At 64.5% G+C, this 55,238-nt stretch carries 54 protein-coding genes and 1 tRNA gene (2 of these 55 running past the window's edge); 27 read left to right on the plus strand and 28 right to left on the minus strand.

Annotation, left to right across the window (positions count from 1 at the left end; genetic code table 11):
* Together AC1RCO_RS09230 and AC1RCO_RS09235 are read right to left on the minus strand one after the other, a co-directional pair.
* Positions 1-1,015: the 5' portion of an AI-2E family transporter gene (locus AC1RCO_RS09230; protein WP_011059793.1), read on the minus strand. The gene continues 56 nt to the left of window position 1, outside the view; only the first 1,015 of its 1,071 coding nucleotides appear in the window; it begins with the start codon at positions 1,013-1,015; the stop codon falls past the left edge of the window.
* Positions 1,016-1,055: 40 nt separating this feature from the next.
* Positions 1,056-1,295 (minus strand): sulfurtransferase TusA family protein, encoded by a 240-nt coding sequence (locus AC1RCO_RS09235; RefSeq protein ID WP_011059792.1) that lies wholly within the window; start codon positions 1,293-1,295, stop codon positions 1,056-1,058.
* A gap of 232 nt (positions 1,296-1,527) precedes the next feature.
* Between AC1RCO_RS09235 and AC1RCO_RS09240 the strand changes: the two genes are divergently transcribed.
* Positions 1,528-2,961 (plus strand): M48 family metalloprotease, encoded by a 1,434-nt coding sequence (locus AC1RCO_RS09240; protein ID WP_011059791.1) that lies wholly within the window; start codon positions 1,528-1,530, stop codon positions 2,959-2,961.
* A 75-nt stretch (positions 2,962-3,036) separates the two neighbouring features.
* On the opposite strand, the gene AC1RCO_RS09245 is transcribed toward AC1RCO_RS09240, so the two are convergent.
* The 4 genes from AC1RCO_RS09245 to rpoE form a co-directional block, all read right to left on the minus strand.
* Entirely contained in the window at positions 3,037-4,467 is a 1,431-nt protein-coding gene (locus AC1RCO_RS09245; RefSeq protein ID WP_011059790.1) for a DegQ family serine endoprotease, read from the minus strand.
* Between the two features lie 224 nt (positions 4,468-4,691).
* Positions 4,692-5,648, minus strand: coding sequence for a MucB/RseB C-terminal domain-containing protein (locus tag AC1RCO_RS09250; protein ID WP_220223845.1), 957 nt, complete (start codon positions 5,646-5,648; stop codon positions 4,692-4,694).
* A gap of 8 nt (positions 5,649-5,656) precedes the next feature.
* A complete protein-coding gene (locus tag AC1RCO_RS09255; protein ID WP_011059788.1) occupies positions 5,657-6,244 on the minus strand; it encodes a sigma-E factor negative regulatory protein in 588 nt (195 codons plus the stop codon).
* A gap of 31 nt (positions 6,245-6,275) precedes the next feature.
* Positions 6,276-6,857: an RNA polymerase sigma factor RpoE/AlgU gene (gene rpoE, locus AC1RCO_RS09260; RefSeq protein WP_007930230.1), complete on the minus strand. Its 582-nt coding sequence runs from the start codon at positions 6,855-6,857 to the stop codon at positions 6,276-6,278.
* A gap of 558 nt (positions 6,858-7,415) precedes the next feature.
* On the opposite strand from rpoE, the gene nadB reads away from it, so the two are divergent.
* Positions 7,416-9,032, plus strand: a complete 1,617-nt coding sequence (gene nadB, locus AC1RCO_RS09265; protein WP_492617650.1) for an L-aspartate oxidase — start codon at positions 7,416-7,418, stop codon at positions 9,030-9,032.
* On the opposite strand, the gene AC1RCO_RS09270 is transcribed toward nadB, so the two are convergent.
* On the minus strand, positions 9,001-9,453 hold the full coding sequence (locus AC1RCO_RS09270; RefSeq protein WP_410036304.1) for a protein YgfX: 453 nt from the start codon (positions 9,451-9,453) through the stop codon (positions 9,001-9,003). The genes nadB and AC1RCO_RS09270 overlap by 32 nt on opposite strands.
* Entirely contained in the window at positions 9,437-9,691 is a 255-nt protein-coding gene (locus tag AC1RCO_RS09275) for an FAD assembly factor SdhE (protein ID WP_011059785.1), read from the minus strand. Before AC1RCO_RS09275 ends, AC1RCO_RS09270 begins: the two co-directional genes overlap by 17 nt.
* Positions 9,692-9,840: 149 nt before the next feature.
* On the opposite strand from AC1RCO_RS09275, the gene ygfZ reads away from it, so the two are divergent.
* Both ygfZ and AC1RCO_RS09285 read left to right on the plus strand, forming a co-directional pair.
* Positions 9,841-10,782 carry a CAF17-like 4Fe-4S cluster assembly/insertion protein YgfZ gene (ygfZ, locus tag AC1RCO_RS09280; RefSeq protein WP_011059784.1) on the plus strand — a complete coding sequence of 314 codons (942 nt, stop codon included), beginning with the start codon at positions 9,841-9,843 and terminating at the stop codon, positions 10,780-10,782.
* Between the two features lie 37 nt (positions 10,783-10,819).
* Positions 10,820-11,641 carry an HDOD domain-containing protein gene (locus AC1RCO_RS09285; protein ID WP_011059783.1) on the plus strand — a complete coding sequence of 274 codons (822 nt, stop codon included), beginning with the start codon at positions 10,820-10,822 and terminating at the stop codon, positions 11,639-11,641.
* Between the two features lie 7 nt (positions 11,642-11,648).
* On the opposite strand, the gene AC1RCO_RS09290 is transcribed toward AC1RCO_RS09285, so the two are convergent.
* A complete protein-coding gene (locus tag AC1RCO_RS09290) occupies positions 11,649-13,034 on the minus strand; it encodes a sensor histidine kinase (protein ID WP_011059782.1) in 1,386 nt (461 codons plus the stop codon).
* On the minus strand, positions 13,027-13,698 hold the full coding sequence (locus AC1RCO_RS09295) for a response regulator (RefSeq protein WP_011059781.1): 672 nt from the start codon (positions 13,696-13,698) through the stop codon (positions 13,027-13,029). Before AC1RCO_RS09295 ends, AC1RCO_RS09290 begins: the two co-directional genes overlap by 8 nt.
* A 236-nt stretch (positions 13,699-13,934) precedes the next feature.
* On the opposite strand from AC1RCO_RS09295, the gene AC1RCO_RS09300 reads away from it, so the two are divergent.
* The 5 genes from AC1RCO_RS09300 to AC1RCO_RS09320 all read left to right on the plus strand — a co-directional run bounded on the left by AC1RCO_RS09300 (position 13,935) and on the right by AC1RCO_RS09320 (position 19,350).
* Entirely contained in the window at positions 13,935-15,227 is a 1,293-nt protein-coding gene (locus tag AC1RCO_RS09300) for an OprD family porin (RefSeq protein WP_169892607.1), read from the plus strand.
* Between the two features lie 79 nt (positions 15,228-15,306).
* Positions 15,307-16,293 (plus strand): Bug family tripartite tricarboxylate transporter substrate binding protein, encoded by a 987-nt coding sequence (locus AC1RCO_RS09305; RefSeq protein WP_011059779.1) that lies wholly within the window; start codon positions 15,307-15,309, stop codon positions 16,291-16,293.
* A 58-nt stretch (positions 16,294-16,351) separates the two neighbouring features.
* Positions 16,352-16,810, plus strand: coding sequence for a tripartite tricarboxylate transporter TctB family protein (locus AC1RCO_RS09310; protein ID WP_011059778.1), 459 nt, complete (start codon positions 16,352-16,354; stop codon positions 16,808-16,810).
* A gap of 1 nt (position 16,811) precedes the next feature.
* A complete protein-coding gene (locus AC1RCO_RS09315; protein WP_492617651.1) occupies positions 16,812-18,326 on the plus strand; it encodes a tripartite tricarboxylate transporter permease in 1,515 nt (504 codons plus the stop codon).
* Complete coding sequence (locus AC1RCO_RS09320) at positions 18,319-19,350, plus strand: AbrB family transcriptional regulator (protein ID WP_053149547.1); 1,032 nt, start codon at positions 18,319-18,321, stop codon at positions 19,348-19,350. Before AC1RCO_RS09315 ends, AC1RCO_RS09320 begins: the two co-directional genes overlap by 8 nt.
* 154 nt (positions 19,351-19,504) lie before the next feature.
* On the opposite strand, the gene ung is transcribed toward AC1RCO_RS09320, so the two are convergent.
* Entirely contained in the window at positions 19,505-20,197 is a 693-nt protein-coding gene (gene ung / locus AC1RCO_RS09325; RefSeq protein ID WP_041120579.1) for a uracil-DNA glycosylase, read from the minus strand.
* 132 nt (positions 20,198-20,329) lie between these two features.
* Between ung and dspII the strand changes: the two genes are divergently transcribed.
* Positions 20,330-21,442, plus strand: coding sequence for an enoyl-CoA hydratase/isomerase DspII (gene dspII, locus AC1RCO_RS09330; protein WP_401401191.1), 1,113 nt, complete (start codon positions 20,330-20,332; stop codon positions 21,440-21,442).
* A gap of 104 nt (positions 21,443-21,546) precedes the next feature.
* Here the strand turns inward: dspII and AC1RCO_RS09335 are convergent, their stop codons facing one another.
* Together AC1RCO_RS09335 and AC1RCO_RS09340 are read right to left on the minus strand one after the other, a co-directional pair.
* Complete coding sequence (locus AC1RCO_RS09335; protein ID WP_065364737.1) at positions 21,547-21,942, minus strand: hypothetical protein; 396 nt, start codon at positions 21,940-21,942, stop codon at positions 21,547-21,549.
* A 287-nt stretch (positions 21,943-22,229) separates the two neighbouring features.
* Complete coding sequence (locus AC1RCO_RS09340; RefSeq protein ID WP_227454106.1) at positions 22,230-22,439, minus strand: hypothetical protein; 210 nt, start codon at positions 22,437-22,439, stop codon at positions 22,230-22,232.
* 339 nt (positions 22,440-22,778) lie between these two features.
* On the opposite strand from AC1RCO_RS09340, the gene AC1RCO_RS09345 reads away from it, so the two are divergent.
* From AC1RCO_RS09345 to AC1RCO_RS09365, 5 genes are all read left to right on the plus strand, one after another.
* Positions 22,779-24,266: a sensor domain-containing diguanylate cyclase gene (locus tag AC1RCO_RS09345; RefSeq protein ID WP_210692991.1), complete on the plus strand. Its 1,488-nt coding sequence runs from the start codon at positions 22,779-22,781 to the stop codon at positions 24,264-24,266.
* Positions 24,259-24,477 carry a cysteine-rich CWC family protein gene (locus AC1RCO_RS09350; RefSeq protein WP_011059771.1) on the plus strand — a complete coding sequence of 73 codons (219 nt, stop codon included), beginning with the start codon at positions 24,259-24,261 and terminating at the stop codon, positions 24,475-24,477. Before AC1RCO_RS09345 ends, AC1RCO_RS09350 begins: the two co-directional genes overlap by 8 nt.
* 29 nt (positions 24,478-24,506) lie before the next feature.
* Complete coding sequence (locus tag AC1RCO_RS09355) at positions 24,507-25,199, plus strand: pseudouridine synthase (protein ID WP_015634506.1); 693 nt, start codon at positions 24,507-24,509, stop codon at positions 25,197-25,199.
* Positions 25,200-25,523: 324 nt separating this feature from the next.
* Complete coding sequence (locus AC1RCO_RS09360; RefSeq protein WP_015634505.1) at positions 25,524-26,408, plus strand: alpha/beta fold hydrolase; 885 nt, start codon at positions 25,524-25,526, stop codon at positions 26,406-26,408.
* 155 nt (positions 26,409-26,563) lie between these two features.
* Positions 26,564-26,637: transfer RNA gene (locus AC1RCO_RS09365), tRNA-Gly, on the plus strand.
* Positions 26,638-26,743: 106 nt separating this feature from the next.
* Here AC1RCO_RS09365 and AC1RCO_RS09370 read toward each other — a convergent pair.
* Positions 26,744-27,172, minus strand: coding sequence for an SMI1/KNR4 family protein (locus AC1RCO_RS09370; RefSeq protein WP_492617652.1), 429 nt, complete (start codon positions 27,170-27,172; stop codon positions 26,744-26,746).
* A gap of 272 nt (positions 27,173-27,444) precedes the next feature.
* On the opposite strand from AC1RCO_RS09370, the gene AC1RCO_RS09375 reads away from it, so the two are divergent.
* Positions 27,445-28,173 (plus strand): class I SAM-dependent methyltransferase, encoded by a 729-nt coding sequence (locus AC1RCO_RS09375; RefSeq protein ID WP_492617653.1) that lies wholly within the window; start codon positions 27,445-27,447, stop codon positions 28,171-28,173.
* A gap of 79 nt (positions 28,174-28,252) precedes the next feature.
* Here AC1RCO_RS09375 and AC1RCO_RS09380 read toward each other — a convergent pair whose 3' ends face one another.
* Complete coding sequence (locus tag AC1RCO_RS09380; RefSeq protein WP_053149541.1) at positions 28,253-30,028, minus strand: sensor domain-containing diguanylate cyclase; 1,776 nt, start codon at positions 30,026-30,028, stop codon at positions 28,253-28,255.
* 375 nt (positions 30,029-30,403) lie between these two features.
* On the opposite strand from AC1RCO_RS09380, the gene AC1RCO_RS09385 reads away from it, so the two are divergent.
* The 4 genes from AC1RCO_RS09385 (at position 30,404) to AC1RCO_RS09400 (ending at position 34,512) form a co-directional block, all read left to right on the plus strand.
* The gene (locus tag AC1RCO_RS09385; RefSeq protein WP_181000784.1) at positions 30,404-31,942 is read left to right on the plus strand and encodes a DUF1800 domain-containing protein; all 1,539 of its coding nucleotides are present in this window, start codon (positions 30,404-30,406) and stop codon (positions 31,940-31,942) included.
* Positions 31,943-31,969: 27 nt separating this feature from the next.
* Positions 31,970-33,157, plus strand: a complete 1,188-nt coding sequence (locus AC1RCO_RS09390; protein ID WP_492617654.1) for a DUF1501 domain-containing protein — start codon at positions 31,970-31,972, stop codon at positions 33,155-33,157.
* Between the two features lie 475 nt (positions 33,158-33,632).
* Entirely contained in the window at positions 33,633-33,920 is a 288-nt protein-coding gene (locus tag AC1RCO_RS09395) for a hypothetical protein (protein WP_015634499.1), read from the plus strand.
* A 217-nt stretch (positions 33,921-34,137) separates the two neighbouring features.
* A complete protein-coding gene (locus AC1RCO_RS09400; protein WP_015634498.1) occupies positions 34,138-34,512 on the plus strand; it encodes a hypothetical protein in 375 nt (124 codons plus the stop codon).
* 59 nt (positions 34,513-34,571) lie between these two features.
* On the opposite strand, the gene AC1RCO_RS09405 is transcribed toward AC1RCO_RS09400, so the two are convergent.
* Entirely contained in the window at positions 34,572-35,108 is a 537-nt protein-coding gene (locus AC1RCO_RS09405) for a GNAT family N-acetyltransferase (RefSeq protein WP_019094826.1), read from the minus strand.
* Positions 35,109-35,339: 231 nt separating this feature from the next.
* On the opposite strand from AC1RCO_RS09405, the gene AC1RCO_RS09410 reads away from it, so the two are divergent.
* A complete protein-coding gene (locus AC1RCO_RS09410) occupies positions 35,340-37,496 on the plus strand; it encodes a TonB-dependent receptor (RefSeq protein ID WP_077933482.1) in 2,157 nt (718 codons plus the stop codon).
* Positions 37,497-37,570: 74 nt separating this feature from the next.
* Here the strand turns inward: AC1RCO_RS09410 and AC1RCO_RS09415 are convergent, their stop codons facing one another.
* The 4 genes from AC1RCO_RS09415 to AC1RCO_RS09430 form a co-directional block, all read right to left on the minus strand.
* A complete protein-coding gene (locus tag AC1RCO_RS09415; protein WP_053149530.1) occupies positions 37,571-38,581 on the minus strand; it encodes an Ldh family oxidoreductase in 1,011 nt (336 codons plus the stop codon).
* A 115-nt stretch (positions 38,582-38,696) separates the two neighbouring features.
* Positions 38,697-40,271, minus strand: coding sequence for an aldehyde dehydrogenase (NADP(+)) (locus AC1RCO_RS09420; RefSeq protein WP_492617655.1), 1,575 nt, complete (start codon positions 40,269-40,271; stop codon positions 38,697-38,699).
* A 32-nt stretch (positions 40,272-40,303) separates the two neighbouring features.
* Positions 40,304-41,875 (minus strand): APC family permease, encoded by a 1,572-nt coding sequence (locus tag AC1RCO_RS09425; RefSeq protein ID WP_015634493.1) that lies wholly within the window; start codon positions 41,873-41,875, stop codon positions 40,304-40,306.
* A gap of 159 nt (positions 41,876-42,034) precedes the next feature.
* On the minus strand, positions 42,035-42,955 hold the full coding sequence (locus AC1RCO_RS09430) for a dihydrodipicolinate synthase family protein (protein WP_065364414.1): 921 nt from the start codon (positions 42,953-42,955) through the stop codon (positions 42,035-42,037).
* A gap of 276 nt (positions 42,956-43,231) precedes the next feature.
* Between AC1RCO_RS09430 and AC1RCO_RS09435 the strand changes: the two genes are divergently transcribed.
* From AC1RCO_RS09435 to AC1RCO_RS09455, 5 genes are read left to right on the plus strand one after another with little or no spacing between them, the layout of a single operon-like run.
* Positions 43,232-44,164, plus strand: a complete 933-nt coding sequence (locus AC1RCO_RS09435; protein ID WP_401155332.1) for a 4-hydroxyproline epimerase — start codon at positions 43,232-43,234, stop codon at positions 44,162-44,164.
* Entirely contained in the window at positions 44,161-45,282 is a 1,122-nt protein-coding gene (locus tag AC1RCO_RS09440; RefSeq protein WP_401333433.1) for an NAD(P)/FAD-dependent oxidoreductase, read from the plus strand. Before AC1RCO_RS09435 ends, AC1RCO_RS09440 begins: the two co-directional genes overlap by 4 nt.
* On the plus strand, positions 45,279-45,512 hold the full coding sequence (locus AC1RCO_RS09445; RefSeq protein ID WP_065364417.1) for a 2Fe-2S iron-sulfur cluster-binding protein: 234 nt from the start codon (positions 45,279-45,281) through the stop codon (positions 45,510-45,512). Before AC1RCO_RS09440 ends, AC1RCO_RS09445 begins: the two co-directional genes overlap by 4 nt.
* On the plus strand, positions 45,509-46,798 hold the full coding sequence (locus AC1RCO_RS09450; RefSeq protein ID WP_123397652.1) for an NAD(P)/FAD-dependent oxidoreductase: 1,290 nt from the start codon (positions 45,509-45,511) through the stop codon (positions 46,796-46,798). Before AC1RCO_RS09445 ends, AC1RCO_RS09450 begins: the two co-directional genes overlap by 4 nt.
* 59 nt (positions 46,799-46,857) lie before the next feature.
* On the plus strand, positions 46,858-47,634 hold the full coding sequence (locus AC1RCO_RS09455; RefSeq protein ID WP_011059750.1) for an AraC family transcriptional regulator: 777 nt from the start codon (positions 46,858-46,860) through the stop codon (positions 47,632-47,634).
* Positions 47,635-47,641: 7 nt separating this feature from the next.
* On the opposite strand, the gene AC1RCO_RS09460 is transcribed toward AC1RCO_RS09455, so the two are convergent.
* Positions 47,642-48,415: a GNAT family N-acetyltransferase gene (locus AC1RCO_RS09460; protein ID WP_232642696.1), complete on the minus strand. Its 774-nt coding sequence runs from the start codon at positions 48,413-48,415 to the stop codon at positions 47,642-47,644.
* 202 nt (positions 48,416-48,617) lie between these two features.
* On the opposite strand from AC1RCO_RS09460, the gene AC1RCO_RS09465 reads away from it, so the two are divergent.
* Positions 48,618-49,028 carry a low affinity iron permease family protein gene (locus AC1RCO_RS09465; protein WP_011059748.1) on the plus strand — a complete coding sequence of 137 codons (411 nt, stop codon included), beginning with the start codon at positions 48,618-48,620 and terminating at the stop codon, positions 49,026-49,028.
* 38 nt (positions 49,029-49,066) lie between these two features.
* Here AC1RCO_RS09465 and AC1RCO_RS09470 read toward each other — a convergent pair whose 3' ends face one another.
* The 7 genes from AC1RCO_RS09470 to yiaY form a co-directional block, all read right to left on the minus strand.
* Positions 49,067-49,975 (minus strand): SDR family oxidoreductase, encoded by a 909-nt coding sequence (locus AC1RCO_RS09470; protein WP_072443239.1) that lies wholly within the window; start codon positions 49,973-49,975, stop codon positions 49,067-49,069.
* A 43-nt stretch (positions 49,976-50,018) separates the two neighbouring features.
* Positions 50,019-50,549 carry a DUF4142 domain-containing protein gene (locus AC1RCO_RS09475; RefSeq protein ID WP_011059746.1) on the minus strand — a complete coding sequence of 177 codons (531 nt, stop codon included), beginning with the start codon at positions 50,547-50,549 and terminating at the stop codon, positions 50,019-50,021.
* A 159-nt stretch (positions 50,550-50,708) separates the two neighbouring features.
* The gene (locus AC1RCO_RS09480) at positions 50,709-52,058 is read right to left on the minus strand and encodes a sensor domain-containing protein (RefSeq protein ID WP_011059745.1); all 1,350 of its coding nucleotides are present in this window, start codon (positions 52,056-52,058) and stop codon (positions 50,709-50,711) included.
* 104 nt (positions 52,059-52,162) lie between these two features.
* A complete protein-coding gene (locus AC1RCO_RS09485) occupies positions 52,163-52,801 on the minus strand; it encodes a LysE family translocator (protein ID WP_011059744.1) in 639 nt (212 codons plus the stop codon).
* A 239-nt stretch (positions 52,802-53,040) separates the two neighbouring features.
* A complete protein-coding gene (locus AC1RCO_RS09490; protein ID WP_103290510.1) occupies positions 53,041-53,772 on the minus strand; it encodes a PA3715 family protein in 732 nt (243 codons plus the stop codon).
* Between the two features lie 25 nt (positions 53,773-53,797).
* Positions 53,798-54,535, minus strand: coding sequence for a PA3715 family protein (locus tag AC1RCO_RS09495; protein ID WP_342402836.1), 738 nt, complete (start codon positions 54,533-54,535; stop codon positions 53,798-53,800).
* 158 nt (positions 54,536-54,693) lie between these two features.
* A protein-coding gene (gene yiaY, locus AC1RCO_RS09500) for an L-threonine dehydrogenase (protein WP_011059741.1) crosses the window boundary here: on the minus strand, positions 54,694-55,238 show its 3' portion. Its footprint extends 604 nt past the window's final position; only the last 545 of its 1,149 coding nucleotides appear in the window; its start codon lies off the right edge, out of view; the stop codon is at positions 54,694-54,696.

Genomic DNA, 55,238 nt, shown 5'->3' on the forward strand with positions numbered 1-55,238 from the left:
TGAACAGGGTCGCCAGGGGAATCGCAAAGAATATCCCCCAGAACCCCCACAGCCCGCCAAACAGCAGCACCGCACAGATGATCGCCACCGGGTGCAGGTTCACCGCGCCGGAGAACAGCAGTGGCACCAGCACGTTGCCATCCAGGGTCTGGATGATCCCGTAGACCGCCATCAGGTAGATGAACTGATCGCTCCAGCCCCACTGGAACAGCGCAATCAGCGCCACCGGTACCGTTACCACCACGGCGCCGACATAGGGCACCACCACCGAGACCCCCACCAGCAGAGCCAACAGGGCCGCATAGTTCAGGCCCAGGGCGACGAAGGCGATGTAGGTCACCCCGCCACAGATGACGATCTCGATGACCTTGCCGCGAATGTAGTTGGCGATCTGCCGGTTCATTTCATGGGCCACGCGAGTAATCAGCGTACGTTCGCGGGGCAGATAGCTGATCACCCAGCGGCTGATCATCGCCCGATCCTTGAGGAAGAAGAACACCAGGATCGGCACCAGTACCAGGTAGATCATGATGTTCACCAGCAAGGGCAGGCTGGACAGGGAGAAGGTCAGCGCCCACTGGCCGAACTTGCCGATCTCGCCCCTGGCCACTTCGATGGCCTGCAGCACCTGCTCGTCGGACACAAGATGCGGGTAGCGCTCGGGCAACAGCAGCAACAGCGACTGCCACTTGGCGAGCATGCCCGGCAGCTCGTTGAACAGGGTGATCAACTGATGCCAGAGCAACGGCACCACCACCAGGATGAACACCAGCAGCAGCCCCATGAACAGCGCGAACACCAGCCCCACGGCCGCCCCGCCAGGCAGGCGCAGCCGCTCCAGGCTCACCACCAGCCCCTGCATCAGGTAGGCCAGGACCATCCCCGCCAGCACCGGCGCGAGCATGCCGCCCAGGGTCAGGACGGCAGTGAAGGCCAGAAACAGCAGAACGGCCAGCACCACCGCCTCTTCATCCGAGAAGTAGCGCTGAATCCAGTCACGTAGCACTTTGAACATCGATGTTCCTTAGATGAAGGCCCTCAAGGGCAGACTGCGCTCAGGCCTTTTTCAACCAGTAGCGATACACCCCGGCCTCATCCTCTTCACGCAGCAGGGTATGACCGGCCAGGCGGGCGAAAGTGCGGAAGTCACGCTGGGAGCCGGCATCGGTGGCAATGACCTTGAGTACCGCGCCACTGGCCAGGCGATTGAGTTCCATCTTGGCCTTGAGCAGCGGCAGCGGGCAGTTCAGGCCGCTGGCGTCCAGCTCGGCATCATGGGCGACAACATCGGTCATTGGGTTACTCCGATCATCAATTCAAGGCGTCTAGAATACCCTGCAAGCCAGGCCCGCCGGCAATAAAGAAGGCCGACACCAGAGCACTGCCGCGCGCTGCCGAAGCCACGATCAGGTAGACGCCGGAATTTACCCAAAAGCACTTTTTATCCTCAGAGTTTTCACTGGCTTTGTCTGGTCCCCGGCCAGGTGTCCAGCTACAGTAGAGCCTTTGTCGATTAAGGCTTTGTGCATGAATGTATTGCGCCCTACCCTGCTGACGCTCGCTTGCCTGCTCGCCTCACCGGGCTTCGCCGACGACCTGCCGTCACTTGGTGATGCCAGTTCAGCCATTGTCTCTCCGCAACAGGAATACCAACTGGGCCGTGCCTGGCTGGCGTTGCTGCGCAGCCAGGTTTCGCAGCTCAACGACCCGCAACTCAAGGACTATGTCGAAACCAGCGTCTACAAACTGGTGGAAACCAGCCAGGTCAACGACCGGCGCCTGGAGTTCATCCTGATCAACAGCCCGCAGCTCAACGCCTTCGCCGCTCCCGGGGGAATCATCGGGGTCAATGGCGGGCTGTTCCTCAATGCCCAGACCGAAGGCGAGTACGCCTCGGTGCTGGCACACGAACTGGCGCACCTTTCCCAGCGCCACTTCGCCCGTGGGGTCGAAGCCCAGCAGCGCATGCAGGTGCCGATGATGGCCGCCCTGCTGGCCGGGATCGTGATTGCCGCCGCTGGCGCCGGGGACGCGGGGATCGCCACCATCGCCGGCACCCAGGCCGCAGCCATCCAGGAACAGCGGCGCTTCTCCCGGCAGAACGAGCAGGAAGCCGACCGCATCGGCATCCTCAACCTGGAAAAGGCCGGCTACGACCCGCGCTCGATGCCCACCATGTTCGAACGCCTGATGCGCCAGTACCGCTTCGATGCCAAGCCGCCGGAATTTCTCCTGACTCACCCGGTGACCGAATCGCGGATCGCCGACACCCGCAACCGTGCGGAACAGGCCCGGCAAGGCGGCACCGAAGACAGCCTTCGCTACCAGTTGATCCGCGCCCGGGTGCAACTGACCTATGAGGAATCGCCAGGGCTGGCCGCCAAGCGCTTTCGCGCGCAGCTCGATGAGAACCCGAAGAACGACATCGCTCGCTACGGCCTGGCCATCGCCCAGATCAAGGGCAGCCAGTGGAACGAAGCACGGGAAAACCTCAAGCCGCTGCTGGCCAAGTCGCCCAACGACGTGACCTACAACCTGGCTCAGATCGAACTGGACATGGCCAACAGCCGCCTGCCGGACGCGCAGACTCGGGTCGAAAGGATGCTCAACCTGTACCCGGGCAATTACCCCTTGAACCAGATCCGCGTGGACCTGCTGCTCAAGCAGAACCGCCCGGCCGATGCCGAAAAGGCCCTGGAAGGCCTGCTGAAAAGCCGCCCGGACGACCCGGATGTCTGGTACCTGGTGGCGGAAACCCGCGGCCTGTCGGGCAATATCATCGGCCTGCACCAGGCCCGAGCCGAGTACTTCGCCCTGGTGGGCGACTATCGCCAGGCCATCCAGCAGCTGGACTTCGCCAAGCGCCGGGCCGGCAGCAACTTCCCCCTGTCGTCGAGGATCGACGCTCGCCAGCGCGAGATGATGGACCAGGAACAGATGGTCAAGGACATGATGCGCTGACATTGACGCAAGCCACAAAAAAGCCCGCCTCTTACGAGGCGGGCTTTTTATTGGGCAACCTCAGAGGCTGGCGAATTACTCGGCCAGCTTGAAGGTGATGAAGCTGGCTCGCCCCTGACGCAGTACCCGCATGGACACCGAGCGGTTCTTCGGCAATGCCTTGGCGATTTCAGTGAACTCCTTCGCCGAAGTGATCGCCTGATTGTTCAGGTGAGTGATCACGTCGCCCGGCTGCAAGCCGATCAGCGCCGCAGGACCGTCCTGGACTTCCTTGATGACTACCCCGCCCTTGAGGTCGAAGGCTTTCTTCTGCTCATCGTTGAGCTCGACCACCGCTACACCCAGACGGTTGCTGCTGCGCTCGACACCCGACTTGGGCAGCATGCTCAGGTCTTTGTCTTCTTCAGGAATAGCGCCGACGGTCAGCTCGACATTCTTGCGCTTGCCGTCGCGGATCACTTCCAGGTTGGCCTTGGCCCCGGCCTTCAGCGCGCCTACCAGGTGCGGCAGGTCGGCCGACATGACGATGGGCTGGCCATTGAGGCTGAGGATCACGTCACCCACTTGCAGGCCGCCCTTGGCCGCCGGGCCATCATCCTGGATCTGTGCCACCAGCGCGCCGGCCGGTTTCTCCAGGCCGAAGGATTCAGCCAGGTCCTTGTTGACCTCCTGGATTACCACGCCAAGCCAGCCACGGCTGACTTTGCCACCGGTTTTCAGCTGGTTGGAAACGTCCATCGCCACATCGATCGGGATGGCGAAAGACACGCCCATGAAACCACCGGAGCGGGTGTAGATCTGCGAGTTGATCCCCACCACTTCACCGGCCAGGTTGAACAGCGGGCCACCGGAGTTGCCCGGGTTGATAGGCACGTCGGTCTGGATGAACGGCACGTAGTTTTCGTTCGGCAGGCTGCGACCGATGGCACTGACGATACCCTGGGTCACGGTATGGTCGAAGCCGAACGGCGAGCCGATGGCCACCACCCACTGGCCGGCCTTGAGGTCCTGGGATTTACCCAGTTTCAGCACCGGCAGGTCTTTGCCATCGATTTTCAGCAGTGCTACGTCGGAGCGTGGGTCGGTACCGATCAGCTTGGCTTTCAGCTCACTGCGATCGGCCAGACGCACAAGAATTTCGTCCGCATCGGCGATCACGTGGTTGTTGGTGAGGATGTAACCGTCCGCGGAGATGATGAACCCGGAACCCAGCGACTGCGCTTCGCGCTGACGATCCCCGCGCGGAGAGCGTGGCTGGGGCATGCCCCGTTCGAAGAACTCGCGCAGCATTGGCGGCAGGCCTTCGAGGTCGGGCATCTGCGCCGAATTGGAAACCCGGCGGTCCGGCAGTTTCTGCGTGGTACTGATGTTCACCACCGCAGGCGAGGCCTGCTCGACCAGTTGGGTGAAATCAGGCAGCTCGGCCGCCTGGGCAGAAACGGCCTGCCCAAGCACCAGCACGGTGGCAAGAATGGTGAAGTAGGACTTCAAGCGTGGTATCGACATACGGCTCCCGTTACGACGAGCGTGGTTAAGCGATATGGAACAGCAAATACCGAAACTGCAGGGGCGGCATCTTTGTTCCAGGAACGACAAATAAGGTCAGAACCGAGGGGGTTCTGACCTATAGAAAAACTCTGGGAATTTTGCAAATGAAATTGCTGACCAAACATTTCATCTTCTCAATTGTGGAGCGGGCATCACTGACCTCTTACACAACCAACAAAGGCTCATTGCTTGGCAGTGGTATCGGAACGCATCGACAGCGCAATACGTTCAGCAGTACCAATGGGGATCTCCCCGACCACCGTGACCATCATCTCGCCATCGGGGGTAGTCAGGCGGCGTGATACAGCCACCGTAGGTCCGAGCTGAGTGCGGGTATCGGTGACCGACGCGCCGTTGAGTGGCTCGAGAAACACCGAAAAGCGCGCCAGACCATCGTCATACAGCAGGCTGTTGACCATGGATTTGGTTTCCGGATCCTTGCGGGCACTGCTGCTGGTCAATTCGAAGCCCGGAGGGAGCCAGTCGGAATGCCAGGTTTGCACAGTCTTGACCGCCGAGGCCTTGTCGCTGTCCAGAGACACCGGCTTGCAGCCAGCGCTGGGACGCAACTCGACGTCGTCAGGCACATCCGCAGTATCCAGGCGAGTGAACTGGAAGCGCTCCAGCAACTGCCCCTTGTCGTTGAGCAACAGGGACTTGAGCGGCAGCCCGGTCTCACGATCTAGGTGCAGCTCGAAACCATAGCGATGCTGGTCCTTGGGCGTGACCGAGACGATCACCGCCTGGCGACCGGCCACGCGCGACTTGCCGATGACAGCAAGGTTGTACCAATTCTTGAGTTTTTGCGGGTCCAGGGCTCGGGCAGCACCGTCCGGGGAATCCCCGAGCCCTGCCACCAACTCGCCACTGACGCACTGGGTACGACCATCGACACGCACCACCTCTTGAGCGGACCCATCGAGCTGGATCAACCGCTCACGGACCTTTCCATCCTGGACACGATGCCAGATGTTATGGGTAGAAAAACTACCGTTGCGCTCGTAAACGAAAGTGCCCTGAAAGCTTTGCCGCTGTTCCGCTTGCCCAAGACGCTGCAACCAGTCCTGGGCTTCGTCGGCATGGGCTGGAACCGCAAACCAGCCACTGAGCAGAAGCGTTAATAGAGGTATGGCGCGCATGATCCTCCTTAGCGGTTTTCCAGGCTTGCCGCACGGGCGTAAGGCAGAGCGCTTTCAGTGCCTTTGAGTGCAGCTTGCTGGGCGTGCTGGCGCAAGTAGCTTGGCAGACGCTGATCGTGCCAGCCTGGCTGCCCTTGCAGTACGCCATTGGCCATGGGACCAGTAGCTTCCGAGCTTTCATTGTAGCCGGCCAGTACTGCCGGCCCTTTGACTTGTGGAGTCGCCAGGGTGGGCTGGCCGGTTTGCTGTGCCAGTTCGACACCTGCGATCTCGTCCTGGTTGTACAGGCGAACACCGGCCAGCACGGCCACGGTCACCGAGGCAGCTACTGCCAGACGGCCCAGGCTGCGCCAAGGTCCGCGGGAGGCTTTGGCCGGCACGGCCTCATCAGCCAGAGCTGCAGAAACGGCAGCGGCGATGTCCAGACGCGGAAGCAGCAACTCCTTGTGCATGGCTGCCCGGGCGATTTGATAACGGGCCCAGGTCTCACGGGTTTCCACTTCGTCGACGGCATTCAATACCCGACGCAATTCCAGTTCGTCCGCTTCGTTATCCATCACCGCGGACAGCGATTCCTGCAGGGCTTCACGACTCATGGCGGTTCCTCTCTTGGCTGTCGCCGCTGTCTCAGGTTTCCTGCAACAACGGCTGCAGGGCTTTATCGATGGCTTCCCGAGCGCGGAAAATCCGGGAGCGCACGGTACCCACCGGACACTGCATGACGCTGGCAATGTCCTCGTAACTCAGACCATCGAATTCACGTAAAGTTAAGGCCGTACGCAAATCTTCAGGCAGTTGCTGGATGGTTCGATGGACGGTGCCCTCGATCTCATCCCGCAGCAACGCACGCTCCGGCGATTCGAGATCCTTCAGGCCATGATCGCCGTCATAGAACTCCGCATCCTCAGAACTTACATCGCTATCCGGCGGCCTGCGGCCGCGTGAAACCAGATAGTTTTTCGCCGTGTTGATGGCGATACGGTACAGCCACGTGTAAAACGCGCTGTCACCCCGAAAATTACCTAGCGCACGGTAAGCCTTGATAAAAGCTTCTTGTGCAACATCCTGGGCTTCATGGGTGTCGTGCACGAAACGCACGATCAACCCGAGAATTTTGTGCTGGTACTTCAGCACGAGCAGATCGAACGCTCGCTTGTCGCCACGCTGAACGCGCTCGACCAGCTGCTGATCCTCTTCCTGGGTTAGCATGAACACTCCTCGATAAGCTCGGAGGAGGCTTGCATCACTAAACGATCAGGCTTGCAAACATAGACTCGGGCTTTTCGCAAAAGTTCTCCCCCTCCAAGCAAGTTTCCTGCGGGCTCTGATCCGGCACGCACGAAAAACGCAGCACGGGCGAGGCCGGCTGCGCGAATAATCCTGTCGTCGAATTCTGTCACAAGGGACACACTGTAAACCTTGGATATAACCGACGCTGTCCCTTCTTTCAGGCAACCTTCTATTGAGTTTGGGGCCTTGGCAAAAGTTCCCAATCTTTATAGCTGCGCCAGACGAAGATTGTGTAACGGTGGCAAGAAAAACCGCCCTATGTCTTCGATCAGCCGCTCCAGAGGCTGGAATGCTCCGAATATCGGACTGACCGAGAGCAACGCTTTTGCTCGGTGAAGTCGCACAATGCCATGAAGGCGCGACTATTGTGCCGATCCCCCCCTCTATATACTAGTGGGCTGTGTGGCTGCTTTGACTTGCCGATTCAGGCGTCTTGCGCCAACCCCTTCCCGGGTCGCTTTGAGCGGAATCCTTCAAATGAGCCAACAGTTTCAACACGATGTTCTGGTGATTGGCAGCGGTGCCGCCGGCTTGAGCCTGGCCCTGACCCTGCCCAGCCACCTGCGTATTGCCGTCTTGAGCAAAGGCGACCTCGCCAACGGCTCGACATTCAGGGCCCAGGGCGGCATCGCGGCCGTGCTGGATGATACCGACACCGTAGAATCCCACGTCGATGACACCCTCAATGCCGGCGGCGGCCTGTGCCACGAGGATGCGGTGCGCTTTACCGTTGAACACAGCCGCGAGGCCATCCAGTGGCTGATCGACCAGGGTGTGCCCTTTACCCGCGACGAAGACTCCAGCAGCGACGACAACAGCTTCGAATTCCACCTGACCCGCGAGGGCGGCCACAGCCACCGGCGGATCATCCACGCGGCGGACGCCACCGGTGCGGCCATCTTCAAGACCCTGCTGGCCCAGGCTCGGCAACACCCCAATATCGAATTGCTGGAACAACGGGTCGCCGTCGACCTGATCACCGAAAAACGCCTGGGGCTGGAAGGCGACCGCTGCCTGGGAGCCTACGTGCTCAACCGCAGCACCGGCCAGGTCGACACCTTCGGCGCACGCTTCGTGATCCTCGCCTCCGGCGGCGCAGCCAAGGTCTACCTCTATACCAGCAACCCCGACAGTGCCTGCGGCGACGGTATCGCCATGGCCTGGCGCTCGGGCTGCCGGGTGGCCAACCTGGAATTCAACCAGTTCCACCCCACCTGCCTGTATCACCCATTGGCCAAGAGCTTCCTGATTACCGAAGCCCTGCGTGGCGAAGGCGCCCACCTCAAGCTGCCCAACGGCGAACGCTTCATGCCGCGCTTCGACCCTCGGGCCGAGCTGGCACCACGGGACATCGTGGCCCGGGCCATCGACCATGAAATGAAGCGCCTGGGCATCGACTGCGTGTACCTGGACATCAGCCACAAGCCGGAAGCCTTCATCAAGAGCCACTTCCCCACCGTTTACGAGCGTTGCCTGGAGTTTTCCATCGATATCACCCGGCAGCCGATCCCGGTGGTGCCGGCCGCGCACTACACCTGCGGCGGGGTGATGGTGGACCAACAGGGCCGCACCGACGTGCCGGGCCTGTACGCCATTGGCGAAACCAGCTTCACCGGCCTGCACGGCGCCAACCGGATGGCCAGCAACTCGTTGCTGGAGTGCTTCGTCTACGCCCGTTCGGCGGCGGCCGACATCCTTCGGCAACTGCCCCAGGTGTCGATCCCCATCGCCCTGCCCGCCTGGGATGCCAGCCAGGTCACCGATTCCGATGAGGACGTGATCATTGCGCACAACTGGGACGAGTTGCGGCGGTTCATGTGGGACTACGTAGGCATAGTGCGTACCAACAAGCGCCTGCAGCGGGCCCAGCACCGGGTGCGCCTGCTGCTGGACGAGATCGACGAGTTCTACAGCAACTACAAGGTCAGCCGTGACCTGATCGAGCTGCGCAACCTGGCCCAGGTGGCCGAGCTAATGATTCTCTCGGCCATGGAGCGCAAGGAGAGCCGCGGCCTGCACTACACCCTGGACTACCCGCAGATGCTGCCCGAGGCCCGGGACACTATTCTGGTGCCGCCCACCTACGCCGGCTGAACTTGAGCCGCAGCCGCAGGCGCCGATGTTGGTCGGCGGCCTGCGCGTCCCGCGGTACAGAGAGGGAGCGCACCCAGCGCTCCCCCCGCAGCCGAAAACGCAGCACCACGATCAATGGCAGCGCCAGGCTGTCGGGGCGCAACTGCACGGCCTGCCACCCCTCGGATCGACTCCACAGCTGCCAGCCTTCGGGCGAATGGCGCAACCCGGTGAAGGCCCGTGGATGGTTCAAGAGAATCTGCCGCGGCAACACCCAGCCGGCATGCAGCAGGCACAACCCTAGCCCCACGAGCCTGGCGACAGACGGAAGATCCAGCAGGAAAAACGCGCCCAGGGCGAACGCCTGGGCCAGCAGGTAGGCCGCCAGCAGTTGCCGTGAGGCACGCCAGCGGCATTCGAACAACCTACTTGGGTTGGACACGGTCCAGAATCATGCGGACCATACGCTGCAGCTCGGGGTCCTCGGACTCGCTGCGCTCCATGAACCAGCCAAACATGTCCTGATCCTCGCACTCCAGCAGCTTGCGATAGCACTCGCGGTCGGTCTCATTGAGATGCGGGTACACCTCCCTGACGAACGGCACCAGCAATACGTCCAGCTCAAGCATGCCGCGGCGGCTGTGCCAGTAGAGGCGATTCAGTTCAACATCTTCAACCATGGAGCGCTCCTCAAATAGAGCGCAAGTATACAGCCCGGGGGAGACGAGAACAGTCGGCTTTGGTCGGTGGCCACCCATCCTTTGTGAACTATCCATTTCAGGGGCGCCCCCTTATGATGTGCTCCAGACTTTTTACCCTGCGATGAACCATGGCTGACTCCGCTTTTTTCTGCCCCCTCTCCCACGAAGGCGTGCTCGCTGTCCGCGGGCCTGACGCCAGCAAATTCCTTCAGGGTCAGTTGACCTGCAACCTCAATTACCTCAGTGACAGCCAGTCCAGCCTCGGCGCCCGCTGCAATCAGAAAGGCCGCATGCAATCGAGCTTCCGCATCCTTCTGGAAGGCGACGGCTGCCTCCTGGCCATGGCCCGCGAGCTGATCGAGCCGCAACTGGCGGACCTGAAGAAGTACGCGGTGTTCTCAAAGGCCAAGCTTGCCGACGAAAGCGCCAGTTGGGCGCGTTTCGGCCTGGCCGATGCCCAGGTCGCCCTGAGCGGTCTGGGCCTTGAGCTGCCCGAGGAAGACGGCTCCGTGGCCCGCGCCGATGGCCTGATCGCCTTGCGCGTATCCAGCCAGCGCGCCGAACTCTGGGTGCCGGCCGAGCGCGCCGCCAGCCTGCGCCAGCAACTGGCCGCGCAACTGCCCGAGGGCGAGCTGAACCAGTGGCTGCTGGGGCAAGTCCGCGCCGGCCTCGGCCAAGTCATGCCCGAGACCCGTGAACTGTTCATTCCACAGATGCTCAACCTGCAGGCCGTTGGCGGCGTCAGCTTCAAGAAAGGCTGCTACACCGGCCAGGAAATCGTCGCCCGCATGCAGTACCTGGGTAAGCTCAAGCGTCGCCTGTACCGCCTTGCCCTGCCTGGCGACGCCCTCCCCGTTCCAGGCACTGCGCTGTTCGCTCCCAGCCACAACAGCGCCATTGGCGAAGTGGTCCTGGCCGCCCGGGCGCAGCAGGGCGTGGAACTGCTGGCCGTGTTGCAGGCCGAAGCGGTGGAAGGGGGCGAACTGCACCTGGAAACACTCGAAGGGCCAACCCTGCAACTGCTGGACCTGCCGTACCAGCTGGATCGCGACCGCGAGATCCAGCGCTGATTGCCTGCCTTTTCTTGCAACACCCTAGAGAACTTACATGACTGAGCTGGCGCAAAAGGTCCAACAGGATTTGCTGGAGGCCATCGGCAACGATGACCTGGTTCTGCCAACCCTGCCGGAGGTGGCCCTGCAGATTCGCCAGGCCGCCGAAGACCCGGAAATCAGCGTCAGTACCCTGAGCAAGGTGATAGGCCGCGATACCGCGCTGTCGGCGCGGCTGATCAAGGTGGTCAACAGCCCCTTGCTAAGGGCGGCCCAGGAAGTCACCGACCTGCACACGGCAATCACCCGCCTGGGGGTCAACTACAGCAGCAACCTGGCCATCGGCCTGGTGATGGAGCAGATCTTCAACGCCCGCTCCGAAGTGGTGGAACAGAAAATGCGCGATGTCTGGCGCCGCAGCCTGGAGGTGGCCGGGGTCAGTTATGCGCTGTGCCGCAGCTACAGCCAGCTCAAGCCGGACCAGGCGGCCCTGGGCGGCCTGGTGCACCAGATTGGCGTGCTGCCGATTCTTACCTACGCCGAAGACCACTACGAACTGCTCTCCGACCCGGTCAGCCTCAATCACGTGATCGAGCGCATCCACCCGTTGCTGGGAGACAAGCTGCTGCGGGTCTGGGAGTTCCCCGAGCAACTGGTGGAGATCCCCGGGCAATACCTGGACTTCAGCCGCCAGTCGAGCCGGATCGACTACGTCGACCTGGTCCAGGTGGCGACCCTGTACTGCCACAAGGACACCGAGCACCCGCTGTCGCGGATCGACGCCTTCAGCGTGCCGGCCTTCAAGAAGCTGGGGATAGACCCGGACAACAAGGCCATGTGCCTGGACCTGGAAGAATCCCGCTCCATGCTCTATTGAGCATCCCCTAGCCGGCTGTAAAGCTCACCCGCACCTTCAACCCCGACGGCTCGCCATCGTGCAGGCTGATCTGTGCCAGGTGCGCGCGACAGATCTCACCGACGATCGCCAGCCCCAGGCCCGAACCCGCACCCTGCTGATTGCGCCGGTAGAAGCGCTCGAAGACCCGGTCACGGTCTTCCAGGGGAATGCCCGGCCCATCGTCCTCCACCTCCAGCACCCCGGGCGGTGACACCCGCAGCACCACATTGCCACCCGGCGGAGTATGGGCCAGGGCGTTGTCCACCAGGTTGCTGAGCAGTTCATTGAGCAGGGTCGGTTCGCCCCTGAGCCACACCGGTTCGTCGGCCTCCAGGGCCAGGGCCACGCCCCGGGCATGGGCCAGAGGCGCCATGGCCATGCCCAGTTCCCGGGCCAGCTGGCTGAGGTCGAGCAACTGCGCCCCGCCCTCGGCGATCGCCCGGGCGCCGTTTTCCACCCGGGCCAGGGACAGCAACTGATTGGCCAGGTGGGTCAGGCGGTCGGTGCCCTGGGCCGCACTTTCCAGAGTGGCGCGCCAGGTATCCGGCTCACTTGCGCGCAAGCCCAGTTCCAGGCGGGCCTTGAGCGCGGCCAACGGGGTGCGCAACTCATGGGCAGCCTCGGCGATGAACTGCGCCTGGCGCTCGAACTGCCCGCGCAGGCGCTCGGTGAAATGGTTCAAGGCGCGTACCAGCGGCCACAGTTCGCGCTGCACCGAGACCAGGGGCAGCGGCCGCAGGTCGTCCGGCTGGCGCTCTTCCACCGCCCCGCGCAGGCGTTCCAGGGGGCGCAAGGCCGCACTCACCGCAAACCACACCAGCACCAGGGCGCCGATGGCCAGCATGCCCAGGCGCAGCAGGGTATCGGCCATCAGGCTGCGGGCCATGGCCACCCGCGCTTCGTCGGTCTCCGCCACGCGGATTTCCGCCATGCCGTTCATGTTCGGCTCGCTGACCGCCTTGAGCAGGCTCACCACCCGCACGTTCTGGCCCTGGTAGCGGGCGTCGTAGAAGCGCGCCAGGGCCGGGTAATCATCGGTTCGCGGCGTGCCGGGCGGCGGCCCGGGCAGGTTCTCATAACCGGAAATCAGTGTCTGATGGATGTCGTTGACCTGGTAGTAGATGCGCCCGGCGCTGTCGTAGGCAAAGGTGTCCAGGGCCACATAGGGCACGTTGGCACTCAGGCTGCCATCGCGCTGGGACAAGCCGGCGGCGATGGTTCGCGCCGAAGCCAGCAAGGTCCGGTCATAGGCGGTATCGGCGGCCTCACGGCCGTTCCAGTAGGCGCTCAGGCCGCTGGCCAGCATCAGCACCACCAGCAGCAGTGCGAGGTTCCACAGCAAGCGCCAGCGCAGGCTGCTGGGCTTATGCATCGCGGCTTTCCAGCAGGTAGCCCAGGCCGCGGAAGGTGACGATGGCGACCGCATGGCCGTCGAGCTTCTTGCGCAGGCGGTGCACGTAGATCTCGATGGCGTCGGGGCTGGCCTCTTCGTCCAGGCCGAACACCTGGGAGGCCAGTTGCTCCTTGCTCATGACCCGGCCGGGGCGGGCGATCAAGGCTTCGAGCACCGCCTGTTCGCGGGAAGTCAGGGTCAGCAACTCCTCGCCCAGGGTGAAACGCCGGGTGTCCAGGTCATAGGCCAGCACTCCGCAACGCTGCTGGCGCTCGCCCCCCAGCACGCTGCGGCGCAACAGGGCCTTGACCCGGGCCTCCAGCTCGGTCAGCTCGAAGGGCTTGGCCAGGTAATCGTCGGCCCCCAGGTTCAGGCCGTGGACCCGGTCCTTGACGTCACTGCGGGCGGTCAGCATCAGCACCGGCAGGTTCTTGCCGCGGGCCCGCAGGCGCGCCAGCACTTCGAAACCATCCATGCGCGGCAGGCCGACATCAAGGATCGCCACGGCGTATTCCTCGCTGCCCAGGGCCAGGTCGGCCGCCACCCCATCGTGCAGCACATCCACGGTCAGGCCGGTGCTCTTGAGCGCCTGGGCGATACTTTCGGCCAGTTGCAGGTGGTCTTCCACGAGCAGGACTCGCATGGCTGTTTACCTCGTTTCAGGGGGGATCGACGCCGCTCTTTGGCGCGGAGTGTACCGCCGCAACCGCCGCTGTGAAGCCCGAAAGCCACGAAAGTGCACTGAAAGGTTAGCGAAAGGTTGGCCCTTTAGAGTCCCGCCACGGACAGTCTCGACTGCCCTGGCCGTGAAGGCCGCTGACCCGCAAAACGCCTCGAAGCGTTTTCGTCAAAATAAGAACAATAACGGAGTACTCCAGGATGCCATCCACGCACCCTCAGGCTGTCCAGCCCACGCGCTTTTCCCGTCTGACCCCGACTGCTCTTGCCAGCGCCGCCACCCTTGCCGGTTTCGCGCCCTTGAGCCAGGCCGCCTTTATCGAAGACAGCAGCGCCACCTTCGAAACCCGCAACATGTACTTCAACCGCGACTTTCGCGACGGCACCAGCGCCCAGCAGTCCAAGCGCGACGAATGGGCCCAGGGGTTCATGCTCAACCTGCAGTCGGGCTACACCGAAGGTACCGTGGGCTTCGGCCTGGACGCCCTGGGCATGCTCGGGGTCAAGCTCGACTCCAGCCCCGACCGCACCGGTACCGGCCTGCTGCCGACCCACGATGACGGGCGCGCGGCCAACGAGTACTCCAAGCTCGGCCTGACCGGCAAGGTGAAGATTTCCGCCACCGAACTGAAAATCGGCAGCCTGATTCCGGAACTGCCGATCCTCAAGCCCAACGACGGGCGCATCCTGCCGCAGACCTTCGAGGGCGGCTTGCTGACCTCCAGGGAGATCAAGAACCTGACCTTCACCGGTGGTCGCCTGGACAAGGCCAAGGACCGCGATGACAGCAACTACGAGGATATCCGCCTCAACAACAAGAACAGCCGCTTCGCCGGCACCGTGGCCGGCAAGCACTTCAATTTCGGCGGCCTGGACTACAAGTTCACCGACAAGATCACCGGCAGCTACCACTTCGCCCAACTGGACGATGTCTACAACCAGCACTTTCTCGGCCTGGTAGCCTCCCAGCCCATGGGCCCGGGCACCTTCGGCACCGACCTGCGCCTGGCCATCAGCGACGACCAGGGCCAGGCCCGGGGCGGCAAGATCGACAACAAATCCCTCAACGGCCTGGTGAGCTACGCCCTCAACGGGCATAAACTCAGCGCCGGCTACCAGCACATGTCCGGCGACAGCGCTTTCCCCTACGTCGATGGCAGCGACCCATACCTGGTGAACTTCGTGCAGATCAACGACTTCGCCGGGGCCGAGGAGCGCTCCTGGCAAGCCCGTTACGACTTCGACTTCGCCAAGCTGGGAGTGCCCGGCCTGAGCTTCATGACCCGCTATCTCAGCGGCGACAACATTGCCCTGAAGAACGGCGACACCGGCAAAGAGTGGGAACGTAACACCGAGGTCAAATACGTAGTGCAAAGCGGCACCTTCAAGGACGTCGCCGTGCGCCTGCGCAACGCCACCTACCGTTCCAACTATTCGGCACGCGATGCGGATGAAGTACGCCTGCTGGTGAGCTACAGCGTAGCGCTGTGGTAAGCCCCCCCTATCACGCTCCTACGAAAAACGGGTCGGGGATGACCCGGACATACCTACAACAACTCCTGTGGAGACGCTCATGGACCTTTCACTGCGCAAACTCGCCCTCGCCGCCGGCTGCATGTTGTTCGCCGGCCAGTTGCTGGCAGCCTCCGCCGAGCCCAAGCGCCCGGAATGCATCGCCCCGGCCTCCCCTGGCGGCGGCTTCGACCTGACCTGCAAGCTGGCACAAAGCGCCCTGGTCAACGAGAAACTCCTCTCCAAGCCGATGCGCGTGACCTACATGCCCGGCGGTGTCGGGGCCGTAGCCTACAACGCGGTGGTGGCCCAGCGTCCGGCCGATGCCGGGACCCTGGTGGCCTGGTCCAGTGGTTCGCTGCTGAACCTGGCCCAGGGCAAGTTCGGCCGCTTCGATGAAAGCGCGGTGCGCTGGCTGGCGGCGGTGGGCACCAGCTACGGCGCCATCGCGGTGAAAAGCGATTCGCCCTACAAGAACCTCGACGATCTGGTCCAGGCCCTGAAGAAAGACCCGAGCAAAGTGGTAATCGGCTCCGGTGGCACCGTCGGCAGCCAGGACTGGATGCAGACCGCGCTGATCGCCAAGGCCGCCGGGATCAACCCGCGGGACCTGCGCTATGTCGCCCTGGAAGGCGGCGGCGAGATCGCCACTGCCCTGCTGGGCGGGCATATCCAGGTCGGCAGTACCGACATCTCCGACTCCATGCCGCATATCCTGGCCGGCGACATGCGCCTGCTGGCGGTGTTCTCCGAGCAGCGCCTGGACGAGCCGGAAATGAAAGACATCCCCACCGCCAAGGAGCAGGGCTACGACATCGTCTGGCCGGTGGTACGCGGCTTCTACCTCGGGCCTAAGGTCAGCGATGCGGAGTACGCCTGGTGGAAAGAGGCCTTCGACAAGCTGCTGGCCTCCGAAGAGTTCGCCAAGCTGCGCGACCAGCGCGAGCTGTTCCCCTTCGCCATGACCGGCCCGGAACTGGATACCTACGTGAAGAAGCAGGTAGCCGACTACAAGACCCTGGCCAAAGAGTTCGGCCTGATCCAGTGACCGTCCCTTTCTGACGGCCCGGCCCTCGCGCATCGGGGGCCGGGCCCGGGAGTTAGCCATGCTCGTTCAACGTCTCTTCGCCGCGGTGTTGCTGCTGGCCTGTGCCGGCCTGGCACTGATGGCCTGGCCCTACCAGGCGGCCTTTTCCTACGAACCGGTGGGCCCGCGGGCCTTCCCCCTGCTGATGCTCGGGCTGATGGGCCTGGCCCTGCTGTACATGCTGTTTCGCCCGGCACCGATCAAGCACAGCGAAGAAGAACCGCCCCTGGACCGGCAGACCCTGACCAAGATCGCCCTCTGCGTGGCCTTGCTGCTGGTCTTCGCCGGGGCCTTCGAGCCCTTGGGCTTCATCGTCGCCAGCATTCTCATCGGCGTGCCCATGGCCCGCCTGTACGGCGGCCGCTGGCTGCCCAGCCTGGTGATCATCTGCCTGCTCAGTGTCGGCCTCTACTGGCTGTTCGACCGGGTCATGGACGTCCCCCTGCCCCTCGGCCTGCTCGACGTTCTGGAGAATTGATATGGATACCCTCAGCTATCTGGGCCAGGGCTTCGGCGTTGCACTGACCCCCTACAACATGGTCACCGCTTTGTCCGGCACCCTGATCGGCACCGTGGTCGGGCTGCTGCCGGGCCTGGGCCCGATCAACGGCGTGGCGCTGCTGATCCCCATCGCCTTCGCCCTGGGCCTGCCGCCGGAATCGGCGCTGATCCTCTTGGCAGCGGTGTACCTGGGCTGCGAATACGGCGGCCGGATCAGCTCGATCCTGCTGAACATTCCCGGCGAAGCCTCCACCGTGATGACCACCCTCGACGGTTACCCCATGGCACGCAAGGGCCTGGCCGGCGTAGCCCTGTCGTTGTCGGCCTGGAGCTCGTTCATCGGTGCCTTCATCGCCACCTGCGGCATGGTGCTGTTCGCCCCGCTGCTGGCCAAGTGGGCGATCGCCTTCGGCCCGGCGGAGTACTTCGTATTGATGGTGTTCGCCATCGTCTGCCTGGGCGGCATGGCCGGCGACCGACCGTTGAAGACCTTCATCGCCGCGCTGATCGGGCTGTTCCTGTCGGCCGTGGGCATCGACGCCAACAGCGGCGTGTACCGCTTCACCGGGGACAACATCCACCTCACCGACGGCATCCAGTTCGTGGTGCTGGTGCTGGGCCTGTTCTCCATCAGCGAGATTCTCCTGCTGCTGGAAAAGACCCATCGCGGCCAGGAAGCGGTGAAGGCCACCGGGCGCATGATGTTCAACTTCAAGGAAGCGGCCTCGGTGTTCGTGGTGAACATCCGCTGCGGCCTGCTGGGCTTCATCATGGGCGTGCTGCCCGGAGCCGGCGCGACCCTGGCCAGCGCCGTGGCCTACATGACCGAGAAACGCATCGCCGGTGCCAGCGGCACCTTTGGCCAGGGCGACAAGCGCGGCCTGGCAGCCCCGGAAACCGCCATCGGCGCCTCGGCCTGTGGCGCCCTGGTACCAATGCTGACCCTCGGCGTGCCCGGTTCCGGCACCACCGCGGTGATGATCGGCGCCCTGTCGCTGTACAACATCACCCCCGGCCCGCTGCTGTTCCAGCAACAGCCGGATATCGTCTGGGGCCTGATCGCCTCGCTGTTCATCGCCAACATCATGCTGGTGATCCTCAACATTCCGATGATCCGTATCTTCACCCGCATCCTTGCGGTGCCGAACTGGGCCCTGGTGCCGGTGATCGCCATCATTACCGGGATCGGCGTCTATGCGGTACACGCCACCACCTTCGACCTGTTCCTGATGGTGGGCATCGGCATCTTCGGCTACATCCTGCGCAAGCTGGACTTCCCGCTGTCGCCAGTGCTGCTGGGCTTCATCCTCGGTGGCCTGATGGAGCAGAACCTGCGCCGGGCGCTGTCGATTTCCAACGGCGCCATGGAGATCCTCTGGTCGAGCCCGATCACCGTTGGGGTCTGGGTGCTGACCGTGATCATGCTGCTGATGCCGCTGCTGCGTATCTGGCGCAAGCGCGCGGCCCAGCAACGTGCCGTGGCCGATGTCTGAATCCACTTGGAAACAGTGGTGGGGCACGCCCCTGGTGGGCCTGGCTGGCGGCTACCTCGCCAGCCAGATCGGCTGGCCGCTGCCGTGGATGGTCGGCTCGTTGCTGGCGATCATCCTGGTGCGCTGCCTGACGCCCTGGCAACTGGCGGAAATCCCCGGCGGGCGCAAATGCGGGCAATGGGTGGTGGGCATCGGCATCGGCCTGCACTTCACCCCGCAGGTGATGGAGCAGGTGCTGAGCCATTTCGGCCTGATCTTCTTCGGTGCCCTGGTCACCAGCCTGTCCAGCGTGGTCGGGGTATGGCTCTTGCGGCGCACCGGCGAGGACCGGGCCACCGCGTTCTTCTCCAGCATGCCCGGCGGCTCAGGGGAGATGGTCAACCTCGGCGCGCGCAACGGCGCGGTGCTCAGCCGGGTAGCGGCCGGGCAGAGCCTGCGGGTACTGACGGTGGTGCTCTGTGTGCCGGCGGCGTTCAAGTACCTGCTGGGGGAAGGCACGCCCGCCCTGCATGCCGCTACGGTGGACTGGCGCTGGCTGGCCCTGCTGTTTCCGGCCGGTGCCATGCTGGCCTGGCTCTGGCAGCGCCTGCGCCAGCCCAACCCCTGGCTGTTCGGCCCCCTGCTGCTCAGCGCGACACTGAGCATCGCCTGGGACCTGCACATCGGCCTGCCCGACGGCGCCAGCCAGATGGGCCAGTGGCTGATTGGCAGCGGCCTGGGCTGCCACTTCAACCGCCAGTTCTTTCGCCGGGCCCCTTCGTTCATGGGCCGCACCCTGATCGGCACCGCCCTGACCATGCTGATCGCCGGCCTCGCAGCCCTGGGCCTGAGCGCCCTGACCCGCCTGGACCTGCGCTCGCTGACCCTGGGCATGATGCCCGGCGGTATTGCGGAAATGAGCCTGACGGCCGAGGTCCTGCAACTGTCGGTGCCATTGGTAACGGCGATGCAGGTCATGAGGTTGCTGTTCGTGCTGTTTCTCGCCGAGCCCCTGTTCCGCCACTGGAACAAAGGCCCCCTGTAGCCCCAGGCTGCGACAAGGTCCGCAGGACCTTCAGTGGCCGAACCACCGCCGCGTCCCCACGGGCCGTTCGCAGCCTGCGGCAGCGGCTACAGATATGCCTTGGTTCAAGTCGCGAGCGGGGTGGCCGCCAAGCAGCCCCCCCATCGAGCACTGGTTACAACGGCGGCAGGCGCCACTCGATCGGCGTCTCGCCGTTCTGCTCGAGGTATTTGTTGGTGCGGCTGAAATGCCCGCAACCAAGAAAGCCGCGATAGGCCGACAAGGGCGAAGGGTGCACCGAGGTCAGCACCAGGTGCTTGGTGGCGTCGATCAGCTTCTGCTTGCTCTGGGCATGGGCGCCCCACAGCAGGAACACCAGGTGCGGCTGATGCTCGCTGACCACTTCGATGATCCGGTCGGTGAAGAACTGCCAGCCCTTGCCCGCATGGGAAGCGGCGTTCGCCCGCTCCACGGTCATGGTGGTGTTGAGCATCAGCACGCCCTGGTCGGCCCAGCTCTGCAGGTAGCCATGGTTGGGGATGTCGATGTTCAGGTCGCGCTTGAGCTCTTTATAGATATTCACCAGCGACGGTGGCGCGGGCACCCCGGGCTGCACCGAGAAGCACAACCCATGGGCCTGACCCGGCCCGTGGTAGGGGTCCTGGCCGAGGATCACCACCTTGACCTTGTCCAGCGGCGTGGAGTTCAAGGCGTTGAAGATCATCGGTCCCGGCGGGTAGATTTCCTTGCCGGCGGCATGTTCCTGGCGCAGGAACTCCCGCAGTTCGCTCATGTAGGGCTGGTCGAATTCGGCACGCAGGGCCTCCTTCCAGCTCGGTTCGAGTTTGATACGATCGTCAGCAGTCATGGCCATGCCCGTGAAAAAACAATGGCCGCACCCTAGGAAAGCCCACTTCGCTTGTCAATTGATCTGACACAGAACCGGCACTTTCCCTTACAGCGATCATACTGACCGCTTAAATTTCCCATCGAGGTCACGATGAACCTGCACGTCGAAGAACTCACCGGCACCGATGGTGCACGCATCGCCATTGCCACCCTGGACGCGGAAAAATCCCTGAACGCCCTGTCCCTGCCCATGATCCAGCAGTTGAGCGAACACCTCGACACCTGGGCCAAGGACCCGCAGGTAGTGTGCGTGCTGTTGCGGGGCAACGGCGCCAAGGCTTTCTGCGCCGGCGGCGAAGTGCGCAGCCTGGCCCAGGCCTGCCTGGCCCATCCCGGCGAAGTGCCGCCGCTGGCGGGGCACTTCTTCGCCGCGGAATACCGCCTCGACTATCGCTTGCACACCTACCCCAAACCACTGATCTGCTGGGGCCACGGTTATGTCCTGGGTGGCGGCATGGGGCTGCTACAAGGTGCTGGCATTCGTATCGTCACCCCCAGCAGCCGCCTGGCGATGCCGGAAATCAGCATTGGCCTGTACCCGGATGTGGGCGCCAGTTGGTTCCTGTCGCGCATGCCCGGCAAGCTCGGGCTGTTCCTGGGCCTTACCGGCGCCCATATGAACGGCCGCGACGCTCTGGACCTGAACCTTGCCGACCGTTTCCTGCTCGATGAGCAACAGGAAGCGCTGATCGAGGGCCTGCTGCAACTGAACTGGCAGGAACAGACCCCAAGGCAGCTCAACAGCCTGCTCAAGGCCCTGCAACAGGAAGCCCTGGAGCAGATGCCCGACGCTCAATGGCTGCCGCGCCGGCAACAGATCGACAGCTGGCTGGATGTCAGTGACGTGGCCTGTGCCTGGCGGGCTATCAGCCAATTGCACAACCACAGCGATGCCCTCTACAGCCGTGCAGCCAAGACCCTTGTCGAAGGCTGCCCGCTGACTGCACACCTGGTGTGGGAACAGATCCGCCGCGCCCGCTACCTGTCCCTGGCCGAGGTGTTCCAGATGGAGTACACCCTGAGCCTGAACTGCTGCCGGCATCCGGAATTTGCCGAAGGCGTGCGCGCGCGGCTGATCGACAAGGATCATCAGCCGCACTGGCACTGGGCGGATATCACCAGCGTGCCCGAGGCCGTGGTGGAGGCGCATTTCCACAAGGCCTGGGAAGGTCGCCATCCCCTGGCGGACCTGACGGATTACTAGATCGTCACAGGCTGCGCACTGCCCGAAGGGACCCGGCGACAGTGGACTCGCCGAAGGTCCTGCGGACCTTGTCGCAGCCTGCGGCAGCGGCTACAGGGTTCGGCTCAATGACCGCGGCCACCGTGGCCATGGTCGCCGCGCCCGTGATCGCCGCGCCCGCCATTGTCACGCCCGCCGTGGCCGCCCCAGTCCTGGTTGCTCCAGTTGTTCGGCCGGCCATGCCCACCCCAACCCTGGTTCGGATAAGGCCGGTATACCGCGCGCGGCGGCTGGTAGTAACGCGGGGCCGGTTGGTAATAGCGCGGCGCCGGCTGGTAGTAGCGCGGTGGGTAGTAACTGCGCCCCGTGGAATAGTAGGAAGACCCGCCACCGTAGTAATAGGCCGGCGCGGGAGCGCTGTAGACCTCCGAGCTGTAGTAGCCGGAGCCTCCACCGTAATAAGGGGCACACGCAGCAAGGCTCGAACCCAGTAAGGCAATCAGTAGAAGTCGACGATACATGGCGGCCTCCTGGACCGCGAAGAAGCCTCGCCAGCGACGCTGGCAGGCGGCAATCAGCAACAGGCTGACTGACGCAATATCTGACCGCGAAAAGCGCTTGTGGTGCGATTTGCGCAACACTTTGAAACAAGTGCTGCTGACGTCCTTTCCCGCGGTTTTCCACGCCCACGAAAAAGCGCTGCCTCAGGCAAAGGCAGCGCTGTGGGCAACGACTCTCGGCCCTTGGCCTCTTGTCATCCGAGGCGGTGGCCTGTTGTACGGGCCTTGGTGCCGGCTAGTGGTGCCGGCTAGTGGTGCCAGCGTCGGTAGCCGCCGTAGTAGTGCGGCCCGTAGCCCCCGTGATAGTAGGGCCGGTAATAGTAGTGAGGCCTGTAGCCGCCTCCATAGTAGGGGTAGCCACCGTAGTAATAGGGGCCTGGAACCGCATACACGTCAGTGCGGTAGTACCCCGGCTCGACGTAATAGGGCACACAGGCGGACAGACTCAAACCAAGCACAACACCGAGCAAGATTCGACGGAACATGGCGGCCTCCCGGACCGCGTGCAAGCCGTACCAGCGACGCTGGACGACGCCAATCGAAACAGCATGACTGGCATTGCATAGGACCGCAAAAAGCCTTTGTGGTGCGCCGCGCAGCAGTGCCCCGATGGCTTCACCGACCAGTGGCGGGGCCTGCTCGGCGGCCTTGCAGGCTCCAGTTGCAACGAGCCCCCCGCTGGCCTTCCAGCGCCTGGCAAACGTATCGAAGTCGAGACAATTCAGGCGCGTGATGAACGAGTTATTTGCGCGCCGTGCCACTAGAATGCGTCATCGGGCCACTATCACGGAATCACCATGCCGCGCCGCTCTCCCCTGTATTCCCAGCGCTCGCTGGTTCTGGTCCTGATCGCCCTGCTGGGCAGCGGTTTTCTCGCCACCTCGCTGCTCAGCTACTACGCCTCGCGGGATTCGATCCGCGACAGCATCGTCAATACCGAACTGCCCCTGACCTCCGATACCGTGTACTCGGAAATCCAGAAGGACCTGGTGCGGCCGGTGCTGATCTCCTCGATGATGGCCCGCGATACCTTCATGCGCGACTGGGTGGTGGCCGGCGAGCGCGACCCGAGCCAGATGACCCGCTACCTCAACGAGGTCATGACCCACTACGACGCCTACACCGCGTTCTTCGTCTCCAACACCAGCCTCACCTACTACCAGGCCAAGGGCGTGCTGAAGAAGGTCAAGGCCGATGAGCCCCGGGACGCCTGGTACTTTCGCGTACGCGACATGAGCACGCCCTACGAGATCAACGTCGACCCGGACCTGGCCAACCAGGACAAGCTGACCTTCTTCATCAACTACAAGGTCTACGACTACCAGGACCGCTTCATCGGCGCCGCCGGGGTCGGCCTGACCGTGGATGCGGTGATCAAGCTGATCGACAAGTACCAGCAGCGTTACCAGCGCAGCGTGTACTTCGTCGACGCCTTTGGCCGCATCGTCCTCACCGGTGCCGACGGTGGCCCCCAGGGCGCCCGCAGCGGCCAGTCGCTGCATGAGCTGGACAGCCTCAAGGAGCTGCTGAGCCAATTGCCCAAGCCCCACAGCGGCAGCTATGAATACAATTCCCAGGGCCAGGGGCACTTTCTCAATGTGCGCTTCATTCCCGAGCTGAACTGGTACCTGTTCGTCGACAAACGCGAAGACGGCGCCCTCAACAGTATCCGCCAGTCGCTGTACCTGAACCTGCTGATCTGCCTGGTGATCACCGCCATCGTGCTGGTCCTGCTCAGCGCCGTGGTGCGCCGCTATCAGCGCAAGATCGAAGCCCAGGCCACCCTCGACAGCCTTACCCGTCTGCCCAACCGCCGCGGGTTCGACCTGCTGGCGGCCCAGGCCCTGCAAGAGGCCTGGCGCGACCTGACGCCGCTGTGCGCCATGCTGCTGGACCTGGACCACTTCAAGCGCCTCAACGACACCTACGGCCACCTGGCCGGGGACCAGGTGCTCAGTGGCTTCGCCCGCGACCTGCAGGGCTGCCTGCGCCAGTCCGACATCGTCTGCCGCTGGGGCGGCGAAGAATTCATCGTCCTGCTCAAGGACACCGACAGCAGCGTGGCCCTGGGCATCGCCGAGAAGATCCGCCTGCTCACCGAACAGCAGCGCTATCACTATGAAGGGCAGCCGCTGCAACTGACCGTCAGCATCGGCTTGACCAGCCTGCAAGCCCAGGACACCCTGCACAGCCTGCTGTCCCGTGCCGACCACGCGATGTACCGTGCCAAGCACACCGGACGCAATCGAACCTGCGTGGAAATGCCTCACTCCAGCCATGAATGAACCTGAACTCTGCCCCGCCTGCGGTGCCCGCAACGACTGCACCCTGGCCGACCCGCGCCGCGCCGGCCAGGCCTGCTGGTGCTACAGCGTGGACATCGACCCGGCGATCATCGAAGCCCTGGCGCCGGAGCTGCGCAACCAGGCCTGCCTGTGCCCGCGCTGTGCCGGGGTCGACGCGCAGCTGCGCGCCGCTACCCTGCCCCGTCCCTGAGCCCCTCCAGCCGATAGCCACCGATTACCATGCGCATTGACCGTTTTCTCAGCAACCTGCCCCGTTTCAACCGCCAGCAAGTTCGCGTGCTGCTGGTGCAACGACGCATTCGCATCGATGGGCAGCCGGTCAGCGACCCCAAGGCCGAGGTCCGCGAGTTCAGCCGGGTAGAGCTGGACGACGAAGTGCTGCAGGCCGGCAAGCCGGCGCGCTACTTCATGCTGCACAAGCCCATGGGCTGCGTCAGCGCCACCCGCGACCCCGAGCACAAGACCGTGCTCGAACTGATCCATGAGCCGGACCCGCAGGATCTGCATATCGCCGGGCGCCTGGACTACAACACCACCGGGCTGATGCTGATCACCAACGATGGCAACTGGTCGCGGCGCCTGACCCAGCCCCAGACCAAACTGCCCAAGCTCTATTACGTGGAAACCGAGCAGGAGATCGGCCCCGAATACGTCGAGACTTTCGCCCGTGGCCTGTATTTCGCCTTCGAGGACCTGACCACCCTGCCCGCTCAACTGCAGATCCTCGGCCCCCGCAGCGCCCGGCTGAGCATCGTCGAAGGGCGCTATCACCAGGTCAAGCGCATGTTCGGCCACTTCAACAACAAGGTGCTGCGCCTGCACCGCGAACGCATGGGCCCGCTGCTGCTGGACGAACGCCTGGCCCCCGGTGAATACCGTGCTCTGAGCGACGCCGAAATACGCCTGATCTGAGCGTTGCGCCGCGCCACACGACCGCTGGGCAGAAGCTGTCGAACAATTTGCCCAATGACCTTGCAGGTTCCCGGTTGCCCTGCTTGAATCTGTCCGTCGGCCGAATTGTGACCGACGAGTCACAACCACACATCTAAGAAACCCTTTGCCGGCCTGAGCCCTGCCTGCTCTGCCTTCCCCCGGCAAATCGCCCGCCTATAACAACACCCGTCGACCTGCCTTACCGGATCGACATGGGCTCCGATTCCAGGCGTATGCCTACCTGTCACATTGCCCGTGCACACTCACGTTGCGCGCATACCCGCTTGCCAGGAGTCTTATGACATGAGGCCAGAAATCGCTGTGCTGGATATACAGGGTCAGTATCGGGTTTACACGGAGTTCTATCGCGCAGATGCCGCAGACAAGACCATCATTCTGGTCAACGGCTCACTGGCCACCACTGCGTCCTTTGCCCAGACCGTGAAGAACCTCCACCCGCAGTTCAATGTGGTGCTCTACGACCAGCCCTACGCGGGTCGCTCCAAGGCCCACAACAGGCACGAACGGATGCTCACCAAGGAAGTCGAGGGGCAGATCCTGCTGGAGTTGATCGAGCACTTCGCCGCCGAACATGTGCTGTCGTTTTCCTGGGGCGGCGCCGCCGCCCTGCAAGCGCTCTCCCAGCGCCCGCGACGCATCGAGAAGGCGGTGATCAGCTCGTTCTCGCCGGTGATCAACGAGCCGATGCGCGACTACCTGGAACGCGGTGTCGACTACCTCGGCAGCCGCGATGGCCATCGCGTCGGCGACCTGGTCAACAACACCATCGGCAAGCACCTGCCGTCGCTGTTCAAGCGTTTCAATTATCGCCACGTCAGCAGCCTGGCGGAACATGAGTACGGGCAGATGCACTTCCACATCAGCCATGTGCTCCATGGTGATCGCCAGTGCTACCTCAGGGCCGCACGCAACATCCAGGTCCCGGTGCTGTTCATCAACGGCGAATGGGACGAGTACACCTCGGCCAACGATGCCCGGCTGTTCGCCAACCATGTGCAGCAGTCGAGCTTCAGCACCATCCAGGCCACCGGGCACTTTCTCGACATGGAGCACAAGGCCGCCTGCCGCGACACCCGCCAGGCCCTGATGGGGTTCCTCAAACCGGGCCAGTACGACAACCGTTCGCGTGCCCCGCATGTCCAGGAGCAGCATGTACGAGCCCTCTGAAAAGCCCTCCTCGCAGGCCGCCTGCACACCGTGACAACCCCGGTTTTCACGGTATGGGGCGGGCTGGCGATGAAGGTCAGCGGCGCGCAAGCGCAAGTCAGCTAAAGAAAAACTTCAAATCCACGGCCACATCTGGTACAAAGTCAGCCGTTCGAGCGGGTGTCGTATAATGGCATTACTCCAGCTTCCCAAGCTGATAACGAGGGTTCGATTCCCTTCACCCGCTCCACTTCCCCAATCTGCGTGCCCACGCAGAAGCTCCAAGCAGTTTCCCAGTCGTTGAACTGCAGCGATCTCTCCCTCCAGACCTGACCATTCAAGCCCAAGCCTTGTGCCTACCCGGGCCGATCGGCGCTGGCCAGAAAAGCTGCATAGCCATCGGCAACCACGGACGTGGCGCCAGTCTCATGGGACCAGAGCACCACCACCGGCTCACCGGCCTCCCCCAGCACGGCGTAATCGAAGCAGTAGTAGTCGCCCGTGCCGAACTGGGCGAACGGCAGCAGGCTGGAGAAACCCGCCGGGTCAGCGCAGACGTTGTCCTGCCAGGCCCGCCAGCCGCCTTCGAAATGGCGGACTATCGACTCCCAGGTCTTGCGCGGATCCCGGGCATCGAAGACCGGAAACACCTCCAGCGCCCCCAGGGCCTTGCCGTTGTGCTCCAGCAACCAGCGGGCGAACGAGCTGGGCAAGGTACGCCCCAATGCCATCTCTGCCGCGCGGATCGCCTCGATCGTCGTGCCTGTCACTCTCGCTTTGCCCATGATGCCTCTCTTGGGGTACGAATTCGGGGCCGGGGACACTCGGTGTTCCCGGCCAGCGATTGTGCCGATGAAGATCCTGGCGTGCAAAGCATCCGGCGATGGCCCGGCCCGCAAAACTGGCTAAGATATCCGACCTGTTTTGCTGCACCACCTGCCCGGCCATCGACGATACCTGCGTCGCGCCCTGCGAGGGAGAAGCCCCTCAGCTGTTTCAACTGCATGACATTCCCTGCCCACCAGGGCTGCACACGAACCTGATAGAGCCTCCCGACATGACTCAGAACATCTACGACGACCCGATTTTTTTCCAGGCCTATAGCCAGATGGGCCGCTCCCTCGGCGGCCTCGACGCCGCGCCGGAATGGCCGGCCCTGCAAGCCCTGCTGCCACCGATGAACGGCCTGCGGGTGCTGGACCTGGGCTGCGGCTATGGCTGGTTCAGCCGCTGGGCCAGCGAGCACGGTGCCCGCCAGGTAGTGGGCCTGGACGTTTCGCAGAAGATGCTGGCCACCGCCCGCGCCACCACCTCGGCACCCAACGTACAGTATCAGCAAGAGGACCTGGAGCAACTGCGCCTGCCCGCCTGCAGCTTCGACCTGGCCTATAGCTCACTGGCCCTGCACTACATCAAGGATTTGCCCGGCCTGTTCGCCCAGGTCTATGCGGCCCTGGTACCGGGGGGGCGCCTGGTGTTCTCCATCGAGCACCCGATCTTCATGGCACCGCGCAACCCGGGCTGGCAGGTGGACGCGCAGGGCCGCCAGTCCTGGCCGGTGGACAGCTACCAGCAGGAAGGCGAGCGGGTGACCCACTGGCTGGCCGAAGGGGTGATCAAGCAGCACCGTACCCTGGGCACGCTGCTCAACACGCTGATCGATACCGGCTTCAACCTGCGCCATGTGCAGGAGTGGGGCCCCACGGCGCAGCAGATCGAGGACCTTCCGGCGCTGGCAGAGGAGCGAGAGCGGCCGATGCTGTTGCTGGTGGCAGCGCAGCGGTGAGGAGGTGCGGCGCCCTCAAGGTTTTTTAACGCCCCTTCGGGCCGCTCGCAGCCTGCGACAGCGGCTACAGAAGCCGCAGTCAGTAGCCTTGCTGTAGTGGAAAGCGCTGGGCCGCGCTGCGGGCCAGGAATTTTTCCTGGACCATGGGCCGGGCCAGGAAATAACCCTGGGCCTCATCGCAGCCGAAGGTGCGCAGCATCTGCAGGCACTTGAAGCTTTCAATGCCCTCGGCCACGGTGCGGTAGCCCAGTTCCCGGGCCAGGGCGATGACCGAGCGGGTGATCTTCTGGTGCTGGGCACTGCTCTCAAGGTCGGTGACCATGGATTTGTCGAGCTTCACCACGTTGGCCGGAATCTGATGCAGATAGGCGAAGTTACTGTAGCCGGTACCGAAATCGTCGATGGCCACATCCATGCCCAGGGCGCGGATCTTGCTCAACTGGTCCAGCACCCGCGGGTTGGAACGCAACCAGGCACCCTCGGTGATTTCCACTTCCAGGCGATGGGGTTCGATGCCGTGGCGGCGACAGGCCGCCTTGAGCACATCAGCGATGTCCTGGTCCTCGAAATCCTGGGGCGAGAGGTTGATCGACAGGCGCTGCACTTCACCGTCGCTCCAGGCCTGCAGCTTGCCGAGCACCGCATTGATCACCCAGTGGGTTACGCGGTGAATCAACGCATTGCGCTCCATCACCGGAATGAACTCCGCCGGTGAAATCGGCCCCAGCCAGGGGTGATCCCAGCGGATCAGCGCCTCGGCGCTGACCTGGGCGCCGTCGGGCAGGGCGAAACGCGGCTGGAACATCAGGTAGATCTGCCCACTGTCCAGGGCTTCGCTGATATCCGAGGCCAGGTTGAAGGCTCGCCGGTAGGCCTGGTCCCGCACCACGTCGTAAGGCGCCCAGGTGCTGCGGTTGAGGGTCGCCAGTTCCAGGGCGAACATGGCCTTGCGCAACACGTCGGGCACGGCGTCGCGGTCCGTGGAGAACTCCACCGTGCCCGCGCACACCCCGGGAATCATCGGCAGTTCCAGCCCTGGCGGCTGACGCCGCAGGCGCCGCACCAGGCCTTCCAGGAAGCGCTCGATCCCGGGAGCCGCCGGCAGCAGGAAGCCGAAGCGCTTGACCGATACGTGATACACCCGCACATGGCGCCCCAGGTAGGCGAGCAGTTGCTGGGCCAGGAAACGCACGATGGTCTCGAACGGTGCCAGGCCCATGGCCAGGGTCAGCTCGTGGGCCACGGTCATGTCCACCGCGTCCACCAGCACCAGCACGCGCCGTTCTCCCGGGTTCTCATCCGCCAGGTCGTACAGGTCGCTCTGAAATTGCTCACGGTTGGGCAGCCTGCTCACCGGGTCGCGCCGGGTCAGGCGCTGACGCTGCTCCACCTGCTCCATCACCAGGGATGCCAGGTCGCGCAGTTGCTGACGCTCGGCAGCGTTCAGGCGCTGGGGCTGGCGATCGATGACGCACAGGCTGCCGATCGCATGCCCGGTGGAGGTAATCAGCGGCGCGCCGGCATAAAAACCGATGCCCGGGTCTTGGGTCACCAGTGGGTTGGCGTGGAAACGCACATCCTGGCGGGCGTTTTCCACCTCGAATACATCACCGGACTTGATGGTATAGGCGCAGAACGATTGCTCGATGGGGGTCTGCTCGGGCGCAAAGCCCACCCGCGACTTGAACCACTGCCGATCACGGTCCACCAGGGTGATCAGGGCCGTGGGCACCTTGAAGTACTCTGCGGCCAGCCGGCAGATGCGGTCAAAACGCTCGCACCGGGCCGTATCCAGCAGTTCCAGGGCATACAGGGCAGCCAGGCGCTGCTCCTCGGCCAGCGCCTTATCGGGCATATTGCGCCTCGGGCAGGATCAACACACTCATCACCAATCTATCTCACCAACGCAGGGATGGAACGACACCCGGAAACCGGGTCGGGCCTTGAAGTAGTGGCACTACGACATCCATCGACAGCATGACGCAGTGACTAGTGCTTGCCAATTCCATCCGTCGGACGAACGGTCGACGGCAAGCCCCCCAACCCTGCGTTGAAACACTTGTCCTAGAGCATTGCCGACTGAAAGCCGGAACAACCCTCTGGTAGCCTGCGACGCTATACCGCTGTGCTGCCCAGGGAGCCGGGACAGGCTTCACGCCCTGCCCTGAACCTGGCGACGGACGGCGAAAATCCCCATCGGCCGCGACCTCTCACTTCGGACCAACCGCCCATGCCAAGGCTTTCCCCGTTGCCCCGCTGCCTGTACCTGTCGACTGCCCTGGCTGTGCTGCTGCCAATCCTGGCCCACGCCGCACTACCTCAAGCGCCCAGTGCCGCCGACATCGCCTGGCTGCGGCGTGACGGCTTCGACCTGGACGCGGCGCAACTCCAGCGCCTGCGCACCCTGGGGCGCAATGAGCTGCTGAGGGCGCAACTGGACGATCGCCTGCACGATCCGTTGCCACCGGCCATCGACACCCTGCTGCGCAGTTATCCGGCCCTGAACGATTCGCCCCGCTCCCTGCTGGAGGAGTTCCGGCAGCGCCAGGAACAGATCAAGGCAATGCCCGAGGGCGAAGCGCGCAACCAGGCGCAAAAAGACCTGCGCCAGTACGCCACCCAACTGGCTGAACAGACCCAGTCCAGTGTGCTGTTGCAAGCTGTCTACGGCCCCAACCAGCTCAAGGAACAACTGGTGCTGTTCTGGCTCAACCATTTCAGCGTGTTCCAGGGCAAGGGCAGGGTGCGGCTGCTGACCGCCGACTACCTTGAAAACACCCTCCGCCCCCACGCCCTGGGCAAGTTCAAGGACCTGCTGCTGGCCACCCTGCAAAGCCCGGCCATGCTCGAATACCTGGACAACAGCAGTAACGCCAGGGGCAAGGTCAACGAGAACTACGCCCGTGAACTGATGGAACTGCACAGCCTGGGCGTCGACGCCGGCTACAGCCAGGAAGACGTGCAACAGCTGGCGCTGATCCTCACCGGAGCCGGGCTGGCGCCCCTGGACGGTCGCGAGCAGCGCTTTCCCCGCAACCTGCAGCCCCTGGTGGTGCAACAGGGCCTGTTCCAGTTCAACCCCAAACGTCACGACTTCAGCGACAAGCACCTGCTGGGCCATACCATCAAGGGCAGCGGGTATGACGAGATCACCCAGGCCGTGGACCTCATCACCCGGCAACCGGCCTGCGCGCGGTTCATCTCGCGCAAGCTGGCCCAGTACTTCGTCGCGGACGAGCCGCCGCCGGCGCTGGTGGCGCGCATGGCCAAGAGCTTCAGTGACAGCGATGGCGACATCGCCCAGGTCATGGCCACCCTGATGCAATCGCCGGAGCTGCTGCACGCGGCCGGCAGGAAATTCAAGGACCCGCAACAGTTCGTGGTCTCGGCGCTGCGCCTGACCTATGACGGCAAGCCCCTGGCCAACCCGCGACCACTGCTCAACTGGCTGAATCAGATGGGCCAGCCGCTGTTCGGGCGCATCACTCCCGACGGCTGGCCGCTGGTAGCCAGTGGCTGGTCGAGTTCCGGGCAGATGGCCAAGCGCTTTGAAATCGCCCGGGCCATGGGCTCGGGCAACAACCGGCTGTTCACCGCCGAGGGCAGCCAGGTCCCGGGGCCGGGGTTTCCCATGATCACCACGCCGATGTATTACCAGGCGATCGCCCCCTACCTCTCCAGCACCACCCGCAACGCCCTGGAGCAGGCCGTTTCCCCCCAGGAATGGAACACCTTCCTGCTGTCCTCGCCGGATTTCAACAATCGCTGAGAGCGCCCCACCTGACCAGGAGCCGTCATGAATCGTCGCCAATTGTTGATCGCAGCCGCCGCCCTGCCCAGCCTGACGTTTTATGCCCGGCTGTTCGCCGCACCGGCCTCGGCGCCGCGCACCCTGCTGGTGTTCCTGCGCGGCGGCTATGACTGCAATAACCTGCTGGTGCCCTACAGCAGCGACTTCTACTACGAGTCGCGCCCGACCCTGGCGATAGCCCGGCCCGATGGGCACAACCCGCAGAGCGCCATCGCGCTGGACAGCCACTGGGGCCTGAACCCGCTGCTGCGCGATTCGCTGTACCCGCTGTGGCAGCGCCAGGAACTCGCCTTCGTGCCCTTTGCCGGCACCGACGACCTGTCCCGCAGCCACTTCCAGACCCAGGACACAATCGAGGCCGGCCAGCCGAGCCAGCAGCACCGGCGCTACGACTCGGGGTTCCTCGCACGCTTGGCGCGGCAGGTGCCCGACAGCGCGCCTATCGCCTTTACCGACGCCCTGCCCCTGAGCTTCCAGGGCGGCCAGCAGATTCCCAACCTGTCCTTGCGCAGCGCCGGCAAGACGCCCTTCGATGAGCGCCAGGCAGCGATTCTGGCCGCCATGTACCAGCACACGCCCTATGCCGCCGCGGCCAGCGATGGACTGGCCCTGCGCCAGAAGGTCTCCCGGGAGCTGCAGCAAGAGATGCTCGCAGCCAATCGCGGGGCGGCCAATGCACAGAGCTTCGCCGCCCAGACCCGGCGCATGGCCGGCCTGATGCGCGAGCAGTATCGCCTGGGCTTCGTCGATGTCGGCGGCTGGGATACCCACGTCAACCAGGGCAGCACCCAGGGCCAGCTGGCCAGCAACCTGGCCAACCTCGGGCAAGGGCTGGCGGCCTATGCCGAGGCCATGGGCGAGCACTGGAAGGACAGCCTGGTGGTCGTGGTCTCCGAATTCGGCCGGACCTTTCGCGAGAACGGCGCCCGGGGCACCGACCACGGCCATGGCACGGTGTACTGGGTGTTGGGCGGCAGCATTCGCGGCGGGCGCCTGGCCGGCGAGCAAGTGACGGTGAACGCGCAAAGCCTGCTGCAGAACCGCGACTACCCGGTGCTCAACAACTACCGGGATCTGCTCGGCGGCCTACTGGGCGCTACCTGGGGGCTTTCCAGCGCTCAGGTACAGGCGGTGTTCCCCGGTTCCCGGCCCGCGACCCTGGGCCTGGTCTGATGCCGTTGCTGAAACGCCCGGGTGCAGGCAAAAAAAGAGCGATCCCAGGGTCTGTACGAAAACTCGCCGAGCAAAGATCAGGCAAGGCAAAAACAGGCGAGGAAGCGGAGTTTAGGAACCTAAATGAGCATTCCGAGCCTGTTTTTAACGCAGTCTGATCGAAGCGCAGGTAGTTTTCGTACAGAGCCCACGATCGCTCTGCGGTTCGCAAACGGATGCACCGGGCCATTCGCCCCGGCAGACTCTTGGCAACCTGCCGTGAACCCGCTTGAAACCATTTGCCCCCTGTCACCGCCCGGCTCCTGCCAAGCGTGCCGATATTTTTACCAGTGCGCAACTGTCTGCTTGCTGAACCTGAAGCCAATCCCGCCATCGATGCTGTCCCCCTCCTGCCCGGGCGCTTGCCAAGCCGGGGAAAAACCTGAAGCATTCGCAGCCCGCGCCCCTGGCGCCCCCCCACGGAAGGAGCCGTGCCTTGAAAACACTGCTGTTGCTGCTCTCCCTCATCCTGCTGATGGTGCTCAACCTCGGTTACTACACCGAGCTTGAAGAGGCTGAAACCCATACCCGCTGGTTTATCAAGACATCCCCGACCCTGCGCCTGGAATTCTTCAACATCCACGCCAATGACGGCGACTACCGGCGCGTGGAAAAGCTCACCGATGAACAGCGCCAGATGATCATCGACTATTGCAAATACCGCCTGGGCATCGACACCCAGGTCACCACCCAGGCCGATGTGGAACGTTGCGCCAAGCTCTAGGGCCGCCCTGCCCCCCTCTCTCCCAGCCTCCGACCAGGGCTACGACCGCGCTAAACAGCCCTGATGCGGCGCTCATTGGCCCCTGGGGGCCGGAGCACCTGCGCCCGACACGGCTCCCAAAGTGCTATGGTGGCCGGCTGCCCTGCGTGCCAGGGCTCACTGGAGGAGCAATACGCTGAGCGCGTGGTCGCCACCTTGAGGAGGTCACTGAAGAGATATGTGTAACGCAAAAGATATCTATACCGCGGGTTGGGTCCTGGTGGTCATGGCCGGGCTGGTGTCCCTGGCGATCCAGGTCTACCTGGGCTATTTCAGGCTTGATGACATGGTCAAGCACCTGTCGCGCTGCCGGGTCATTGCCATCCGCATGCCACTCCTGGGCAAGGACCCCCTTAGCCGTTTCTTCATGCTGCTGTGCATCGGCGCACTGTTCGCCATGCCCCACCTGTTCCTGCGCAACGGCGGCCTGAACGTGAAGGACTACAGGAAATTCCCCCTGGGCCTGAAGTGGCTGATCAATCTGTTCCAGTTCGCGGCCCTGGTGGCCGTCATTGCCTTCCTGGTGCTGTGGTGGGTCAGCCGCCACCTCTGACGGCAGGCATGGACCATACGGGGCGCCGCCAACGGCGCCCCACGCTTGCCCCCCCCGCCTCAGCCAGCCGACCGTTGCTGGCAAAAATCCTCACGGGTCATTGCAAAGAAGCGGCAGGGCAAGCCTTCGAAATCGGCATTGTGGGTGAAGCGAAAACCGACCTTGCGCGCCACCGCCAACGACGCCTCGTTGTCGACATGGGCATCGGCGACTATGCGCTGCACCGCCGGGTCGGCAAACGCATGCTCGACGATCCGCCGCGCGGCCTCGCTGGCAAAACCCCGCCCCCAGGCCCGCCGCACCAGGCGCCAGCCCATTTCCAGCTCGGGCCCCACAGCATCGAAGGGAATGAAGGAAACCCAGCCCAGCAACTCATCCGGCGCGTCCTTGGCGAAGATCGCCCAATACCCGCAGCGCGGGCCGAAATCCTGGGTCATGCGCCCCTGTAAAAAGTCCCTGTGCCACTGCCCGCCATCCCAGGTCCCGGTGATGAAGCGCGTGACTTCGGGATCCTGATCCATACCCAGGCACGCCTGGAAGTGCTCAAGGGTACGGGGGCGCAGCAACAGGCGGGCGGTTTCGAAATGCAGGTTCATCCGTGAGCTTCCTGAAAGGGGGCGCTCATGAAACCGCAACGCCGGAAAAAAAAGAACCCTCCGGTTCAGCAACAGGCCACGGCCCCTTGGTAGCGGTCCTGAGGAGGGCCCGGCTATCGCGCATACAACGACGCATACACTTTTCGACATGATTGTTCAGATAGTTCTGATTGAATGATATTAATTCGCAGATGAGAATCCATTCCAAATAAAACGGAGGCTCTATCTGAAATGTCCAGTCCTGCCCGCCCACACCCATGGAAGTTGTGGTCCACATCCCTCGGTTTGATGGCCCTTAGCGAAGCCAGCCTCGGCGCCACCGAGCAATCCACCGAACGCCCATCCGACCCGGCATCCGTCACCCTCGGCACCACCCACGTCAAGGGCGAACACAAGCCGGGATACAAGCGCGAAACATCGGATTCGGTGAAGTTCACCGCACCGCTGCGCGAAACCCCGAAGTCGGTGACCATCATCACCGAATCCCTGATGCAGGAGCGTGCGGTGTCGACCCTGGCCGATGCCCTGCGCACCACGCCGGGAATCACCTTCGGCGCGGGCGAAGGCGGCACGCCGCTGGGCGACCGGCCCTTCATCCGTGGTTTCGAAGCCAGCACCGACATCATGATCGACGGCATTCGCGATGTCGGGCGCATGACCCACGAAGCCTTCAACGTCGAGCAGATCGAGATCGTCAAGGGCCCGGGCTCGGCCTACGCGGGGCGCGGTTCCACCGGCGGCACCATCAACCTGGTCAGCAAAGTGCCGCAGCAGGAAACCTTCGCCGCCGGCAGCCTGACCCTGGGCACCGATCAACTGCGCCGCACCACCGTCGACCTCAACCAGTACCTGCCCGAACAGAACATGGCGCTGCGCCTGAACGCCATGAAGCATGAAGCCGATACCCCCGGGCGCGACGATGTGGAAGTCACCCGCTGGGGCCTGGCGCCGAGCTTTTCCTTCGGCCTGAACACCGATACCCGCGGCACCCTCAGCTACTACCACATGCAGAGCGACGACATTCCCGACCAGGGTGTTCCGGTATCGGCCATCAGCGGCAAGCCGGTCAAGGTCGACCGGGACAATTTCTACGGCTTCAGCAAACGCGACTTCCGCAAGACCTCGGCCGACCTTTTCACCCTGCAACTGGAGCACGACTTCAATGACCACCTGACCCTGCGCAACACCACACGCCAGGGGCGCAGCATGCAGGACTACATCATGAGCCGGCCGATTGCGACACCGGCCCAGGAGCGCAACAACCTCGCACAACGCACCGCTCGCCCACGTAACGTGGTCAATACCTCGCTGATCAACCAGACCGATATTTTCGGCAAGTTCGACACCGGCTCCATCGGCCACAGCTACAGCGCCGGCCTGGAATTCTCCCGGGAACGGATCGACGAGAAAAACCGCTATGGCAGCGCGGGCAGCGCCGACCTCGGTGACCTGAACCACCCTAACCCCAAGGATCCCTTCACCCCGGTGCCACGCGGCGATGGCCAGCATCGCGTTACCAAGCACAACAACCGCGCCCTGTACGTGATGGACACCATGGCCCTGCATGAACAATGGGACCTGAACCTGGGGGCGCGCTTCGACAACTACCACGTGCGAGATGGTGTGCAGAGCAACCGCAGCAACCTCTGGACCTACCAGAGCGGCATCGTCTTCAAGCCGCTGCCGTACGGCAGCATCTACCTGTCCTACGGCACCTCGTTCAACCCATCGGGGGAAACCGCCGGGCAATCCGGGGGGGCCGACGGCGCCGCGGGCGGGCGGTTGAGCAACCTGGATCCGGAAAAGAGCCGCAGCATCGAGCTGGGCACCAAGTGGGACCTGCTGAACGAACGCCTGTCCCTGACCGCGGCCCTGTTCAAGACCGAGAAGACCAACGCCCGGACCTACGACCCGATCAGCAACGAGGTCACGCTGGACGGCGACGTCGAGGTGAAGGGGTTTGAAGTGGGAGCCACCGGCCATCTCACCGAACAGTGGGAAGTGATGGCGGGCTACACCTACCTGGATGCCAAGACGGTCAAGTATGCGTCCGGAAAAAACACCAACTTCGATGGCAACCAGGCCAAGTTCATCGCCCCCAACAGCGGCTCGGTCTGGACCACCTACGCCCTCACCGACCGCTGGAAGGTCGGCGGCGGCGCCAACTATGTGGACAAGCGCTATACCAACGATGAAAACACCCGCAGCCTCGATTCCTACTGGCGCTACGACGCCATGCTCGCCTACCGGGTGAACAAGAACCTGGACCTGCAACTCAACGTGCTCAACCTCACCGACGAGACTTACTACGACGCCTCCCACGTGGGGATGTTCGCCACCGTCGCGCCGGGGCGCTCCGCCGAGCTGGCGGCCAACGTACGCTTCTGATGCCGTAAACATCCTTTCGCCGGCAAGCCGGCTCCTGCACTCATCCGCAGGAGCCGTCTGCCGGTGAACAGGCCTCAGAGCAACCCGCGAATATCCTCCAGCAGCCCTCGGGGAATCTGCACTCCGTGCTCCAGGCTGCGGGCCCGGGCCGCAAAACGCCGCTGTGACGGCAGCCGTGCGCCCTGTCGGGCAATCGCCGCGAACAACCCTTCCGCCCGTTCCAGCCCCTGCTCATAGCCCTCCCCCAAAAACACCCTGGGATCGAACGCCAGCACCAGTTCCCCATGGCAGGGCGTAGCCCCCACGCCTCCATCGAAGGCCATGGACTCGGCACTGGTCAGGTCGCCGATCAGGGCACCGGCCAGCAACTCGATCATCGCCGCCAGGGCCGAACCCTTGTGCCCGCCGAACGTCTGCATGGCGCCCTGCAACGCCGCCTTGGCATCAGTGGTGGGCTGGCCATCGGCGTCAATGGCCCAGTGCTCGGGAATCGGCTTGCCCTGGCGTGCATGCAGTTCGATATCCCCCCGGGCAATGGCACTGGTGGCGAAGTCAAAGACAAAAGGCTGGCCCCCCGGGCGCGGCCAGGCAAAGGCCAGGGGGTTGGTGCCGAACACCGGATGACGCCCGCCCGCCGGGGCCACCCAGCTATGGCTGGGGTTCATCGCCATCCCTACCAGGCCGTAGTCGGCAATCGCCTCGACCTCCGGCCACAGCGCGGAAAAGTGGAAGCAGCGCTTGATCACCATGGCGGCGATGCCCTGGCTGCGGGCCTTTTCCGCAAGGATCGGCAAACCGGTATGAAAACCCAGCAGGGAGTAGCCGTAATGGGCATCCACCTCCAGCACCCCGGGAGAAACATGCCGCAGGCTGGGTTCGGCCCGGGGGTCTATCCGGCCCTCGCGCACCGAACGTACGCAGCCCAGCAGACGATACACCCCATGGGAGTGGCACTCGTCACGCTGGCCCTGGGTGATGACTTCGGCGATCGCCCGGGCATGGGCGTCGGACAGGCCGTGGCGAGTGAGGACCTGATAGGACAGGGCACAGACTTCATCCAGTGACAGGGTGATGTATTCAGACATGCAGGAACCTCTATGGCAGGTGGGGAACGCTCCTGTGGGAGAGTTTGCGGATAGGTAAGGCAAGAAGGATGAGCAGGCGCGCCGGCACTCCCGAGGAGAGCAGGCGCGCCTCGGGTCAGCCCGGGCCCTGGCCGTCGAGCAGCTGCGGCACCTGCAATGGATTGGCGCTGTGCAGTTCAGCCGGCAACAGCGACTCGGGCAGGTCCTGGTAGGACACCGGGCGCAGGAAGCGCTGGATCGCCAGGCTGCCCACGGAAGTGCTGCGGCTCTCGGAAGTGGCCGGGAACGGCCCGCCATGGACCATGGCATGGGCCACTTCGACACCGGTGCCGAAACCGTTGGCCAGCAGGCGCCCGGCCTTGCTCTCCAGCAGCGGCAGCAGCGCCCGCACCTGCGGCTGATCGCCCTCGCCCAGGTGAATGGCAATGGTCAGCTGGCCCTCCAGGCTGCGCAGTACCTGTTGCAGGACAGTCAAGTCGGCGCAGCGGACAATCAGCGAGGCCGGGCCAAAGATCTCCCCGCGCAACTCGGGGCACGCCATGAACGCCGCGGCCGAGGTGGCGAACAATGCCCCGCGCGCCTGCTGGCCCTGCCCTTCCGGGCCCTGGGCCAGGAGCTGCACCCGGGCATGCGCCGCGAGGCTGGCCACGCCTTGGCAGTAGCTGCGGTAAATGCCCGACGTGAGCATGGTCTGCGCCGCCACGTGGCCGAGGGCCTCGGCGGCGGCCAGCTCAAAACGCTGCAACGCCGGCCCATCGACGGCCAGGATCAACCCCGGGTTGGTGCAGAACTGCCCGGCACCCTGGGTCAGCGAGGCGACAAACGCCGGGGCGATCTGCTCGCCGCGCTCCTCAAGGGCATGGGGCAACAGCAGCACCGGATTGATCGAACTCATCTCCGCATACACCGGGATCGGCTCGGCGCGCGCTGCGGCGATCTGCATCAGGGCCATCCCGCCGCTGCGCGAGCCGGTGAAACCCACGGCCTTGATCCGCGAGTCCGCCACCAACCCCTGGCCGATATCCCGGCCACTGTCGAACAACAGTGAAAACACCCCTTCGGGCATTCCCTGCTGCCGTGCCGCCCGGGCGATGGCCTGGGCCACCAGCTCCGAGGTGCCGGGGTGGGCCGAGTGCGCCTTGACGATCACCGGGCAGCCCGCCGCCAGGGCCGATGCGGTATCGCCGCCAGCCACGGAAAAGGCCAAAGGAAAGTTCGACGCACCGAACACCACCACCGGCCCCAGACCAATCTGCCGCAAGCGCAGGTCGACCCTGGGCAAAGGCTGGCGCCCGGGCTGCGCCGGGTCGATCCGCACCCCGAGAAACCCGCCCTTGCGCACCACCGCGGCAAACAGCCGCAACTGGCCAACAGTGCGCCCGCGCTCGCCTTCCAGGCGGGCACGGGGCAGGCCGGTTTCCAGCAGGCAACGCTCGATCAGTTCATCCCCCAGCTCAAGAATCTGGCTGGCGATACTCTCCAGAAACGCCGCCCGCCGCTCCAGCGGCAACAGCCGATAAGGCTCGAACGCCGCCTGGGCCAGGGCACAGGCACGCTCCAGGTCGGCCGGTGCGGCCCCGCCAAAAGCCGGTTGCAGCACCTGGCCGGTGGCCGCGTTCAGCCCATGGATATGCCCGTGGGTGCCCAAGGTAGCTTGCTGGCCGATCAGCATCTGTCCAGTAACAGTCATGGTTTGCCTCGTCTGCTTGAAAGTGGGCACCCTCATTCCACCTCATCGCCGTCCAGCACCAGCTTGGCGCCGGGCACGCCGGTGTTGGCGCCCCAGTAGTAGATACACAGGGCCATGAGGGTGACGGTCAGGGTGTCGAAGGGGTGAGCCAGGGCGCCGATGCCGCCGAAGCTGCCCAGGTAGGAAATGACGATGGTCAGGGCATAGAACGCGATCAACCACAGGGACGAACGCACCTGTTCGCCAAGGCTCAAGTGATCGGTGGGCACCAGGCGCTTGCACAACAGGTAGATCACGAACATCAGGATCTGCAGCCCCAGCAGCCAGGACACCGTGCCCCAGCCCGACCAGTAGACGATCAGCGCCGCGATCACGAAGGACACCGGCCCCAGCAGGGCAAAACCACGCACGCGGAACGGCCGCGCCAACTCCGGCGCGCTCTTGCGCAAGGCCGCGACACTGATGGGCGCCACTGCATAGCTCAGTACCAGGGCTGCCGAGACCACATTGATCAAGGCTTCCCAGGAAGGGAACGGCAAGGTCCAGAACACCGACAGGCCGAAGGTCAGCCACAGCGCCGGACGCGGAATGCCGGACTCTTCGTCGATGCGGGTGAAGATCTTGAAAAAGGTCCCGGTACGGGCCCAGCCGTAGACCACCCGCGGCGTGGCGTTCATGTAGATGTTGCCGCAGCCGCTGGGGGAGATCACCGCGTCGGCCACCACCAGGTAGGCCAGCCAGCCGACCCCGAGCGTCAGGGCGATATCGCGGTACGGCAGAGAAAACTCCTTGCTGATGCCGCTCCAGCCGTTGGCCAGCATTTCCGTGGGAATGCTGCCCAGGAAGGCCAGTTGCAGCAGGCCGTAGATCAGGGTCGAGAGCAGCACCGAAAGGATCAGGGCAATGGGAATGGTGCGCTGCGGATTGCGCACCTCGCTGGCCACGGAAATGATCGGGGTCAGCCCCAGGTAGGCAAAGATGATGCCCCCCGCCGAGACTGCCATCTCGATCCCCGAGAGACCGAACGGCGCAAAGCCCTGGACATGGAAGTTATCGGGCTTGAAGAAGGTGAACAGCACCCCGATCACCAGCAGCGGCACGATGAACTTGAACAGGCTGATGAAGTTGTTGGATTTGGCGAAGGTCTTGACGCTGTAGTAGTTGAGCCAGAAGAACAGGCACAACAGGGCGAACTGCACCAGCCAGCCGATGATCGTCGGGTTGCTCGAGCCCTCGTGGGTCAGCGCCGGGAACCAGGCCGCGGCGTACTGCCGGGCCGCCACCACTTCAATCGCCACCAGGCTGGAAAAGGCGATCAGGGTGATGAACCCCATCAGGTAGCCCAGCAGCGGCCCGTGGGAAAACACCGGATAGCGCACTACCCCGCCGGCCCGGGGCAGGGCTGCCCCCAGCTCGCAGTAGACGATGCCCAGCAGCAGTACGGCAAAGCCGCCCAGCAGCCAGGAAAAGATCCCCGCCGGCCCGGCAATCGCCGAAACGTGGCTGGCAGCGAACAGCCAGCCGGAACCGAAAATCGCACCCAGACCGATAAAGGTCAGGTCCACCAGAGAGAGTTGTTTCTTGAATTTGCCTTTGCCTGACATGGGGCTGCGCCTGTTTTGGATTATTGGAATGGGCAGATGGAATGTCACGTCGGCGGGGCCGGCCGACGCTTGCAGCACTGCACCCGGGCTGTGCCTTGTGGCTGCCCGGAGCTGTTGTTTGGAAGCGGGCGCCCTTCACCCTGGGCGCCCGTGAACGCCTTACAAGCCGACGTTGGGCAGGCTCGGGCGCGTGGCCAGGGCCTTGGCGACAATCGCCTTGACCTCGGCCAGGGTCTCGCCCTGCAGCGGCAAGCGCGGCGGCCGGGTAATGGACGAACCACGCCCTACCAGTTCTTCGCAGAGCTTGATGCACTGCACCAGGTCCGGACGGGCATCCAGGTGCAGCAGCGGCATGAACCAGCGGTACAGGGCCAGGGCTTCCTCGAAGCGCTTTTCCTTGGCCAGGCGGAACAGCGTCTCGCCCTCCTTGGGGAAGGCCACGGACATCCCGGAGACCCAGCCCTCGGCGCCCACCGCAACGCTTTCCACCACCACGTCATCGAGCCCGGCGAACAGCACGAAGCGGTCGCCGACGGCATTGCGCAGGTCGATGAAGCGCCGGGTATCGCCGGAGGAATCCTTGAAGCAGACGATGTTCTCGCAGTCCTGCAGGGCGATCAGTACGTCGGGGGTGACGTCGTTCTTGTAGATGGGCGGGTTGTTGTAGACCATCACCGGCAGGTCGGTGCCGGTGGCCACGGCGCGAAAATGCGCGGCGGTCTCATGGGGCTTGGCCGAGTACACCAGGGCGGGCATCACCATCACCCCGTCGGCCCCGGCCCTGGCGGCCTCGCGCACGGTGTTGCGGGCAAACTCGGTGGTGAATTCGGCCACCCCGGCAATCACCGGCACCCGGCCGCCGGCGGCGTCCTTGGCCACTTCGATCACCGCGAGTTTTTCCGCGGTGGTCAACGAGGTGTTCTCCCCCACGGTGCCGCACACCACCAGCCCCGAGACGCCATCGTCCACCAGGCTGCGCATGACCTTGTGGGTGGCTTGCAGGTTCAGGGAAAAATCGGCGTTGAACTGGGTGGTCACTGCGGGGAACACACCGCTCCACTGGATGGTTTTACGGCTCATGGTCTTGTCCTTGTATGAGGTCGGCCGGGCCGACAGGCGTTGGATACGAAATCCAGAGTCGCCTTTTATCCCCGTCGCAGCTTGAGACTTTTCACCCCCGAAGGAGACGAAATCGGCACACTTGCCCGGCGCTCGCGGCTCACCGGCATGTTCCTCGCACACCGCCTCTACAGCCGAACGGACTGTGCCGATTTCGTCATCCACGACAGCGAAAACCCACAAGCGGCAGCGCCCCTGCCAAGGCCACTCTGTAGCTCTTTGCCCTCAGGTGCCCTCATGAAAAAAATAACCGTGATCGACTCCCACACCGGGGGTGAACCCACCCGCCTGGTCATCGACGGCTTTCCCGACCTGGGCCGTGGCTCCATGGCCGAACGCTTGCAGATCCTGGAGCGCGAGCACGACCAGTGGCGCCGGGCCTGCGTCCTCGAACCCAGGGGCAGCGACGTGCTGGTGGGGGCCCTGCTGTGCCAGCCGCAGGCCGGCGACGCCTGTGCCGGAGTGATCTTCTTCAACAACAGCGGCTACCTGGGCATGTGCGGCCACGGCACCATTGGCCTGGTGCGCTCGCTGTATCACCTGGGGCGCATCGACCAGGGCGTGCACCGTATCGAAACCCCGGTGGGCACCGTCGAGGCCACCCTGCACGAGGACCTGTCGGTGAGCGTGCGCAACGTCCCCGCCTACCGCTACCGCACCCAGGTGATGCTGCAACTGCCCGGCCACGGCAAGGTGCACGGCGACATCGCCTGGGGCGGCAACTGGTTCTTCCTGATCAGCGACCACGGCCAGCGCATTGCCCTGGACAATGTCGAAGCCCTGACCCACTACACCTGGGACGTGCGCCAGGCCCTCGAAGCCGCCGGCATCACCGGCGCCGAGGGCGGGGTCATCGACCACATCGAACTGTTCGCCGACGACCCACAGGCCGACAGCCGCAACTTCGTGCTCTGCCCCGGCAAGGCCTACGACCGTTCGCCCTGCGGCACTGGCACCAGCGCCAAGCTGGCGTGCCTGGCGGCGGACGGCAAGCTCGCCCCGGGCCAGGCCTGGCGCCAGGCCAGTGTCATCGGCAGCCAGTTCAGCGCCCACTATGAGAAGGTCGGCGAGCAACTGATTCCGATCCTTCGCGGCAATGCCCACATCAGCGCCGAAGCCACTCTGCTGCTGGACGACAGCGATCCGTTCGCCTGGGGCATCGGCTCGTGACGCCGGTGGCCGAGGCCGAGGTGATAGTGGTGGGCGCTGGCATCATCGGTGCCGCCTGCGCCCATGAGCTGGCCCGGCGCGGCCTGCGGGTGCAGGTGCTCGACGATGGTCATGGCGGTGCCACCGGGGCCGGCATGGGCCATCTGGTGGTGATGGACGACAACCCGGCGGAACTGGCCTTGAGTCACTACTCCCTCGGCCTCTGGCGGCAGCTGCGCGAACGCCTGCCCGAGGCCTGCGCCTACCGGAACTGCGGCACCTTGTGGCTGGCCGCCGACCACCACGAGAGGGACCTGGCGCGGGCCAAGCAGCAGGCCCTGGCCGACCACGGCATCAGCGGCGAGCTGCTGGACAGCACCCGGCTGGCGAGCCTGGAACCGATGTTGCGCAAAGGCCTGGCCGGTGCGCTGAAGATCCCCGGCGACGCGATCCTCTACGCCCCGGCCACTGCCCACTGGCTGCTCGGCAACGCTTCGCTGATCAGGCGCCAGGCAGCCCGGGTGCGCAGCGTCGCCGGGGACCAGGTGGAGCTCGCCGACGGTCGCGTGCTGAGGGCACAACGGGTGCTGCTGGCCAACGGCTTCGCTGCCCGGGAACTGTTGCCGGCCCTGCCCCTGCGCCCGAAGAAGGGCCATCTGCTGATCAGCGACCGCTACCCGCACCAGGTCGGCCACCAACTGGTGGAGCTGGGTTACGCCGCCAGCGCCCACGCCAGCCACGGCACCTCGGTGGCGTTCAATGTCCAGCCGCGGCCCACCGGTCAGTTGCTGATCGGCTCGTCCCGACAGTTCGACACCCTCGATCCGGCCATCGAACCCAGCGTACTGGCGCCCATGCTGCGGCGCGCCGTGGACTACCTGCCGGCGCTCGCCGAGCTCAACGGCATCCGCGCCTGGACCGGCTTTCGCGCCGCCACGCCGGATGGCCTGCCAATCCTCGGCGAACACCCGCGGCAACCGGGCCTGTGGCTGGCGGTCGGGCATGAAGGCCTGGGAGTCACCACCGCACCCGGCAGCGCGCGACTGCTGGTGGACCTGATGCTGGGCGAATGCCCGGCGCTCGACCCACGCCCCTATCTGCCCGGGCGCTTCGCCGCCCTGACTGGAGACTTGCCATGATCATCTACCTGGACCAGCAGGCCCTGCAGGTGGCCGACGGCCTCAGCGTGGGCGCCGCCGTGGCCGGCAGTGCCGACCCGCGCACCCGCACCTCCTGCGGTGGCCAGCCGCGGACCATGTTCTGCGGCATGGGCATCTGCCAGGAATGCCGGATGACCATCGATGGCCGCCGCCAGCTGGCCTGCCAGACCCTGTGCCGGGACGGCATGCAGGTGGAGCGCAGCCAATGACCGCCCGCCACCTGCAGTGCCAGATCCTCATCGTCGGCAGCGGCCCGGCGGGGCTGGCCGCCGCCCAGGCCGCCAGCCACAGCGCCAGCTCGATCCTGATCGTCGATGACAACCCGCGCCCCGGCGGCCAGATCTGGCGCCACGGCCCCCAGCATCCGCCCAGCGCCGCCCAGGCCGAGCACTTCAAGGTGCTGCAGCACCCGGCGGTGCGCTACCTCAGCGCCACCCGCATCATCTCGACCCTGGGCACCCACAGCCTGTTGCTCGAAGATGCCCGGCAGGCCTGGCACGTGGAATTCGAACAACTGATCCTGTGCTGTGGCGCCCAGGAGCTGCTGCTGCCCTTCCCCGGCTGGACACTGCCCGGGGTGACCGGGGCCGGCGGCCTGCAAGCGCTGCTCAAGAACGGCCTGGCGGTGGCAGGAAAGACCCTGGTGATCGCCGGCAGCGGACCCTTGCTGCTGGCCAGCGCCGCCACCGCGCGCCGCGCCGGCGGCCGGGTGGTGCGGGTGCTGGAACAGGCCCCGGCGGCCTCGCTGCTGGGTTTTGCCGCCCAGTTGTGGCGCTGGCCGAACAAGCTGGCCCAGGCCCTGAGCCTGGCCACCCCGAGCTATCGCTGCAACGCCCACGTGGTCGAGGCGCTGGGCGAGCAGCACCTGCAGGCCGTGCGCATCCGCCAGGGCCGGCGCACCCTGGAAATCCCCTGCGACTACCTGGCCTGCGGCTTCGGCCTGGTGCCCAATGTGCGCCTGGCCAACCACCTGGGCTGCCGCCTGGAACAGGGCGCCATCGCGGTCGATCAGCAACAGCGCAGCAGCCTGCCCCAGGTCCTGGCCGCCGGCGAGTGCACGGGCATCGGTGGCAGCGAACTGGCGCTGATCGAAGGCCGGATCGCCGGCTGTGTGGCCAGCGGGCAGGCAGACCGGGCCGCCGAACTGATCCAGCAGCGCCGTCACTGGCAGCATTTTGCCGAGCGCCTGCTGCGGCATTTCGAGCTGCAGCCGCAGGTCCTGCAACTGGCCCGAGCTGATACTCTGCTGTGCCGGTGCGAGGATGTGCCCTACGCCGCCGTGGCCGCAGCCCCCGACTGGGCCCAGGCCAAGCTGCAGAGCCGCTGCGGCATGGGCGCCTGCCAGGGCCGGGTCTGTGCCAGCGCGGCCCACCGCCTGTTCGGCTGGGCGCCCACCCCGCCACGGGCACCCCTGGTGCCGGCGCGGATCGCCACGCTGCTGCTCGACAGCCAGCAGGCACGCCCCGGCGCCGACAATGCAACCGGCGGCCCGTGAACCCCTTGGCTTTATCGACCCAGATCCATCCCCCAAGCCCCCATAGAGAGAGGCAGACGATGATCGATGGCGCACAGCTGCACCACTTGCCCCGGGCCATCGCCGCCCATGCACCCCGGGACCTCAATGGCCTGCTGGCCAACATGGCGCCGATCACCCCGCTGCTGGACTGCATCCCCAGCGCGGTGTTCTTCATCAAGGACCTGCAGGCCCGCTACCGAGTGGCCAACCTGACCCTGGCCCAGCGCTGCGGTTTCAAGAATGTGCGGCCCCTGCTGGGCAAGACCTCCGCCGAAGTCTTCCCGGCGGTGCTCGGCCCGGTCTACACCGAGCAGGACCAGCGCGTGCTGCGCCAGGGCATCACCATCAAGGGCCAGCTGGAACTGCATCTGTATGGCAGCCGCGAGCCCGGCTGGTGCCTGACCCACAAACTGCCGCTGTACGGGCGTGACGGGCAGATCATCGGCATGGCCGGGATCTCCCTGGACCTGCAGGCCGCCCATGACACCCATCCGGCCTATGAACGCCTGGCAGCGGTGGACCGGCATATCCGCGAGCACTACAGCGAGGCCATCCGCCTGGACGACCTGACCCGCATCGCCAGCCTGTCCACTGCCCAGCTGGAGCGCTACTGCAAGCGCATCTTCCACCTCACGCCACGGCAGATGATCCACAAGGTCCGCCTGGAACACGCTTCGCAGTTGCTGCTCACCGAAGAACCCATCACCGAGGTCGCGCTGCAATGCGGCTACACCGACCACAGTGCCTTCAGCCGCCAGTTCAAGGCCCTGACCGGGCTCAGCCCGCGCCAGTTCCGGCAGAACGCTGCCCGCTAGGGCAGGCTCATTCCTGGCAGAAGGTGCGGTAGTCGAACAGCGGTTCGAAGCCGGCCTTGCGGTAGATCGACAGGCCATCGAGGGAGGCTTCCAGCACGCAGGTCCTGGCGCCCCTGGCCCGGGCGAACGCCAGCACCGCTTGAATCAGCGCCGTGGCATAGCCCTGGCCCTGGCAATCCTGCACGGTGCCGATGTCATCCAGGCGCGCCAGCCCCGGCAGCAGCGAGAGAGTCAGGGCACTCACCGGGCGCTCCTCGACATACAGGGTGAAATGGCTCAGTGCCCGGCCCGCCGACAGCGCCGCCCGATGCCGGGCCAGGTACTGCTCGATCCCCCCCTCGCCGGACTCGAATGCACTCTGCACGGGCTGCGCCCAATCCTCCAGGCGCAGGTCGGTACAGCGCACCTGGGCCTGCGCCGCAAGCGCTTGCCGGGGCTCATGGCGCGTCAGATCGAGCACCATGCAGGTGGTCTTGTCCGCCGCCAGCAGATGCTGCTGGTGCAATTGCCCGCTGACCCGGGGCACCAGCGCCTCGGGCACCACCACACAGAACGGCATGCCCGTGCGCTGCAGGAACGCCACGCCTTCGGCCAACGCCCCCGGCTCGTCGACGGCGCAGACATTCATCATCAACAGGTTCAGGCTGCTGGCTTCGACCCCGGTGCAATAGGCACTCAGGCCACTGCCGAAACGTCGATAGAACTGGGAGATGGAAACGAAGAAATAGTCTTGCGCCTGGTGATACAGGTCGATGACCGAAGCACCGGTACTGGCCGACATAAGCTGCCTCCTTGAGCGTCGTGGCGCCCCATGGGGCACCTGGCCCGGGCCACGTTAAGCCCAGCGCCCCGACAGCTCCAGCACAATCCTGTTTTATTGTGCGAAGGAGTGTTGTGAGGTGTAAGCGGGCACTGGAAAAAAGCACTTTCACCAGAGCCCTGCTGTCACAGCTTCAGACACCTCCCCCATAAGGAACACGGCCATGAAGTTCTCGAAGATCTCGCAAGCGCTGTCGATGTGGGCCGGCAGCCCGAAAACCTTTCTCGGCGCGCTGTTGCTGATTCTGATCTGGGGGCTCAGCGGGCCGGTGTTTCACTTCAACGACACCTGGCAGTTGATCATCAATACCTCCACCACCATCATCACCTTCCTCATGGTGTTCCTGATCCAGAACACCCAGAACCGCGACAACGACATTCTGCACTTGAAGATCGACGAGCTGCTGCGGGCCACCAAGGCGGCCCACAACGCCATGCTCAACCTGGACGGGCTGGACCTCAAGCAGCTGGAGCAGATGCGCCGCGAATACCGCGAGATCGGCCAGGGCGGCGATTCCGAGCTGTCCGTCAGCACCTCCAGCCAGCAGGACAAGACCGATCTCAATCAGTGCTGAGATCGGCTCGGCGAAGGCTGGCCCCTGCGCCGATCATCCTAGGGCAGAGGGTTGCCGCCGGTGACCCCGAACACTTCGCCGGTGATGTAGCTCGATTCCTGCGACGCCAATAGCACGTACAGGGGAGCGCATTCGGCCGGCTGCCCCGGACGCTTCATGGGGGTTTGCAGGCCGAACTGCGGGATCTTTTCCCGAGGCTGGCCACCACTGGGTTGCAGTACGGTCCAGATCGGCCCCGGCGCCACGGCGTTGACCCGGATCCCCCGCCCGATCACCTGTTTGGCCAAGGCCTTGGTGAAAGCCACGATCGCCGCCTTGGTGGTGGCGTAATCCAGGAGGCTGGCCGAAGGCTGGTAGGACTGGATGGACGCGGTGTTGATCACCGTGGCGCCAGCCGGCATCAGCGGCAAGGCCGCCTGACAGATCCAGAACAAGGCATACACGTTGGTCTTCAAGGTGGCGTCGAACTGAGCGGTGCTGATGTCGGCGATGTCCTCCTGCGCCACCTGCTTGCCGGCCACGTTGACCAGGATGTCCAGCCCACCCAGTTGCTCATGGGCCCGGCGCACCAGGTCGCGGCAGAAACGTTCGTCGCTGATATCGCCGGGAAGCGCAACGGCCTTGCGCCCGGCGGCCTTGATCAGCTCTATCACCTGGCGGGCGTCACGCTCCTCCTCGGGCAGGTAGTTGATGGCAACGTCCGCGCCTTCACGGGCATAGGCAATGGCCGCCGCGCGGCCGATACCCGAATCGCCGCCGGTGATCAGGGCCTTGCGCCCCAGCAACCGGCCAAAACCGTGATAGCTGTGCTCGCCGTGGTCGGGACGGGGAATCATGTCCTGGTCGATGCCCGGCGCCGTTTGCGGCTGGTCGGGAAATTCCGGCTGGGGGTACTGGGTTAGGGGATTCTGCATCGCGTACTGATTGGATACGGGTTGAGTCGACATGGTGCTCTCCAACTAAAGGGCAAGGATGGGGCAACGGCGGGGCTCAACCGTCCAGCCGGTCGGACCGGCGCCCGGCCTGCAGGGCCTTGGCCATCTGCAGGTGGTTTTCCAGCTTGGGCAGGGTCTCTTCGGCAAATGCCTTGAGCTCCGGCACCTCGCTGGTCTGCGCCTGCTGCTGGATCTGCTCGATGGCTTCTTCGGTGGCCTTGACCTGGCTGGCGGCGTAGGCGCGGTCGAAGTCCTCGCCCTCGGCCTCAGGTACGCGGGGCATCAGGCGCTTGGCCTGGTCCATCACCTGTTCCCGGGGGGCGACCGGCAAGTCCAGCTGCTTGGCGATCTTGGCCAGGTGCTGGTTGGCGGTGGTGCGGTCGTTGATCACCTGGATGGTGTATTCCTTGACCGCCTTGGATGAGGTCTGCTGGTGGGCCAGGCGGCTGGCTTCGATATCGGCCATGCCCTTGGCCGAGGCGTCGTCGATGAAATCCGCGGGGGACTGGGCCAGGGCGCTGGTGGCGCCAAGGCCCAGGAGCAGTGCCAGTCCGGCACCGCGCATGACTGTGGCCATGGGGTTCATGAGGTGGCTCTCCGCTTGCAAATTGATCTGCCGGAAGCCATGGCTCCCGTCTGCATAGGGAAAGGTGGGGGGCGCAAAGGTTTAGAAAAACCCTCGCTTGCACGACGAACGGTGAACCCCGGCACGGCCGGGCTAGGGCTTCATCCGGTGCTTGCCGGCTCAGGCGTTGGAGCGGCTTTTCTGTGCCCGCTTGACCGCGTACATGGCTTCGTCGGCGTGCTTGAACAGCTGCTTTTCCTCCAGGCCATGCTCGGGATACAGGCCGATGCCGATGCTCGGCAGGATGTTCAACGAGTGGCCGTCCAGGCGCAGCGGCTCGCCCAGCGTCCGCCGGATCTTCTCCGCTACCCGCTGGGCATCCTCGCTGTGCTGCACGCTCTCCAGCAGGATCACGAACTCGTCGCCGCCGATCCGCGCCACGGTGTCGGTTTCCCGCACGCAGCCCTTGAGCCGGTTGGCCACCGCTTGCAGCAGCATGTCCCCCACCGCGTGCCCGCAGGTGTCGTTGACCTCCTTGAACTTGTCCAGGTCGACATACAGCAGGGCCATGCGCCCCGACTCGCGCCGGGCCCGGGCCAGGGCCGAACGCAGGCGCTCGCGCAGCAGTTCGCGGTTGGGCAGGTGAGTCAATTGATCGTATTCGGCCATGTAGTGCAGGCGTGCATGCAGCTGCTTGCGTTCGATGGCCGCGGCCAGCTGCGCGCTGACGTACTGCAAGAGTTCCTGGTCCTGTTCGCTGTAGCTTTCGGTGCCCGGGGCGCTCTTGACCATCAGCACGCCGATGGTGCCCTTTTGCGAATTCAGCGGCACGCCCAGCCAGCAGCGCGAACCCTGGATAGCCGCGAACTCGCTCCAGAGCACCCGGTTCACCGGGCACTCCGGCGCCAGCAGCAAGGGCTGGCCGCATTGCAGCACCTCGACGCAGAAGCGTTCGATCAAGGTGCCCGGCAGTTCCGGGCTGCCTTCGCAGTCATCGACGTGATAGGGAAAACTCAGGCTGGCGCTGCGCTCGTCGTAGAGCGCCAGGGAACAGTTCAGCGCCGGCAGCCATTCGCCGATGATCCGATGCACATGCCGGAACAGCACCAGCAGGTCTTCGGTGGCATGGGCCGCCTCGGAAATCGCGTACAGCGCCGCCTGCCGGGATTCCGCCTGCTTGCGCTCGGTGATGTCGCGGGCCACGGCGATGCGCAACTGATCCACTTCCGACCAGCGCGCCGACCAGAGAATATGCGCCACCCGCCCGTCCTTGCGCACGTAGCGGTTCTCGAAATTCGGCTTGGGCACCCCGCCCATGATTTCCCGGGCGGCCTGCAAGGTACGTTCACGATCGGCCGGGTGCACCAGCTCGATCATCGGGCGGCCGATCAGCTCGTCGGCGGTGTAGCCGAAGACCCGCTCACAAGCGGCGCTGACGAACACGAAGCGACCCTCGACATCCACGGCGCACACGGCGTCCAGGAGCAGGTCGATGAAACTGGCCAGAGGCGCGGAGTTCTTGGTTGCCATCAGAGAAAGCTACTACCCATGAAAAATGCACTGAGTACCCATCCCTTGAGCCCGGTCGCAGGCCGAAGCCTGCAACTGCACACCGTCGCAACCCGCGCGGCGCGTCACGCCTTGTTGCCGACCAACCCCGGCACTGCGTGCAGCAGGGCATTGATCGCGAAACCGATGAACATCACCCCGCAGACCCGGGTGATCGCCAGCTCGTGGCGCTGGTACCAATTGCGTACCTTACGCGCGCCGACGATGCCGATGAGGATAGCGTATGCGCCAAGGCCGCCAAGGAAACTCAGGGCAATCAGCCCCGGCAGCATCGACCAGGTCAACAGCTCCGCGCGGCTGGAGAGCAGCGCGGTGAAGGTTGCCACCGCCACCGGATAAGCCTTGGGATTGGTCAGGCCGAACAGGATCCCGTGCCAGAACGGGTTGCGCGCCGGGCCCTGGGGTTCGTCGCCATCGCGCGGTTTACTGCGGATGGCCCGCAAGCCGAGCCAGAACAGGTACAGGCCGCTGAGCACGCCGAGGATATTGAACGCATCGCTGCCGATCTCCCGGGCCCCGACAATGGCGATCAGCGCCGTGCTGCACCAGACCACGTCGCCCAGCATGTGCCCGCAGAGAAAACCGGCCCCCGCCTGCCGCCCGCGGGCCGCGCCGATGCCGAACACCGCCAGCACTCCGGGCCCGGGGGTGATCGCATAAATGAAACCCGAGGCGATAACGGCCAGCAACAGCGATGAGGTCATCAGCAAGACTCCAGGACGATGCGCCTGACAAAAACGCCAGGCACAGGGGGAATGTGGCGGATTCTGCACGATCAAGGCACCTTGCCACCAGCCGCTTTCGTCAGCTGCCCCTGTGGAACAGTCTCTCAATCGGCGGAGTAAAAGCGCATTCCCGGGTAAGGATGATCGCGCCAGGCCAGCAATCGCGAGGCCAGATCGCTGACGGCCAGGCTCAGGTGGTTGAGCCCCTTGAGCATGGTTCACGCTCCCGTCAAGGTTTTCGGCAAGGGGTAGCGCTGGCCGTCATAGTGCAAGGTGACACGGCTGTCCCTGGGCGCCAGGTCGCGGCTTTCGCAACCGGCCGGCCCCTTGAAATGCTCGGTGTCGACGATTCGCGTACGCACCAGCAGGTCGGCATGGCCGTTGCGCTGGCCGTTGCCCAGTTCCAGGGTCCGGTGCAGGGTCCGGCTGCGCCCGACACACTCACCGCCCGGGCCGAGCTCAGCGCGGCGCTCATCCACCACCAGCCCTTCGAGCCTAGGCGGAAGGCCCTTGCCATCACGCACGAACAGGGTCAGCACGGTTTTCTCATGGGGGTGGGTGCTTGAGGTACGGCGGTAGGTGGCCCGCAGGCCAAAGGCCCGCTCCTCCTCGCTCAACTGGTAACGCCCGGTATCGATCTGCAACCCCTGCAAGGCCAAGCCATCGGAACGCCGGGCCAGGTCCTTGTTGTAGCTGGCCACGGCCCAGCCGCTGTCGTCGAGCAGCAGCGCCACATCCAGGTTGTAGCGAGGTGCCTTGGCGTTTTCGGCCCCTTGCATCAGCGTTGCTCGAACCCCGATGTTGATGCCGTCTTCCGCCGGCCAGGGTTTGCAGACGTGGAGTTCTCCCGGGGAATTGGGGCTGTTGTCGCACTCGGCCAGCGCCATCGTCGCCACACCCAGCAACGCGCACAGCACCAGCCCGCGGGTCGATTGTTCAAGCAGGTTCATCAAGCTTCCTTATCGATCGCCGGTATCAGATGCCACTGAAGCCATTGGGCAGGACGTAGCGTTGGCCATCGTAGTGCAGGGTGCTGACCACCGGTTTGGCGGCCACGGAGGTGGACTGGCATTCTTCCCCGACTTTTTTGCTCTGGGTACTGACGCTGACCGAACGCACGATCAGGTCGGCGTAACCGTGGCTGCGGGTCTTGGCGATATCCAGGGTGCGCGTGGTTTTAGTGCCCTCGCCGGCGCACTGGCCATCCCATTCGCCGTTGTAGGAATGGGCCACGAACTTCTCCAGCACCGGGCGCAGGGTACTGCCCTCGCGCACGTAGAGGCTGAGCCAGGTCTGATTGAACGGGTTGACCCTGGATGAACCCTCGAACGCGGCCCGGACCCCGAACGCTCGAACCTGAGACGTCAGTTGGAAGCGCCCGGTATCGAGCTTCACGCTCTCCAGGCGAACGGCGTCGGAGACAAAGGCGGCAGGCTGCTCATAGCTGGCCAGGGCCTGTCCGCTGCTGCGGTCCAGCACTGCCAGTTGCAGGTTGTAGGTGCCGTCATCGGTGCCGGTGTCGCTGGGGTCCGGAACCTGCTCGGACAGCAGGCTGATGCTCTGGTCGGCAAAGGCCGGCCAGTCCTTGCACAGGGAAAAGCCCGGGACTTCGGCATTGCGTGGCGGCGGCAGGCACTGGGCGGCGGCGGATGTGGCACCGGCCAGCAGGGCCAGGCTGCCCAGAAGCGGGGCCAGGGAAGAGCAACGGATCATTCACGACTCCTTGTGACAGGCGGATAGAGCGCCATTTCAGGTCGCACTATCCTCCGCGGCGCGGGCGCTTTCAACGCCGGGAGCAGTTGCTCGGGAGTCTGTGGTGCCGGGCGTGCGGATGAACCCTTCGCTGGCTTGCCAGCGAAGGGTTCCGTCCCTCAGAACGCGTTGCGGAAAATCTCCTCGATCTGCCGCTGATCTGCCGGACGCGGGTTGGTCAGGCCGCAGGCATCCTTGAGGGCATTGGCCGCCAATAGCGGAATATCCTGCAACTTGGCGCCCAACTCGCGCAAACCAGCGGGAATCTCCACATCACGGGCCAGGGTGCGGATCGCCGCGATGGCCGCCTGGGCGCCCTCTTCCGGGCTGAAACCGCGAATGTCCGCTCCCAGCGCGTGGGCCACATCGGTCAGGCGCTGGGCGCATACCGTGGCGTTGAAGCTCTGCACATGGGGCAACAGCACCGCGTTGCACACGCCATGGGGCAGGTCGTAGAAGCCGCCCAGCTGGTGGGCCATGGCGTGCACGAAACCCAGGGACGCATTGTTGAATGCCATGCCGGCGAGGAACTGCGCATAGGCCATGTTCTCCCGTGCCAGCAGATCGTTGCCGTCGTGCACCGCCTGGCGCAGGTTGGCGCTGATCATTTCCACGGCCTTCAGGGCGCAGGCGTCGGTGATGGGGTTGGCGGCGGTGGACACAT

It is taken from the genome of Pseudomonas sp. GW823-FHT03E05 (assembly GCF_058796855.1).

What these genes read in the sequence shown, in the direction of transcription:
- AC1RCO_RS09235 (WP_011059792.1), bottom strand. Translation starts at nt 1,295, where the DNA reads ATGACCGATGTTGTCGCCCATGATGCCGAGCTGGACGCCAGCGGCCTG.
- AC1RCO_RS09240 (WP_011059791.1), top strand. Translation starts at nt 1,528, where the DNA reads ATGAATGTATTGCGCCCTACCCTGCTGACGCTCGCTTGCCTGCTCGCC.
- AC1RCO_RS09245 (WP_011059790.1), bottom strand. Translation starts at nt 4,467, where the DNA reads ATGTCGATACCACGCTTGAAGTCCTACTTCACCATTCTTGCCACCGTG.
- AC1RCO_RS09250 (WP_220223845.1), bottom strand. Translation starts at nt 5,648, where the DNA reads ATGCGCGCCATACCTCTATTAACGCTTCTGCTCAGTGGCTGGTTTGCG.
- AC1RCO_RS09255 (WP_011059788.1), bottom strand. Translation starts at nt 6,244, where the DNA reads ATGAGTCGTGAAGCCCTGCAGGAATCGCTGTCCGCGGTGATGGATAAC.
- rpoE (WP_007930230.1), bottom strand. Translation starts at nt 6,857, where the DNA reads ATGCTAACCCAGGAAGAGGATCAGCAGCTGGTCGAGCGCGTTCAGCGT.
- nadB (WP_492617650.1), top strand. Translation starts at nt 7,416, where the DNA reads ATGAGCCAACAGTTTCAACACGATGTTCTGGTGATTGGCAGCGGTGCC.
- AC1RCO_RS09275 (WP_011059785.1), bottom strand. Translation starts at nt 9,691, where the DNA reads ATGGTTGAAGATGTTGAACTGAATCGCCTCTACTGGCACAGCCGCCGC.
- ygfZ (WP_011059784.1), top strand. Translation starts at nt 9,841, where the DNA reads ATGGCTGACTCCGCTTTTTTCTGCCCCCTCTCCCACGAAGGCGTGCTC.
- AC1RCO_RS09285 (WP_011059783.1), top strand. Translation starts at nt 10,820, where the DNA reads ATGACTGAGCTGGCGCAAAAGGTCCAACAGGATTTGCTGGAGGCCATC.
- AC1RCO_RS09290 (WP_011059782.1), bottom strand. Translation starts at nt 13,034, where the DNA reads ATGCATAAGCCCAGCAGCCTGCGCTGGCGCTTGCTGTGGAACCTCGCA.
- AC1RCO_RS09295 (WP_011059781.1), bottom strand. Translation starts at nt 13,698, where the DNA reads ATGCGAGTCCTGCTCGTGGAAGACCACCTGCAACTGGCCGAAAGTATC.
- AC1RCO_RS09300 (WP_169892607.1), top strand. Translation starts at nt 13,935, where the DNA reads ATGCCATCCACGCACCCTCAGGCTGTCCAGCCCACGCGCTTTTCCCGT.
- AC1RCO_RS09305 (WP_011059779.1), top strand. Translation starts at nt 15,307, where the DNA reads ATGGACCTTTCACTGCGCAAACTCGCCCTCGCCGCCGGCTGCATGTTG.
- AC1RCO_RS09310 (WP_011059778.1), top strand. Translation starts at nt 16,352, where the DNA reads ATGCTCGTTCAACGTCTCTTCGCCGCGGTGTTGCTGCTGGCCTGTGCC.
- AC1RCO_RS09315 (WP_492617651.1), top strand. Translation starts at nt 16,812, where the DNA reads ATGGATACCCTCAGCTATCTGGGCCAGGGCTTCGGCGTTGCACTGACC.
- AC1RCO_RS09320 (WP_053149547.1), top strand. Translation starts at nt 18,319, where the DNA reads ATGTCTGAATCCACTTGGAAACAGTGGTGGGGCACGCCCCTGGTGGGC.
- ung (WP_041120579.1), bottom strand. Translation starts at nt 20,197, where the DNA reads ATGACTGCTGACGATCGTATCAAACTCGAACCGAGCTGGAAGGAGGCC.
- dspII (WP_401401191.1), top strand. Translation starts at nt 20,330, where the DNA reads ATGAACCTGCACGTCGAAGAACTCACCGGCACCGATGGTGCACGCATC.
- AC1RCO_RS09335 (WP_065364737.1), bottom strand. Translation starts at nt 21,942, where the DNA reads ATGTATCGTCGACTTCTACTGATTGCCTTACTGGGTTCGAGCCTTGCT.
- AC1RCO_RS09345 (WP_210692991.1), top strand. Translation starts at nt 22,779, where the DNA reads ATGCCGCGCCGCTCTCCCCTGTATTCCCAGCGCTCGCTGGTTCTGGTC.
- AC1RCO_RS09350 (WP_011059771.1), top strand. Translation starts at nt 24,259, where the DNA reads ATGAATGAACCTGAACTCTGCCCCGCCTGCGGTGCCCGCAACGACTGC.
- AC1RCO_RS09355 (WP_015634506.1), top strand. Translation starts at nt 24,507, where the DNA reads ATGCGCATTGACCGTTTTCTCAGCAACCTGCCCCGTTTCAACCGCCAG.
- AC1RCO_RS09360 (WP_015634505.1), top strand. Translation starts at nt 25,524, where the DNA reads ATGAGGCCAGAAATCGCTGTGCTGGATATACAGGGTCAGTATCGGGTT.
- AC1RCO_RS09370 (WP_492617652.1), bottom strand. Translation starts at nt 27,172, where the DNA reads ATGGGCAAAGCGAGAGTGACAGGCACGACGATCGAGGCGATCCGCGCG.
- AC1RCO_RS09375 (WP_492617653.1), top strand. Translation starts at nt 27,445, where the DNA reads ATGACTCAGAACATCTACGACGACCCGATTTTTTTCCAGGCCTATAGC.
- AC1RCO_RS09380 (WP_053149541.1), bottom strand. Translation starts at nt 30,028, where the DNA reads ATGCCCGATAAGGCGCTGGCCGAGGAGCAGCGCCTGGCTGCCCTGTAT.
- AC1RCO_RS09385 (WP_181000784.1), top strand. Translation starts at nt 30,404, where the DNA reads ATGCCAAGGCTTTCCCCGTTGCCCCGCTGCCTGTACCTGTCGACTGCC.
- AC1RCO_RS09390 (WP_492617654.1), top strand. Translation starts at nt 31,970, where the DNA reads ATGAATCGTCGCCAATTGTTGATCGCAGCCGCCGCCCTGCCCAGCCTG.
- AC1RCO_RS09400 (WP_015634498.1), top strand. Translation starts at nt 34,138, where the DNA reads ATGTGTAACGCAAAAGATATCTATACCGCGGGTTGGGTCCTGGTGGTC.
- AC1RCO_RS09405 (WP_019094826.1), bottom strand. Translation starts at nt 35,108, where the DNA reads ATGAACCTGCATTTCGAAACCGCCCGCCTGTTGCTGCGCCCCCGTACC.
- AC1RCO_RS09410 (WP_077933482.1), top strand. Translation starts at nt 35,340, where the DNA reads ATGTCCAGTCCTGCCCGCCCACACCCATGGAAGTTGTGGTCCACATCC.
- AC1RCO_RS09415 (WP_053149530.1), bottom strand. Translation starts at nt 38,581, where the DNA reads ATGTCTGAATACATCACCCTGTCACTGGATGAAGTCTGTGCCCTGTCC.
- AC1RCO_RS09420 (WP_492617655.1), bottom strand. Translation starts at nt 40,271, where the DNA reads ATGACTGTTACTGGACAGATGCTGATCGGCCAGCAAGCTACCTTGGGC.
- AC1RCO_RS09425 (WP_015634493.1), bottom strand. Translation starts at nt 41,875, where the DNA reads ATGTCAGGCAAAGGCAAATTCAAGAAACAACTCTCTCTGGTGGACCTG.
- AC1RCO_RS09430 (WP_065364414.1), bottom strand. Translation starts at nt 42,955, where the DNA reads ATGAGCCGTAAAACCATCCAGTGGAGCGGTGTGTTCCCCGCAGTGACC.
- AC1RCO_RS09435 (WP_401155332.1), top strand. Translation starts at nt 43,232, where the DNA reads ATGAAAAAAATAACCGTGATCGACTCCCACACCGGGGGTGAACCCACC.
- AC1RCO_RS09445 (WP_065364417.1), top strand. Translation starts at nt 45,279, where the DNA reads ATGATCATCTACCTGGACCAGCAGGCCCTGCAGGTGGCCGACGGCCTC.
- AC1RCO_RS09450 (WP_123397652.1), top strand. Translation starts at nt 45,509, where the DNA reads ATGACCGCCCGCCACCTGCAGTGCCAGATCCTCATCGTCGGCAGCGGC.
- AC1RCO_RS09455 (WP_011059750.1), top strand. Translation starts at nt 46,858, where the DNA reads ATGATCGATGGCGCACAGCTGCACCACTTGCCCCGGGCCATCGCCGCC.
- AC1RCO_RS09460 (WP_232642696.1), bottom strand. Translation starts at nt 48,415, where the DNA reads ATGTCGGCCAGTACCGGTGCTTCGGTCATCGACCTGTATCACCAGGCG.
- AC1RCO_RS09465 (WP_011059748.1), top strand. Translation starts at nt 48,618, where the DNA reads ATGAAGTTCTCGAAGATCTCGCAAGCGCTGTCGATGTGGGCCGGCAGC.
- AC1RCO_RS09470 (WP_072443239.1), bottom strand. Translation starts at nt 49,975, where the DNA reads ATGTCGACTCAACCCGTATCCAATCAGTACGCGATGCAGAATCCCCTA.
- AC1RCO_RS09475 (WP_011059746.1), bottom strand. Translation starts at nt 50,549, where the DNA reads ATGAACCCCATGGCCACAGTCATGCGCGGTGCCGGACTGGCACTGCTC.
- AC1RCO_RS09480 (WP_011059745.1), bottom strand. Translation starts at nt 52,058, where the DNA reads ATGGCAACCAAGAACTCCGCGCCTCTGGCCAGTTTCATCGACCTGCTC.
- AC1RCO_RS09485 (WP_011059744.1), bottom strand. Translation starts at nt 52,801, where the DNA reads ATGACCTCATCGCTGTTGCTGGCCGTTATCGCCTCGGGTTTCATTTAT.
- AC1RCO_RS09490 (WP_103290510.1), bottom strand. Translation starts at nt 53,772, where the DNA reads ATGAACCTGCTTGAACAATCGACCCGCGGGCTGGTGCTGTGCGCGTTG.
- AC1RCO_RS09495 (WP_342402836.1), bottom strand. Translation starts at nt 54,535, where the DNA reads ATGATCCGTTGCTCTTCCCTGGCCCCGCTTCTGGGCAGCCTGGCCCTG.